The following is a 50,101-nucleotide window of genomic DNA, read 5'->3' as shown; positions in this document are numbered from 1 at the left end:
ATAGCCCCGACCCTGCTTACCGTAGGCAGGTTTTCAAGTCGGGGAAAGAATATTCTCCAAGAATTTAGGGCTTTAGCCCAACATTAGGATTGTACTTGCCTACTGCAAGTAGGTTGGACTAAAGTCCAGGATTTTTTGAGGATTCCGATACTCCGGCATAAATGCCGGAGCTATTCAAGTACAAAATTTCCTTAGGTTGACGCCTATGCGTGAAAACCTGCTTGCAGCAGGCAAGCGGGAATCCAAAAACTTTTATAAATACAATAGATTCCCACTCCCGCCTACCGCTGGCAGGCTTGCCTACTGCAGGCAGGCTTGCCTACTGCAGGCAGGCTTGCCTACTGCAGGCAGGTTCGTGGGAATGACAACTGGGCAATATTAGCTTATTAGACTGGACTCATCTATTGTTAACATTTATAAAAGTAAAAACGACTGAAATTTTCAAATAATCTTCATATTTCGCTTAAAAACGCAATGTCCGTTCCTAAAAACTCACGATTTGTTATAATAAACCAGTAATTTGTTTTAATTAGGCGGCAGTTTCTTTTAATTAATTAACAGTTCGTTAAAACAAACCTGTAATTTGTTTTAATGTATGGCTAATCAATTTTAATAGACCATAAATTAATTACAATAAATCATTAATGCGTTTTAACTAAATATCAATTTGTTAAAACTAATCGGCAATTTATTTCAATTAATATTCGTTTCGTTTTAATTAATACTCAATTTGTTAAAACAGCATACGGATAAATTCTTTTCCGCTGATAATTGTTTTCTGCTTTTTTTACTTGCTTTATAATTTTAATCTTATATTTTATCAGTGGAAGTTTATACAACTTTCTTACTTGTTCTTAAATAACTATTTTCTAAATAAAATGAGGAGTTAAGAAAATGGCAACCGAGGATTTAAAACTCTACAACGAGATGCTCGGAAGATTGGAGAACCTTGCCAATGGCGTGGCAAAGCACAGTAATGATCAAACGTTTCCCCCCAGCATTACAGAAACTAAAATTCGCCTGGACAAAACTAATCTTATGCAAAAGCGTAAAGATTATGACGATGCGGACAGAATTGCCAAATCAAAATTTGCTGAGTATAATTCACTTTTCAATGAGATTGACAATAACTTCTCCGGCATATCGGGAATGCTTTATAATTTTCATGGCAAACAAAATCCTTTAGTAGAAGATTATGGATTGATGCCTTACAAAAAACCGGGTGGTCCAAAGAAAAAGAAAGAAGCAAACCCTGAGTAATAATTATTACTCAACTTCAAGATGACATCTTTCAAAAAAAGATGTCATCTTTTACTCAGGAATCATTTCGCTGCTAACTCTAAAGTCAGGTTTAATTTTTCTTCACCACGCATAACAACAATTTCAACTTTCTCACCGGGGGAAAATTCATTCATAGCGTACATATAATCGTAAATGTTACTCACTTTCTTTTTACCAAATTCAATTATAATATCACCTGCTAATAATCCGCTTTTTTGTGCGGGGCTTCCATCTGTAACTCCGCTAATTTTGTAACCATCAACCTGCGCTCCAAAATCTGGAGTAGTACCGATATAAACCTTAAATTTGGTTGGTCCGCCAGTATCTTTTCTTGGAACGTTAACATAATCCGGGCGGGTTATGCTTGTATCTAATCCTTCGGCAATCTGGTAAACATAATCCAAAATCTTTGCTTCCATAGTTGAATTTATTTTATCTGCATCATCTGATGGACGATGATAATCGCTGTGGGTTCCGGTAAAGAAAAACAGAACAGGGATTTCTTTAGCATAAAACGAAGTTTGATCGCTTGGACCAAATCCTTCATCATTAAAAGTTAGTTTAAAATTGTATTCTTTATTTGATTTGTTCAAAACATCTTTCCATATATGCGATGTGCCGGTGCCATAAACTATCAAACTTTTTTCGTCATTCATTCTGCCAATCATATCAAGGTTAATCATAGCTGTTATGTTTTTATATGGGATTGATAATTTCTGAACAAAATAATTTGATCCGAGCATACCCAGCTCTTCACCGGAAAATGTTACAAAGATTATACTTCTTTTATTCTTATCCTTTTCAGCGGCAAATTTTTCTGCTAATTCCAATACACCAGTTGTTCCGGAGGCATTATCATCAGCGCCGTTATGTATTTGTTTATCTTTACCGCGGTAAAGTGAACCAGTTTCCCCATAACCTAAATGATCGTAATGTGCACCAATTATAATGTATTCATCTTTCAACTTTGGATCATTGCCTGGTAAATACCCGGCAATGTTTATTCCTTTTCCTTCAACTTGTTTTACTTCTGTTACTAACTCAATTTTAGAGTTTTTAAAAACGAATGATGCTGGTTTTTTAGTTGTGTCAATATTTTGTTGGTAAAGTTTAAAATTCAGCTTTTCCGCTTCAAACATTTTATCAACAAGACTTCTTTTAATATGAATTGCTCCGAGCTCTTTCATTGCTGGCGCTCCATCATAGCTAAGCTTAATTAAATTATCGTCTTCATCCTTTGGAACATAACCGTTTACAAAAATAATTCCTGCAGCGCCTTTTTCCTGTGCAGTTTTTGCTTTTAATCTTAACTCAGCATATTTATCAAACTTTGAGCGGGGATTTTTTTCTTCCGGATTATAACGCATAGCCAAAACAATTTTTCCTTTTACATCTATGCTGGAATAATCATCATAATTCAATTCCGGGGCAGTTATTGAATATCCAGCAAATACTACTTCACCGGAATATTTTACATTATCAGAAAAATTAGCAGCAATAAATTCATCATTAAATTTTAATTGATATTCTTTACCATCAATTAATAATTTTACTTTGTTTGCAATGCCGGCTTCTAATCCAGAAACAAATGGATAGCTTTCTGAATAGTCTTTATCAAAGAAGGGGAGTAATCCATCTTCTTTAAAATCCTGCTTAATATAAGCGGCAGCTTTATTAGCTCCTTCACTACCTGTAAATCTTCCTTCAAGTTCGTCTGAGGCAAGATAGTTTACATGATCCTGAACTTCTTTAACTGTTATTTTTGGGTTTCGTTCATTTTTTGGTTGACTAAAGGAACAACCATAATTGAACATTACGAATCCGACGAGCAGCAGAAATATATTCTTCATTTAATTCCTCAAAGGAAAGTGGTTATTATTGTTTAATTAAATATCGATCATTCAACCCAGTCGGCAATTAAAATATTTGTATCGCCGGGCTTTTTATTAAATCTGTTAGATGCAAAGATAAGATGTTTTCCGTCTTTTGTAAACATTGGAAAACCATCAAACGTTTCGTTGAAAGTAATTTGCTGCAAATTAGTCCCGTCTATATTTACCATATAAAGGTCAAAATTCATAGCACCTTTAGCGCTGTTTATGTTGGAAGAAAAAATAATTCTCTTTCCATCAGGATGAAAGAATGGTGCAAAGCTTGCTTTATTAAAATTTGTAACTTGTTTAATATTTTTCCCATCAGCATCCATTACATAAATTTCTAACGCGGTTGGACGAACCATTCCATCTTTAACTAACTCTTCATAATCAATCAGTTCAGTTTTTGTTTTAGGGCGGCTTGCTCTAAAAACAATTTTCGATCCATCAAGTGAAAAGAAAGCGCCGCCATCATAACCTTTTTGGTAAGTTAATCTTGTTTGATTTTTTCCATCAATATCCATCACGTAAATTTCCGGGTCGCCATCTCGTGTGGAAGTAAAAACAATTTTATCACCTTTTGGTGAAACTGTTGCTTCAGCATCGTATCCATTTGAGTCTGTAATTCTTTTCAGATTGGTTCCATCAGCCTTTGCAAAGAAAATATCAAAACTATTGTACAGCTTCCAAACATATCCTCTCGATCTATCTGGCGGTTGCGGGCAGTTCTCATCAGCAAGATGTGTAGAAGCATAAAGGATTGTAGAATCACCGGGTAAAAAATAAGAGCAAGTGGTTTTACCTTTTCCAGTAGAAATCATTTTTTTGTTGCTCCCATCAATATTCATGGAAAAAATCTGATCGCACATCAAACCGCCGTGTGTTGATTGAAAGATCAGCTTCTTTTCATCAAATGAAAGATATGCTTCTGCATTTTCTCCATCTTGTGTAAGGAATCTGATATTTTTTAGATTTTTTTCTCCAGGAAATAGGAGCGAATCTTTTCCATCTTTTGATCGGGGAAAAAGATTATAAGTGATAAAAAGTAAAGTTGCTGCAATAAGATATTTATTCATTCATTACTCTTGGAATTAAATTTATAAAAACAATAATTAAAAGCTAACTGCTTTATTTATTATACAAAAAATTGTGTTAGAATTCCTACTATATAAAAAACTAAAAACAAGATGCCGGACTAAATAATAATTCCCATACTTATAAACCACGTTTTGGCTTTTCACCACAGCAGTGGGAAGAGGATTTCCCATTCTTTTTGAAATTTATCTAATATTCACTTTGGGTTTGATCTTTTACACTTTTTAACATCTTTGTACTTTACAAATAAATTTAATGAATAATCCGCAAACTGAAATCCATTTTCGTCAGCAACTTCTGATATTACTTTATTTAGTTTTGGATTATTGCGAATAAAATTTTTAAACTTTTGTTCGGCTTCTTTAAGCATTGATCATTTAATACTCTTGTTTAGATTTGTTCTATATAAAAGTAGGATAAGAATAGTTACCAGACAATAATTTTGATAAAAATGGAATTTATTTATATTAAGTATAGTTTTTAAATTGAATTAAATAATATTAAATTTTGTGTAGGTTAAATTCAATTTTCAATTAAATCCAGTTAGGAGAAAAAATGGCAAAGACTTTTGAAATACTTGAACGAGTCGGGATATCAACGGATAGCGTTTCTGACGCAATTAAAACAGCTGTTTATGAAGCTAATCATGAAAAACCAGTAGCCTGGTTTAATGTTTTGGATGAAAGAGGCAGAGTTACATCGGAAGGAAAAATAGAATTTCAAGTAACGGTTAAAATTGGTAGAAAGCTAAGTTAAGTATTTGAAGAATTCGTTTATTATTAATATTTTGTCTTAAGAAAAATTAACCCAAACTTATTTAACAATCTAAATCACTAAACTTAATTTATATTTATTAAAAGGAACTTATGACCTCACGCTTTCTGTTAATAGTTTATCAAGATTAAGGAAACCAATATGCTACAAGAAGGGGATACAGCTCCCACATTTGCATCTAAAGACAGTGACGGGAATCCAGTTGCGTTAAAGGATTTTGCCGGCAGTAAAGTAGTTTTATATTTTTATCCAAAGGATAACACATCTGGCTGCACTAAAGAAGCATGCGAATTCAGAGATCAATTTCCGAATTTTAAAAAATTAAATGCTGTAATTCTTGGTATAAGCGCTGATTCTGAAAAATCACATAAAGGATTTAGCAATAAATATGAATTACCTTTTACTCTTCTAAGCGATCCTGAAAAAGATATTATTACAAAGTATGATGTTTGGAAAGAGAAAAGTTTGTATGGTAAAAAATATATGGGGATTGAAAGAACAACATTTATAATAGATGAAAAAGGAAAAATCATTAAGATTTTTTCAAAGGTAAAAGTTGATGGGCACGTTGAAGAAGTTTTACAAATAATCGGAAACTAAAAAGATGCTTTACGTAACCAGAAGAGAAACTTTCAGTGCATCACATCGATTAAATAATGATAAAATCTCTAATGAAGAGAATGTTAGAATTTATGGAAAGTGTAATAACCAGTACGGTCACGGGCATAATTACACCCTTGAAGTTGTTGTTGCTGGTGATCTAAATCCATTAACAGGTTATGTATTTGATCTTAAATTATTAAAAAAAATTATCAGGGAAAATATTTTAGATAAAGTTGATCATCACCATTTTAATTTTGATGTTGATTTTATGAAAGATATAATTCCCACCACAGAAAATTTAGCAATAGCTATCTGGAACGAGTTGGCGAATAAAATACCATCTGGAAAATTATATTCAATTAAATTATTTGAAACGGAAAACAACTATGTTGAATACAAAGGAGAATAGTAAAATTAACCTTGATGTAATTGAAGCACAGGTAAAAATGCTTCTTGAAGAAATTGGGGAAGACCCGCAACGAGAAGGATTATTAAGAACCCCACACAGAGTTGCAAAGGCTTACGAGTTTTTAACTGCTGGTTACCACCAGGATATAAAAAAAGTAATTAATGGAGCGATATTCGAAGAAAAGTATGATGAGATGGTTATAGTTAAAGATGTGGATTTTTTTAGTATGTGTGAACATCATCTGCTGCCGTTCTTTGGAAAAGTACATATCGCTTATATCCCAAATGGTAAAATTGTTGGCTTAAGTAAAATACCAAGAATTGTAGATGTATTTGCCAGGCGCTTACAAGTACAGGAAAGAATGACACAGGAAATTGCTGATACTATTGAAAAATATCTTCAGCCAAAAGGTGTAGGTGTTGTTTCCGAAGCAAGGCACATGTGTATGATGATGCGGGGTGTTGAAAAACAGAATTCAATTGCCACAGCAAGTGCAATGCACGGATTATTTAAGGATGATGCAAGAACAAGAAGTGAATTTCTAAATCTGATTTCCGTAAACAGGTATTGATGAAAGAATCCAAAGGTAACATCTGGGTAACAGGTGCCAGTTCTGGAATAGGAAAAGAAACAGCAAAGGAGTTTGCAAGAATTGGCTGCAATGTTGTCGTTTCTTCGCGCAGGCATTCAGTGCTTGAATTAATCAACAAGGAACTTGCGGCAGAAAATCTTTCTGTGAATGTTGTTCCTTGTAACATCGCATCTTCATCAAATGTGGAATTAGCAGTAAAAAAGATTTATGAATTAGGACCTATTGATTGTCTTATCAATAATGCGGGAATTACATCTTTCAAAAAAGTAGAAGAGAATTCAATCCGCGAAATAAAAGATATTGTTGAAGTAAATTTGCTGGGATCTATCTTTTGTATAAAGACGGTACTTCCGAAAATGATAGAAAAGAAAAAGGGAACAATTATCAATATTCTTTCAGTTGCTGCAGAAAAACTATTCACCCAAAGCAGTGCTTACTCTGCATCCAAAGCTGGATTGCTTGCCTATACAAATGTTCTACGCGAAGAAGTTAGGAACTACAACATAAAAATTGTAAATATTTTACCGGGCGCTACTAATACAGGTATGTGGGCAAATAGTGTGATAGAAGAATTTGGAGAGAGGATGATGTTGCCTGAAGAAATTGCACGCTTGATTGTTTCCATTTATTTACAGGATAGAAACCTTGTTACTGAGGAGATTGTTGTTAGACCATTGATTGGTGATTTATAAAATCCATTGATATAGTTAATAGAGCAAAAAAAGGCGGGTATAAAACCCGCCTTAAGTAATTACAATTTCAAATATTAATCTTCCATTGGATCACAACAATCAGGCATTCCCTTTTCCATCATATGTGCTTTTACTTTTTGTCTCATCATACCCATTCTTTCACCAAGCATAGGTCCTTGCTGTTTCCACATTTCTTTCTGTTTGTCATCTAATAATTTATACGATTGAAGCCACATCTTAATAGCGGATTCCTTTAGTTGCGCTTGCAGTTCGCTAACTTTTTTAGATAAAGATAAAATCTGCTCTTCGTTAATATTTTTTTCGCGTAATTGATCTTTCATTTCAACATGTAGTTTTTGAATTTCAGCTTTTAGATCAATTGCTTTTTTCTGATGTTCAGATCTTAGTTTGTCAAAATCATCCTTCTGTTGATCGGTTAGATTTAATTCTTTTAATAAATGTTTTGCACCAGGTAAATCCTTACCGCGTTTATGCTGCTGCGCTGTAATATTTGTAGATAGAAATGTTACAATCGTAACGGCTAAAATCAAAATTACCTTTTTCATTTTCACGCTCCTTTTATTGTTTATAATGTTTCTGTGAATTTGTTATTTGGACAATAGGAAAGTTTTTAAGGTTTAAAATCTTTCAGCATAATCTTTGTTATGATTTTTTAATCCTTTCTATTAAGTTTGTAAAAAAGTATTAAACCCTTTTATACAAATTATTGTCCAAGTATTTGAAGTAATTTAAAACGAATGATTGAAGATAAAGACTTTGAAAACGTACGAGCATTTGTTTCTGGTGATGAAAGAGCATTTAATACTATCGCTCAAAAATATCAACAGAAAATATACTGGCATGCTCGAAGAATGGTTGGAAATCATTTGGATGCCGACGAGGTTACACAAGAAGTATTGATTGTTCTCTATAATAAATTGAAGGATTTCAGGTTTAACTCTTCACTGTATACCTGGATATTCAGAATTACTTCCACAAGAAGTATAAACCAAATTAATAAACGAAGGATTAAAAAAATATTGTTTCTGGATGATTCTGATTACGAATCGCTTAGTAGTGATGAAAACATTCTTAATAATCTTGAATCAAAAGAAAAGTTGGCTGAACTTGATAAGATTTTACAAAAACTTCCAGTTAAACAAAGAGAAGTATTTATGCTAAGACATTTTGATGGTTTATCATACGAAGAGATTTCCAAAATTTCTGGTAAAAGCATTGGTGGACTTAAATCAAATTATTTTCATGCGCTAAATAAAGTATTGGAGATGATGAACTAAAATGAAAGTGAACGAAAGAATTCTTAAATACCTCTCCGATCAACTTTCTGAAGCGGAAAGAATAAAGTTTGAAGCTGAGATGAAAAATGATTCTTTACTTCAGAAGGATGTTAACCATTGTTTAAACAGGTTAAATGAACTAAAGAAGATAAATGAAATTGAATTTAATGCAACCTACTTTGTTAACCTCGTACCACGTATGCGTAAAACTATTGATACAAGGAAAAGTAGAAATATATTTCCAAAATTGGCTTATGCAGTTCCATTATTAGCCGTAATAATTTCCTTAGTATTTTATTTAAATCGTACTAATGAATATTCCAAGCTTGTCAACAATCTACCTGATAGTTCAAAAGATGAAATTGTTAATTTAATAGAAGATGAAAATGGTATTTTACAGGAAGAGTTCGTTAAGCAATCAAATAATAGTGAGATAATTGAAAAAGAAATTTCCAATTCTATTGAGTTTGATAAAATTAATCTGGATTCCAAATTGAATTACACTGATGAAGATGAAATAATTAAAAATCTTTCATCAGAAGAAGTAGAAACTATTTACAATACAATTGTAACAAAGAAGTTGCTTTAGGAGCTAAAATGAAAAATGTAATTATAATATTATTTTTTATTGGGATGGTCGGCGGATATTCCTTTGGACAAAGACATAAATTCCTTGATCCTCCAGAGGGTGCTCAAAGGAAAATTGAAGAACTTGAAAAAATTAAGCTGATGGAAATACTAAATCTGAAAGATGATATTATGCTAAAGTTTTTTTCAAGAAGAAAAGATTTTCTTGATAAGATCCGCCAATTAGAAATGCAGAAAAACGATAAGGTGGATCAACTTGAAAAAGCAATAAATGAAGAAAATGATCAGGCATTAAAGAAAAGAATTGATGAGATTGGTATGATGGAACAATCCCTAATGAAAGCAAAGAACGATTTTATAATCTCTCTTAACGATATTCTTAATCAACAGGAAATAGCCAAAGTTATAATTTTTGAACGAAACTTTAGGCGCGAATTAAGAGATCTGATCATTAAGCATCGTAAAAGGGATCCAAATTCCGATTAGCAAATATTAATTTGGTGCTTATTCTTAAATCCCGATTTTTTCTAATAATAATTACCCCAGTTAGAAATAAATATTGATTTTTTAGTATTCAGAACCTATTTTTCAATCGACGTTTTGCGGAAGTGGTGAAATTGGTATACACGCCATCTTGAGGGGGTGGTGCCACGACGGCATGCGGGTTCAAGTCCCGCCTTCCGCACAAAAAAACCCTCCGATATCGGAGGGTTTTTTGTTTTGATATTAAACCAAGCTCTAAAACTTGAAAGCAACGCCTCCAGAAATTAAACTTACGCCATAACCAACTTCGCCCCATACGGCAAATTGAGGAGACACATAATACCTTACTCCTCCATGTATTCCAGTTAAGGCATAACTGGCAGAAGCTGAACTTCCATTATAACCATAATTATTATTACCATGGACTTTAGAAGAAGCAGTTACAATATCATAACCAAGAGTTACACCAGCATAAAGGTCAAGTTTTTCAACATTTTCCAGGAAGTGATATTCGCCTCTTGCTCCAATAAAAATGTAAGTATAAGTATATTCCCAACCATAAGAATCATCACCCCATTTGTCTGAGGAAGAGGAATACCCAATAATACCACCAACGGAAATATTCTTTAAAATTCCATATTGAAATCCAGCAATTAGTGGAGGAAATCCCATATCACCATAAATTCCTGCGTGGCCAAAACCGATACCAAGCTGAGCAACTTTTTCTCCTTTATTAAATTGCTCGGCAAACAAACTTACAGTTAGAACAAGAACGAGAAAAACAGAAAGTAATGATTTCATAAATCAGTCTCCTTAATTTAGTATATAAAAGAAAATAAAAAATTTACAGTTTATAATATAAAACAAAACCCCCCAATCTGGAACAAATTTATTTTGTAGAATAATATTAACAAAAAAATTATTATTGGCAAATTTTAATTATTTAATTCTACTTTAATCACATTTTTAAGAATTATATTTGTTTTTTCCAAATTTGTTTTTGAAGCATAGCATTGCGTTTTCTTGACTTTAATTATTGCAAAGGCATATATTTGAATAAAAAATTAAGCTGAGTTTGTTAGAATACATATCACTTTTTTCATTTATTGGAATAATCTCCTCTTTTGCAATATTGTCTGAGAATCTCTCAAGAAAAAAAAATATAGAAAACACATTATCTGGAAAGCTTCTTCAAATACTCACTGGAATTTGTGCTGCCTTCATACCACTTCTTTTTAGAAATTATTTGCTGATTGTTTTAATTGCCTTTTCCATTACAATAATTACATTTGTTTTGGTTTATAAAAATTATTTATCCGCTTTAGATAATTCAGAAAAGAAAAGCTGGGGATTATTTTTCTTTTCACTTTCTTTTTTGATTCTGGCAATTTTATTTTTTCAGCACTCTCCTTGGATTATTACTTCCTCATTTTTGATTTTTAGTTTTTCTAATTTCTTTTCAACATTTGCTGGTAATAGATTGGCTAAATCTTTTTTTCAAATAACTTCGGATAAAAAATCAATTATCGGTTCTTTAACTTTCTTCATTACTTCTGTTTTAATCATAATTTCTTTTTCATCTTCAATATACTCCGAAATAACAGGAATGAAGCTTGAGTTAAATACTTATCTCCTTCTTTCAGCAGTTATTATTTCTGTAATTCTCACTGGTTTCAAAACCATTTCATCTTTCGGATTTGATAATTTTATCATTCCTTTAGCTGCTGCATTTCTAGTTTATATATTGCTCGGCAATCCAAATAATCAACTGCTTTTCAATTTTATTTTTGGAGCATTTCTATCTTTGATTGTAGCGGTTGTTTCTTATCGAGTAAAATTTTTAACGCTGAGCGGCTCTATGGCAACTTTTCTTCTTGCTGCGTTTATATTTGGATTTGGTGGATGGAAATGGAGCATTCCAATTATGGCTTTCTTTATCCTTTCTAGTGTTCTTTCCAAAGTAAGAAAGAAAGTGAATGAAAATGTTGAAACCTATTTTGAAAAATCAGGAGTTCGGGATCATATACAAGTTGCAGCTAATGGTGGTATAGGTGGATTATTAGTAATCCTGAATTTAATTTATCCAAATGAATTATTTTATTTCATTTATATTTCATCTTTGGCGGCAGTTTGTGCAGATACCTGGGCTACAGAAATTGGAACATTGTATAAAACAAAAACGTATAACATTTTAAATCTTGAACCAATTGAGCAGGGTGTTTCAGGTGGAATATCTTTTATTGGTACTTTTGGCGGCGTTGCGGGAGCATTGGTTATTGCTTGTTCAGCAATCGTGTGGATAAAGTTTAATTTTGTATATTATTTTTTATTTGTAGTCCTGGCTGGAATTTTTGGAAGTTTGTTCGACAGTTTTCTTGGTGCAACTATTCAAGCACAATTTGAATGCAAGGTATGCGGAAAGATTACTGAAAAAATTATTCATTGCGAAAAAAATACTTTTCATAAACGCGGATACAATTGGTTGAACAACGATTTGGTTAATCTTGCTGCTGGAATAGCTGGTGGAGTTTTCATAATTTTATTCAAAGATTATTTATTATAAAATGATTCAAAAAATTTATCTTTCAATATTATTCGTTTTCTTATCGCTGTGTACATTTGCTCAGGAAGTTCCTCAAAAGTACAACGAGGCAATGGATGCCTTCAACAGGAACGATTACGTTTTGGCTTCTAAACTTTTTGATGAGTTTGGAAAATTATATTCAATTAAAGATGAATTTTCTGCAACTGCATATTATTATTTGGCAGAATGTCTATTAAAATTAGAAAAGGTTGATGCTTCAATTTCATCTTTTGAATTTTTTATTAACAAGTTTACTTGGTCAAACTTTAGAAATAAAGCGCTCTACAAATTAGGTAATTTGTATTTCCAGCAAAATAATTATTCTTTATGCCGGCAGCGTCTTGAAACATTGATAAAAGAATACCCTGAAAGCGAATTTATCGGCTCCTCATATTATTTTATCGGTGAATCATATTCCGCAGAAAACAATAATCAAGGTGCAATCCAGTTTCTTGAAGATGCAATTTCTTCAAAAAAAGAAAATAAGTATGTTGATTATAGTATTTATTCATTGGCAAATGTCTATGAAAAAATTGCCGACTTCAAAAAAGCAGTTGCGTATTACGATACACTACTTGCCTATTATAAAACCAGCCGGCTTGCACCGGATGCCCAGGTTAGAATCGGTGTTTGCTATTTCAAATTAAAAGAGTATGATAATGCTGTTATCGAATTAACTGATCCATTGATATCTGAGCTACCTGCAAAACAATTAACTGAGGCAAAATTTATTCTGGCTCATTCTTTTTACAGATTGAAAGAATATCCTGATGCTGAAAAAACTTTTTTGGAAGTTATAAATAAAAACCCAGCTTCATCCATAATTCGTCAGGTAAGATATGGTTTAGCCTGGTCTTATTTTCAGCAACAGAAATATGAAGAAGCTTACAAAGTTTTTAATCTGCTTGGTAAAGGCGGCAAAGATACAATCGCTATAAATTCTTTTTTCTGGTCAGCTGAAAGTAAACGGTATGAAGGAAAAGAAGCTGAAGCTAATTTGATTTATGACGAATTCCTTGAAAAGTATCCCAATAGCCCGCTCGTTCCAAAGGTTCAGCTTCAGATGGGAATTACTAACTTCGATAAGAAAAAACAAATTTCTGAAGACAAATTGCTTGAAGCGTTGAATTCATCTGATAATTCTGTTCGAGCAAAAGCGTTAACTTTGCTTGGTGAATTGAAGTTGAATCAAAATCAATTTAACAAAGCAAAGGATAATTTTGAAGAAGCCTTAACTTTAGAAGAACTTCCTTCTGAACTCAGGAATCGTACTTTACTTGGTCTTGGTGTATCTCTATACTATCTTAATCAATACTCAGAAGCAATTACTCAATTAAATCTTTTAAAATCAAAATCTCCGCAATTTGAAACAGATAAAGTGAATTTTTATCTGGCTGAATCTTACTTCAGCAATAAAGATTTTTCAGCAACTATAAAATATTATAATCAAATTGATAATAATGCTAAAGAATTGGCACCTCAGGTAATATTTGGAAAAGGATATTCATATTTTAATCTGAAAGATTATAACAATGCGGCGTATAATTTTTCTGATTTTGTAAGAAGATATAAAGAAGATAAAAATTTTGCTGATGCCAGACTTCGTTTAGCTGATTCTTATTACGGACAGAAAAAGTTTTCGGAAGCTGGTAAGGTTTATAAAGAAATTTTTCGGACAGTTAATTCTAAATTAAATAATGACTATGCTTATTATCAGTATGCCCAATCATTATTTAAATCGGGTAACAGCAGTGAAGCAATCCAGGAGTTTACAAGGTTGCAGGAAAAATTTCCTGATTCAAAGTATGTGGCAGAATGCCAATATGTTGTTGGCTGGATTTATTTTCAGAAAGGAAAATTTTTTGATGCCATTAATAATTACAATGTTTTAATCGAACGATATCCTAAATCGCCTTTGATCCCGGTGGCATATAACTCAATCGCAAATTCATATTTCAATCTTGGTAAATATGATTCTGCAAAAACATTTTATGACAAAGTATTGTCAGATTTTCCCAACACCAATTTTAGTTTCGATGCACTGAATGGAATAAAAGATTCCTACATAGCAGATGGAAAACCAGATCAGGCAATTACTTTAATTGATTCTTACATTGCAGAAAATTCCAAAGTAAGTTTTGCTGATCAATTAGTTATTAAAAAAGGTGAGATTTACTACAGTCTTAGAAACTATGAAAAAGCCAAGTTAGCTTATAAAGATTTCATCAATTTCTATCCAAACAGTTCTTTAGTTCCTGATGCTTATTATTGGATTGGTAAAAGCGCTTCTAATCTAAAACAAAATGAAGAAGCACTATTAAATTTTAACAAAGTTATTTCTTCCAGCTTAAATTCAGAGATGGGAGTTTCTGCTGTTCTTGAGACGGGTAAAATCTATTTTGATCTTAAAAATTATGATACTGCAATTGAAATTTATGAAAGAGCCATCAATAAACTACCACCAGAATCACCAAAAATTGCTGAGATAGCTTACAACAAAGCGATGGCTCTTGTTGCTAAAGGTGATGTTAACAAGGCTTATGAGGAATTCAATTATTTAATTCAGTACCACGAAGGGACAATATTTGCAGCAAATGCAAAATATGAAATTGCTTTAATTGAATTAGCCCGAAAGAATTATGAAACTTCTGATTTGCTTTTAAGAGAATTATCGGAGAACAGGAATGACGATCTTGGTGCAAAGGCGCAGTTTTATTATGGTCAGTCGCTTTTTGAACAGAATAAAATTGATGAGGCAATAACAGCGTTAGTTCGGGTTCGGTTCGCATTTTCTGCTTATGATGAATGGCTTACAAAATCGTATCTGTTGCTTGGTGAGTGTTACGAAAAGAAAAATGATTTTCAGAAAGCAAAGGAATTATACCGAACAGTTCAATCTCGTCATCAAGGGGATGAATTTGGAAGACAAGCACAGAAAAAATTAGGAGTGCTTAAATGATGAAGAATGTATTTATTATTTTGATGTTTCCAATTATCCTTGTTGCTCAACAAAGTAAACAAAGCGATCCATCTATTGAATTACCAGAATTTGTTATTACTGGAATAGAGAATATTACTCTTCCAGTTTTGCCAAAACCTAAAGCAGAATTTGTTTCAATTATTTCTGAAGATTTTATTAAACCAACTTATTCTCCGGAAGATTTACCAATTTCCGAAATTTCAAATCCATTAAAACAGGAAGTTGCAATTAGCGAATCCTCTCTTGTATATAAAGGAAGATTTGAAATGGGGCTTGGTTTGCAAACAATTCCTACTTTAAAATTTACTTATGGAAACACTTTCCAAAGTGGTCTTTTCTTTTGTCAAATCTGGGGGAATAATGAAAGAGAATACATTGAAAATGCCGGGATATTTAATTCTGGAATTGACCTGAGTGCTACTTTTTTTATTGATAATAATTCCGGGTTTTTACCAGGAGCAAAATTTAAGGTTGGTGGAAGTTATGAACGGGAATCTTTTAACTTATATGCACCAGACACATTTTACTTTAATAGAAATTCTCATTTAGGTAACCTTAATTTAACCATTTCTAATTTGATGAATGAAAACGTAAAGTTTGATGTTAAGCTTAATGACAAAATATTTTATTTGAATGACAGAAATTTGAATGAAAACACTTTTTCAATTGATGGATTTTTTGAAACAGGATTAAAAGAATTTTCTATCGCTTCTATTTTTAAATTTGAACATCAGGAATTAAAATATGATTCACTCAGCCAGGCAATCAATAATTTCTTGTTTTTAAATCCTTTTGCAGTTATAAATATATCGGATGTAATTAAAATCCAAGGTGGAATTACATATGCGCATGCCGGAAGTAATAACTTCTTTTCACCATATGGATATGGGGCTCTTAAATTTAATGATAATCTTACTTTTTATGGAGAACTTAATCCAAAAGCAGAATTCTTTTCACTTGCCGATTTACTCTTAATTAACCGGTATTTTAATCCACAAAAGGATGAAAGTGTTTTTCAAAAAGAAAACCTTAATTTGAAAGTTGCACTTAAATATGAATTTGAAACTTACTTTGAGATTGATGCCGGAATGAGTTTTACAGACTATAGGGACTATCTTTATTTTACAGATGAAGTTCAGCAAGGTAAATTTAATTTGTATACCAGAGGAGCAAAAAAATTAAGCAGTTCTGTTAATTTTCTCTTTCACACTGGACCAAACGGAGTATTCTACGGTAACTTGATCCTGGAAAATATAAAAGATGCGGCAGGAAATTTTATTCCTCATTCACCATCACTTAAATCAAAGTTATCTTATGGTTATCAATTATCACCCAAACTTAAAATTGATTCAAAACTATATTTAGCTTCAGGTAGTTATGGAAACGAATCTAATTTAAAAAAGGTTAATGGCTTTTTTGATTTAGGATGCCGATTGGAATATGAATTCGATTATAATATTCGTGGATATGCAGAAGTAGCAAATTTAATTAATCAGAAAAATTATCGCTGGGCTGATTATAGAGAAAAACCATTTGATATTATTCTTGGAATTGATTACACATGGTAGTGAACAGTTAAACGTGAGACAACAGAGTTTGAATAATTGTACCAAAATTCTTTTTGAATTGTGACAATTGATATTTGATGATTAACTTATGAAATATTTAAAAAATTGTTCTCTGCGCACTTTGCGTATTCTTTGCGCTCTCAGCGTTTAGATTTTTTAACTTGAATCTTGGTTGGTAAGCGGTAAACGTTTAGGGTACTCAAGAAAAAAAAATCTCATATTGTTATTGGATTTAGATAAAAGAAATTCATTAAAAATTATAATTAATTATAAAATGACAAAACAAGAATTGACAAATGTGCTTGCAGAAAAATTTAACGCTTCCGGAAGCGATAGCAAAATTGCATTTAATGTTTTCATCCAAAAAATTGCAGATTTACTAAAAGCTGAAGAAACGATTAGAATTCCGGAAATTGGAATTTTTCAATTGACTCAGACCGATCAAAATGATTTAACAAATAATGATTTAACAAGCACAAATCCAACCTATCAACTTCTCTGTGTTCCGCTAACGTATAAAAGAGGAACCCGCGATGTAATAACTTTTAATATTCAAAGAAAAAAAGAAAAAGACTTAAATTCAGTTGATGATGTTTTCAGCATCAGTATTGGCAAACCGCTTATCCCTATTGCCGGAGCACGGAGGAAAGAACATTTCATTCAATCATCTTATATAATGCTTCATAAAACTTTCGAAGAAAAAACGGATGAATTGTTAGAAAAAGCTATCTATCTAAAAGATTTTAAAATCGATTACTCTTCATTAAAAATTCAGAAAGATTTACTTGATACTTCGGTGCAATTGGACGAAGATGAGCTTGAGGATGATTTTAAATTTGAATTACCAATTGTGCCCTGGGACTTTGGAGTAGATTCCGGAAATGAATCTGTTATGGAACAATCAGATACTTTTGAAAACGAAAATGTAGTTGATAATTCAAAAGTTATAACTCCTTCATTGGAAAGCACTCCAATTTTTGAATTCAAAAAAAGTGAGGATGATTTTCCAAGTGAATTATATGCAGATAATGAAAATGTTGAACCTGGCTTTAAACAAACATTAAATTACATTGAGGAAAAGGAAGAAATATTTGACGATGAAGATGTAAAATTAAAAAAAGAATTCACTATCGATTACTTTAAGAAGAGTACACTTAATACAACAACATTCGATGACAATATTGAAACGATTAAGGAAGAACGGGTAAATGATTTACCTAAGTTTGATGTTGGCAAACCTGAATATTCTGAATCTCTTGAAGAAGAGGAAAAAAGATCATCTAAATGGTTTTGGGTGATAATTTCTTTAGTGATAATTATAACTACGGCAAGTTTGTATTATATGTTTTTTATTTATCCAAATAGAAATGATGAAAAAGAAAGCGCAATTATTCCAAAAATGAAAAATGATGCTCCAGTTATTATTAAGGATTCAATCTCATCAAAAGATCCATCAAGTCAAGTGAAAGACACAACAAAACTTGTTTCAAAAGTTGATTCAGCGATGGCAATGATTCGGAACGATGGAAAAGAAAAACACGTTAAAGAATTTATTTATTCTGATGGAAATAGGTTTACAATTCAAGCATCATCCTGGAAGACTCGTTCTGTTGCAGAAAAGGAAGTAGTGAAATTAAGAAAAGCTGGATATGAAGCGTATCTTTCCATTAAAAATCCTGGTTCATCTCCGTGGTATTGTGTAAGAGTTGGTGACTTTGCTTCTCTTGTAGAAACGGAACAGTTCTATAAAAAAATTAAATAGAGTCTAACAATATTTTAAGGTAATGATATGAATTTAATTGACATGTTCTTAAAAGGTGGTTTGATAATGTGGCCAATACTTCTTAGTTCAATTATTGGTTTGGCAATAATTATTGATCGATATATAGTTATAAGAAGAGCAAAGATGAACATACCAGCATTCATGGTTAAAATAAGAGGAATGCTAAAAAAGAAAGATGTTGATGGTGCTGTTCAACTATGTTTGGAAGAAAAAACTCCCGTTGCTAATATGATCCGCAAGGGTTTACGCAAATACAAATTTGGGCATGAGCGCGTTAGAGAAGCGATTGAAAATGCTGGAAGACAGGAAATTCCAAAACTGGAAAAAGGTTTAACAATTCTTGCAACTGTTGCTGGTGTAGCACCAATGTTAGGATTTTTAGGTACAGTTACTGGAATGGTTTCTGCCTTTATGACTTTGCAGGAACTTCAGGGAGCAGCTACACCTGCTGATCTTGCCGGTGGCATTTGGGAAGCATTAATAACTACTGTCTATGGATTAATTGTAGGAATTATTGCGTTAATCTTTTACAATAACTATCTAAGCAATATTAATAAATTAGTAGCACAGATGGAATTTGTATCTGCGGATGTTGTGGATGTTATTGAAGAATCAACAATGCAAATAAACAGAAATGATGAAGAAATTGAACTTGACCTTGAGGGTTAATTATGAAATTTGAAGTAACAAATAAACCGTTAGCAGCATTTAGTCATTCATCATTGACTGACATTGTAATGCTACTGCTAATTTATTTTCTTTTAACATCGCAGTTTGTTATGCACTCCGGAGTAAAAGTAAAATTGCCGGGCTCAAAAACAATTGAACAATCTGCACCATCTAAAATGATTGCAACGGTTACTTCTGATGGCAGAATATTTTTGGGTGCAGAGGAAGTAACCTTGGAAGCACTTTCTTCACGATTAAGTTTATTAAAAGCTCAAACTAAAGAGAATAATCTTATTCTTCGTGCAGATAAAACTGTTCAGATCGAGTTAATCATAAAAATTATGGATGCGGCAAAAGGTGTAGGGATAGAAAAATTCACTATTGAAACAGAAAAAGAAGTTCAGAAATGACGTACTTTAGTGTTAGAAATAATTCATACGCAGCTTCAGTTGGATTCCATATTCTTTTGGTAATACTTTTCTATTTTATAAAATTATCAATTGAATATTCGCCAAGAGAATATTTGGAATTAGGTTTTGGAGGTTTCGGATCTGGTAATCCATCCGGGGGAAAGGGGACAGAACTGGGTCCAATTCAAGAATCAACAACGGCGGAAAAAACCAAGAATATTAATCAGGAAGTGAAAGAAGTTGTTCTGGCAAAATCAAAAAACACTGAAGATGAAAATGTTATTACGCAACCAGATAAAAATAAAGAGAAGGATAAATCAGAAAATATATCTGAAAAAAATAGTGAAACAAATAAACCATCGAAGACTTCAAGTAAGGCAATTGGGGCGGGGGGTGAAGGTCCAGCAGGTTTTGGATATGATATTGATTTTGGAGGAAAGGGAATTAGAAAGATCTATAGTTTCATGTTACCAAAATATCCAGAAGGTGTTTCCAAAGAAATTGATGTTAAGTTAAAGTTTACAATTTTACCGGATGGAACGGTAGGAAATATAATACCATTAATTAAATCAGACAGCAGACTTGAAAACACAGCAATCAATTCTTTGAGACAGTGGAGATTTGAACCTTTACCCGCTAGTAAGAAACAATTCGACCAAACTGCGGTTATTGTATTTCCGTATCGCTTAAAGTAGAAACATCTTTTCCATAATACATTCTGAAAAAAAATAATTCACCGATAGCAAGTAGAGTAAGGGAGAATGTATCCCGATCGAAGTAAAGCCCGAATCCCTGTTTTTCCATTAAAGCCTTTGCAATCATTCCCGTTATAGACCAACCTACCGTAAATAAGATGATTATTAATGCTGCATTAACAAATGCAGCTGATAAGGATTCTGTCTGCCATTTTTTTGTGAATATGTATGTAATAAAAATCAAATGGGCAAAAAATATAAACGCAGAAATCATTTATTACTCAAAATTAGATTATCAGGATTTTGTTTTAATTCTCTTATTAAGAATCTGCATTCCAATTAAACCGCCAACCATTCCAAATATAGAATTTACAATAAGACTACTGGTAAAAATGGAAATAGTATATAGGATGGAAAAACCGCTTTGTTTAATTTCATCAGAAATTTTATATAACAAGTTCATAACTTCGTTCCAGATGGGACTAGCTGGTAAATCTTTAATCATCTTTTCCACTTCAGGTAAAGTTGAAGAAATATCGCTTGTTTTGGTTACGAATACAATTATAATTTCAAATGTAGAGCCGAATAAGGCAGCAAAAACTCCTGTTAATAAACCGAAAACAACACATTTGCCAGCTTTCAAAACATCAAAATTTTTTGTTGATCTCTGATAAAGAATTAATGAAAAAACCGCTGCAGCAGGAATTATTAAACAACAAGTAAAATTTTTTACAAATGGAACAATGTTCAATACACCTGCGGCAAATCCACAAACTATGGCTGGAAGAAATTTATTCAATGTTGTCTCTTGTGTTTAATTCTGTTAATAATTTTTCAATGCCGCTCCAAATATAAATAATTCCTGCAGAACCGAAAACAAATCCAGTAATAAAAGCAATTGTTAAAGAATAATTATAAATGCCAACTGAATAAGAAAAAACATCAAGAATAATTGGTACCGAAGCCAAAAAGAAAAATTTTGTCTGCAATTTAAAATTTGAAACAAATAAAAGCAGAAATAATGAAATCATTGAACCCAAATAAATGCCGGTGCAACGTGAACAAACCAGCAAATGAGTTTTTCCAACGAAAATAGTTTTTGCTGAATTCTGATGACAAACATTTCTATAAATTAAATTAAGCGCAGGGTAAAGCTGAGGATAATAAATTGGAAGTATAAATCCGATGCACCAAATTGAAATTAAAAAGAAAAAAAATAATTTGATTGATATATTTGATCTGAATTTGTGTTTAAATGTCATGTTTCAATTTCTTGTATAGAACTAAAATAAGTTGTATATTTGAATAAAAAAAATGGAGAATCAATGTCTCGTGTTTGTGAAATTTGTGGTAAAGGACCAATAACAGGGCATAACATAAGTCACGCGCATAATAAAACCAAGACAAGGTGGTTGCCGAACTTACAAAAAGTTAATGCTGTTGTTGATGGAAGAAAACAAAAATTGAAAGTTTGTACAAGTTGCCTTAAAGGCAATAAAGTAATAAAAGCAGTTTCATAAAAGGCTGGTTTCAGCCTTTTTCTTTTTTAAATACAATTATTTGATTTTTTGTTAACAAAAACAAATTTTTGCCTACCAATAAGCAATCGACTATTTCATCATTTAAATCATATCCTATAAGCACTGGATTTTTTAGCTCAAATCCTTTTTCATCTATGGAAGAGAAAAGAATTTTTGTTTTGTTATTTAATACCATTTGATCGAAATTAATGTTTATCCGGGTATAATTTTCACTAAGCTTTATTTTTGCTAATCCATTTCCAAACTGATCGAATATTATCAAATTGTCACTATCCAACACGAATATTTTGTTATCTGAACTAATAGCCATGTTTTCTGGATCTGACAACGAGTATTTTCCAGCATCATATCCACCAAATTGAAGAAGAGAATTTCCAAGACCATCAAATTTTAAAATTCGTTTGTTTTCAGAGTCAAGAACAAAGAAATCTCCCATAGTGGAAAGGACACAGCATAGTGGATAACCGAAAATTTCCGTATCTGGAATGTTTTCTTTAGAATCAACATTTTTTTTCTTTAATTGGGAAATGAAGTTCAAGTCGCGATCAAAAATCTGTATCCGATGATTGTTTTTATCTGTTACATATACATTTAGAGTTGTAGAAAAAATATAGACCGGTTCGTCAAAAGCAGATTCTTTCCAACCGTAACCACCGATATATTTTATTGTATTTCCTAATGTATCAATTTTAAAAATTTCGTTAGTGTTCTTATCAGCGATATAAAAGAACCCGGATTGGCTGTAGGAAAATGAAGAAGCATCAGTAAATTTACCAATCTCACCTTTATAAATAAATCCCTGGGCAAATATAAAACTTGTGGTAAGTAGGAATGAAATGATTTTTGCCATAATATTCAATAATTACTTCAAATAAAACTTTTTTTTGAACAACTGTTTTAATATAGTTAAAAATATAAAAAGATTTTCTATAACCTTTTTACGGAATTAATGAGGTTATGCAACTCCGAGTTTTTGAAAAGATTTTATTGTAAAACAAGTGTAATTACAGCAAAATTTTATCTCTAATATTTTAGTTGATACATAGTTCTTTTATCCTTATTTTTCCCTCCGCTGAAAAAATAAAACTGCGAGATAAACATATTTTAATGAAATCAAAAATATCGCTCATTCTAACCTGTATCTTACTTGTTGCATTTCGTTTTCCTGATGATGGAGATAAAAAATTAAATAAGGTTCTCGATGACGATAATTCAAAATACACTAATATCGGTAACATTGGATTAACCGTTACAAACTTTGGTACATACGGACATGGCTTTAGTCTTTGGCCCGATCAGCCATCTTGCGAATATCCTCTTGGAAGTGGTATAGAACATATTTTTGATGGTGGACTTTGGATTGGTGGTTTTATCAGCAGAGATGCAGATGGAAATGGAAGAAGTGGTCCTTATGTTACAACCGGGGCAGTTGATGCTGCATCTGTTTCTGCGCGTGGCGGTGGATTTGAATTTACAAACAATCCTGGCAGCGTGGTAATTGAACGATCTTCTTTACTTGATTCAAAGTTTTTCAATCCTAATGCAATTTCTCACCAGGATTTTGTAATGGATTATGTTGATACAAATATGGCTCTTTCAAATGGTGAATTGATTGTTGATCATTCGCCGCTTGGTCTATCCATTCATCAGGAGTGCTATGCCTGGAATTTTTCCTTTGCCAATTTTTTTGTAATAATGAATTACTGGATTAAAAATGTTAGTAAGAAATACATAGATAGTGTTTATGTTGGTTTATGGACAGATGCAGTTGTTCGAAATACAAATATAACTTCACCGCGATCCGGAGGAACATTTTTTAGTAAAGGCGGCGATGGTTATGCAGATTCATTAAAGATTGCATATGAGTTTGATGCGGCTGGAGATATTGGATTTACGGATAGTTATGTGGGAATTCAGTACCTCGGTTCAAATGTTAGCGGAGATAGCGCAAGCTTTGTAAGCTGGCAATTTAGAAATACAACTGATCTGAACTTCTTTGCTCCTCAGAATGATAACGATAGATTTAGAAAATTAATGGGATATTTTGGAGGTAATAACCGGTTTGGAAAAGGTATAAAACCTGCTGACCTTAAAGTACCAAGTAACCGGTCTCTTATGATTTCCGCCGGACCTGTTCATCAAATTGCTCCTGGTGATTCTGTAAACATTGTATTTGCAATTGTCTGTGCAAAAAAGTTTGGACCTGATTCACCTGCGCTCGATTCCCCGGAACAAAAGAAAAATCTTAATTCCAATGCCGGGTGGGCATTGCGTGCGTATAACGGTGAAGATAAAAATGGAAACGGAATTCTTGATGACGGGGAGGACTTAGATGGAGATGGCAAAATTACCAGATACATTTTACCAGCACCGCCAATTCCACCGGTAGTTAGAGTGATACCAGAAAATCAAAAAGTTTTAATCTATTGGAATAAACGTTCAGAATCATCTGTAGATCCAATCTCCGGGAAAAAAGATTTTGAAGGTTTTAGAGTTTACAGAACAAATGCCGGTTACGATTTAACTTCTGCCCAGAATCTTCAAAACTCGTTTATTGAAGTTGCAGAATTTGATAGTATTGGAAACTCAATCGGTTATAATACCGGATTTGAGTATGCTAAATTAACTGCACCTGTTATTTTACCAAATGAAAAAGGTACCGTTGATACATTCTACTACAAGTTTGAAATTGATAATCTCCTGAATGGTTGGCAATATACATATTCTGTAACTGCATTTGATGAAGGTGATCCAACGAATAATCTTGGCAGTCTTGAATCGAGTGTTCTGGCAAATGCGAAAAGAGTTTTACCAGGAACGCCAGCAACTTCTGATAAAAATATTGAGATTGGAGTTTACCCTAATCCCTATTATGGCAATGCGTACTGGGATGGTACTTCTGAAAGACTAAGAAAGATTTATTTTTACAATTTGCCTGCTGCCTGTGAAGTTACTATCTATACTCTTTCCGGTGATGTAATTAAAAGAATAGAACATGACCAAAAAAGTAATGGAAGTGATTTACGCTGGTTTGAAACATATGCCAAAGATGGAAACCAGGTAATGGCTGGTGGAGAACATGCATGGGATTTAATCAGCGATAACGACCAGGCAATTGCAACTGGTCTATATTTGTTCACTGTAAAAGATAATGCAACCGGTGATATTAAAACCGGAAAGTTTTTGATAATTAAATAATAAAATCATTTTTTTACAGCACTTTAAAAAAGATTGTAACAAAATGGCGAAAAATAAAAAAATATTTTTAGGAGAATAAATGAAACTACGATTACTATTTTTATTTATCATACTATTGGCTCTCAGTACTTTTGCCCAAACTGAGTATCCTTTAGTTACAATTCACGATATTCAATTCGTTCCCGATTCACTTCTCAATGTCCCTCCGCATTTTTACAATTCACCATTACAAGGTGATACAGTAAGAGTTAGAGGCGTTGTGATAGTTAGACCGGTTGTAGATCCTACCCTTGACCGGAGAAGAGTTATTGCGGCTGGTGCCCGATGGTCGATTTATATTCAGGATGCTTCAGGCGAACCCTGGGGTGGTTTGAATGTTTTGCAAATGGATACTTCCACAGCATTACAGGGTACATTTTTCGATCTTGTTGATACAGCACAGGTTGTTGAGTTTACCGGAAAAGTAAATCAGTACAATCAAAGCACGCAGTTTGAACTTGTTACTGCACCAGTAATACCGGTTAATATTATTGATCAGTTACCAAAACGACCTGAACCAATTTTATTAAATATTTCGGATTGTGTTGAAAATGGCTTAATGAAATATGATGCTACAAAATATGAAGAAATGTATGTTCAATTTAAAAATGTTACTACATCAGATAGAAGTACCGGAAGTATTACTTTTGTATTAAATGATGGCAATGGGAATAGAGTTTTTGTTTATGATCAGTCAGGCTTTTTCACTTCCAGAGTGCACAAATTAAGAGATTTTAATCCCCCAACTGATGGTACTGTTTTAGAATACATCAGAGGAATTATGACGATTAGAGCGGATGGTTTCTATTTGGTGCCAGTTTATCCTGATGATATGAAAATATCAGTTTACCCACCGTCTATTGCAACGTTGAAACGAAATATTGATGTTATTGCACCTGATCAACCAGTTGATATTTCAGCAGTAGTAAAAGATCCTGATGGTTGGGTTAAAGAAGCATATGTATTTTACAAAGTAAATGGCGGTGCGTATGATAGTGTGGCAATGTCTAAAATGACAGATTCTACATTATTAAAAGGAACAATTCCTGGTGTGAAAGATTCCTCACTTGTAAGTTTCTTTGTTAAAGCATATGACAATACAGGTAATTGGTCTATGAATCCAACTGACACTGTTAAAGGAAATTATTTTTACTTGGTGTTGAACAGATCATTGAATATTCAGGACGTTCAATATAGTCCGTTTGGAAGTGGATATGGTGGATTCAATAATTATCATGTTACAGTAAGCGGAGTTGTTACAGCTGATACTTCTGACATAAATGGTGATGGTGGTTCAGCAGGTGCAAGAGTTTATATTCAAAATGGAAATGGACCGTGGAGTGGAATTTGGCTTTTTGATGCAGATAAAACACCTAATTTAAGAAGAGGTGATAACATAACGGTATCTGGTTTGGTTACTGAAAATAACAGTAACACCAGGATCGATTCAATCAGCCAAATAGTTGTAAATTCAACAAACGATAAAATTCCTGAACCTGTTGAAGTTTCAACTGCGGACATTGCTGCCAAAGCAAATGGGGTACTTAGCGCAGAAAAATGGGAAGGTGTTTTAATCAAGTATAAAAATATTGAAGTAACAGATGATAATGCTGATGGTAATTCTGGACCAAACGTTACTGGTAATTATAACTATGGCGAAGTATTAGTTGCAGATAGTTCCAAAATTAATACGCGGGTTGAATTACAGGATGGTAATCATTATTACCATAATTTATGGGATGCTGCATTAGCTCAAACAGAAAGCGTTCAACTTCTTTTAACCGATAAATTTGCAAGTATGACTGGTGTTCTATGGCAATCATTCAGTAATTACAAACTTGTTCCAAGAAAGAATGATGACTTTACCGGCTACGTTCCAAGTGCTGTCGATAATAATTCAAATAAAGAAATGAGCTATTTGCTGGCGCAGAATTATCCAAATCCTTTCAATCCATCAACTACTATTTCTTATTCAATTCCACAAGCTGGATTTGTAAGGATTACAATATTTAACATGCTTGGTCAGGAAGTTAAATCTTTGGTTAACTCATACCAGAATGCCGGCAGTTATAAAGTAATGTTTAGCGCTAATGATTTAACAACCGGAATGTATTTATACAAAATTCAGGCTGGATCGTTTAACTTGGTTAAAAAAATGATGTTGATTAAATAAGTAAAATGCCTTCACTATCTTCCACTCCCCATATCGGAGGGGAAGATGTGTGATTTAAAAAATATTTTATGAATAAATTTTTACTGTTTACGTTTTTATTCGTTTCTACAGTTTTCTTTTTTTCCTGCAAAGAAAAAGTAACTGATTCAGTTTTTGGTAATAAAGCACCAGATACTTTTATTTCGCTTTTCCCGGATCAGGATATTTCCAAGCAGCAGAGTAAACTTAGAGTAAGATGGTGGGGCGATGACCCGGACGGTTTGATTGTAGGTTACTATTTTACCTGGGATAACGTTCATTGGTCATTTACAAAAAGCAACGACAGCACATTTGCACTTCAGATTGGTGCTTCCGATACAAACTATACATTCAAAGTTGCTTCTGTGGATAACAGCGGCAATGGTGTATACGATCAGGAAGTAAATCAAAACGGAATTAATTTTGGACCAGAACCATTCATCGATAAAAACGGAAATGGTACTTATGATGCCGGTGAAACTTTTTTTGATGTTGGTACAATTGATCCGGTACCAGCTCAATTAAAATTTCCTATTAAAAACTCAGCCCCGCAAATTACCTGGAGTAGTTTAACGGTTCTTCCGGATACTTCCTTTCCGGTTATGACGTTTGGTTGGGATGCAGAAGATATTGATGGAAATGAAACTATTACCAGGATTAATGTTGCAGTAAATGATACAAATAAATCTTTATCCTTACCGGGTTCAACCAGATTGATTCTGATCCGGGTAAAAGATTTTAGCAACAATGATGCTCAAGCTGAGGTTTTGATCAATGGTTCAGAAAGTCATGTTGTTGCCGAAAAGTTAACTGGAATTAAACTTAACGGCAATAATACAATTTATATTCAGGCAGAAGATATTTCTGGAGCAAAGAGTAAATTCATTTCTTTGCCACAGGAACCTAAAAATTGGTATGTAAAAAAGCCATCTGGCAAAATGTTAGTTATTGATGATTATCAGACAGTTGATAATTCGCCTTCATTTTACCGGGTGATGTTCGATTCATTAAATAATGGAAGTTTAAAAAGTAAGTATGATGTCTGGGATATATTTAAGAATAAAGTTCCTTATGAAAGCGTTACATTCCTGGAAACAGTTAAAATGTTTAAATATATTTTCTGGTATACGGATAACAATCCAAGCCTTTCACTAACATCTGTATCAGTTAGAAAATTTATGGATGCAGGCGGTAAGATTGCATTCTCAATGATCTTTCCTCAGACAATAGAGCAGCAAGATCTTCAGAATTTTCTTCCGATTGATTCCGCGGGAACTTCAAATGGCAAGAGTTTTACAAATTCACTTTTTCCTAATACCAATGTTTTAGTTAGTGAGGCAATTTTAAATTATCCACCTCTTAAAACAAACACAACAATTTTTAGAGTAAGAACATTTTACCCAATTCCTTCTAGTGCTATTCCAGTTTATAATGTAGAAAGCACTCAAATTACTTTGAATAAAACTATTGGATTCAGAAGTCTGGATAAAAAGTTGTTCTTTATTGGTTTACCGCTCTCCAAGACTAATGCAATACAAACAAATGTAAAAACACTTTTAGAAAAAGTATTTTTTGAAGATTTTGGTTTAACACCATGATGAAATATTTAATTTCCATATTGCTTGTAATTGTTTCTTTCATTTCTTTTGCGCAGCAAAAAGGAAAACTTGAAGGAAAAATAATTGATGAACGAACCAATGAAGTATTGCCTGGTGTTAACGTTGTTTTGAAAGGAACTTATTACGGTGCTGTAAGCGATGTAAATGGAAAATTCCAAATCAATAATGTTTCGGAAGGTACTTTTAACGTAGAGGTTTCTTTTATTGGCTACAAAACAACACAGTTTACTGGAATTAAAATAGAAGCTAATAAAACTAAAATGCTGGATGTTAAGTTATCTGAAACTGCTCTAACGATGGATAAAGATGTAATTATCATTGGGGAAAAACCGTTAGTTGATGTTGAAGAAACTCAAAGTAAAAAAGTAATTTCCAGGGATGATATTGAGATGGCGCCGGTTGAAAATGTGAACGATATTATTTCCATGCAATCAGGTGTTGTAAAATCGGATAATGCAATACATATCCGCGGTGGCAGGAGTTATGAAAATGCTTTCCTGCTTGATGGTGTTTCCGTTCAGGATCCGCTTTCGGGAACAGGATTCGGTTTGCAGTTAAGTGCAAACTCAATTGAAGAGATTGAAGTTATTACTGGTGGATTTAATGCTGAGTTTGGTCAGGCAACTTCTGGAATTGTAAATGTAAAAACCAGAGAAGGTGGTGATAATTTCCGCGGTTATGTTTCTTATAAACGCGATAATTTTGGGAATAAATCATCTGATCATGTTTTTAATTATGAAGTACTTGAAGCTAACTTGAGCGGACCTGAGCCAATTACTCGTTTTGTTTTACCTGCACTCGGATTACAAATTCCTGGTGAACTTTCTTTTTTCACAAGTTTTTATGTTGGACTTAGCGATGGGATTACCCAAGGTTACTATAAAACAACAGCTGATAGAATAGTTTCATCAATTTTTAATGGATCGAGATTTTCACCGCGGCAAGAAAATAGCTGGTTTGGTCTTGGCAAACTTACTTACAAAATTTCGCCTACAATGAAATTAATTTATTCTTTCAATCAGTCAGTGGATATAAATCAAAATTCCCAATCACTTCAATCAAATCTTGAATACATAGAACCAAGTCCTGGTTATCAATATGAATTTCAGAATATCCTGGATAACGCAAACGTTTACACTCATAATAATATTTATCATACAATCACTTGGACGCACACACTTAACCAGAAAACCTTCTATGAATTGAAGCTCGGAAAATATTTTACGCATTTACGCTCTGATGCAAATGGAAAGAATTTTAATGAGTATGCTGAACCTAAAGATATTACCAATTTCCCGATAGAGTATTATAATCAGAATCGGGATACAATTGGAGTTATACCTGGTGATGGTTTTTGGGATGTTGGAAATCCTTATACCTGGCACGACCATCATTATGATGAAGTATCATTTAGAGGTGATCTGACAAGCTTTTTCGATGAAAAAAATAAATTTAAAGCTGGATTCAGTTTATCTATTACAGAAATGCAGTTGCTTGATATTTATAAACCCTGGATCGGAACGCTTGGATTGAATAATGATTATTACAAAGTTTATCCTGCTACTGGTTCTTTTTATGCACAGGATAATATCAACTTTAGTGGTATGATTTTGAATTTCGGTTTGCGAATGGATTATTGGTTCCCCGGTAAGTATGTTGATGATGCAGTTGATAACCCGGATGTAATTACAATACCGGATCAGATACGCAAAGAGTATAAAGATAATTCTTATGGGTGGTTTGGAAATAGAAGATTTAAAGCAAGGTTGAGTCCACGACTTGGAATTTCACATCCCATTTCTGATAACCAAGTTTTATTCTTTTCATATGGACACTTTAGCAAGTGGCCTAAGCCGCAGTTCGTTTATGCAAAGTTGAATCCAACTTCCGCTAAATCATCTTTTCAAAAATTTGGCAATCCTAATTTGAATCCTGAAACAACAGTCGCTTACGAATTAGGATTAAAGACACAATTTTCTGAGAATGATGTTCTTACAATAACTGCATACTATAAAGATATTTTTGATTATATCTCAACTCGATCTGCAAAAATAACTTCTGCCCGTTTTGCAACACAAAGTTTTGTAACTTATACAAACCAGGATTATGCACGTTCGCGCGGCTTGGAATTGGAATACAGGAAAAGAGTTGGCAAATGGTTCAATGGTGTTGCTTCATTTTCATATGCAATTATCACAGGAAAAAGTTCATCTGCAGATGAAAGCGCGTTAGTTATCAGGGGCGATCTTGATGAATCAATAAAAGAAGAATACACTCCCTGGGATAAACCCTTTACTGGATCATTATCAACTTCATTTTATGTAGAAAAGGGTGAACCAGTTTTTGGAATCGGCAGTGGAATCCTTGACGATTATAATATTTATCTTAGATTTTTCTATCAATCGGGTAAACGATATACTGCTTCATATTTTACTGGTACCTATGGCAGTGACGGACGACCTGAATATGATACCGACAGGAAGAATAGATATGCTTTAATTGGTGATGACTGGTATTGGCTTGATGTGAATTTTGAAAAATACTTTTCACTTGCGGGTGTAAAGTTTTCGGTTTTTCTGGAAGTTAACAACTTGCTGGATACTAAAAACTCAGCTATAATAAATCCTGTTACCGGTAAAGCGTATGAGTTCGGCGATCCAGTTCCTAATTCCTGGAATGATCCTATGTATCCTGATTTGCAAGCACCTATTTCTGCATATCCTTATAACCCGGCACGTTATCTAACAAAAAGGAATGTAAAGATAGGAATGAGTGTAAGATTTTAAAACCTTAGTTATCAATTTACTAAAGCGAATTTGCCTTTAGAAAATTGGTTGCGAAGAAAAAAATAGAGTATGAAAAAAATATTTTTAGTTTTATTTATCATTTTATTTGTAGCTGAATCAAAAGCTCAATTGTTCCCGACGCTTGGTGGTCAGCGTGCAGGAATTTCCACAGCACAATTTTTAAAGATTGGTGTAGGAGGACGAGCTTCAGCAATGGGTGATGCGTTTATTGCTGTCGCTAATGATGCATCTGCTTTATACTGGAATCCTGCCGGATTAGTACAATCTAATAAAGATGAAGTGATCTTTTCTCACAACGAATGGTTGATAGATGTTAAACATGAGTTTGTAGGTGCAGTTTATCATTTATCTTCTAATGATGCGGTTGGAGTTTCACTAACTTCGCTACATATGAAAGACATGAAAGTTACAACGGAATTTATGCCTTTTGGTACCGGTGAGTTTTTTAGTTTTGGAGATATTGCTTTAGCACTTACATATTCCAGAAAAATGACTGAACAATTTAGTTTTGGTGGAACGGTAAGATATATTGAGGAAACACTTGATAAATTAAAAATGCGCGGAGTTATGATTGATTTAGGTACCCTTTATTGGACTGGTTTAGGTACAACTCGATTTGCAGTTGCAGTTACAAACTTTGGAAACAATCTTGCTCCTGATGGAGAAGTAGTGCTTGTAGGAAAAAGAAAAAAATCGGATTGGCAGTCATTCTCTCCTCCAACTATGTTTAGAATTGGTTTTGCTTTTGAACCTTATAAGTCAGATGATCATGAGGTTACCACATCAATTCAGCTCAATCATCCTAATGATAATAGTGAAAACGTTTCTTTTGGAACAGAATATAAATTTAGGAATTCCTTTTTCCTCAGAGGCGGATATAAATTTAATGTGGAAGAACAAAATTATTCGTTTGGCGCTGGAGTAAAAATTCCTTTAAGTATTGCAGAGGTTAATTTCGATTACGCTTATGCTAATTTTACAAAACTTGGCTCTGCACACAGGTTTTCAATTATTCTGGGATTATAAAAAAGAATTTTATTTTAACATTGATCAGCATTCAACATAAAAACATGATTAAAAATTTTATAAATAAATCAATTAAATCTGCCAGGCGGAAAAAACTTTCTCTTCTTTTCTTATTTGCATTAATTTTAGTGGGCGGTTGTTCAAATGAAAAATTGGATTTAAACAAAATTACCAATTCGGTTCCTGCGGCTGGCGGTAAATTGAGTGATACTGTTTATATAAAACTAAATCCTGACTGGACTGGTTTTAACAAACCTGAAGATATCATTATTGGAAGAGAACCATTTATTTATGTTGCCGATACTTATAACGATCAAATTGTTATGTTGAATTTAGCTGGGCAGGTTTTGGGTAAATGTCCCGTTAAACATCCGGTAGCTTTAGCGCAGGATTACCAGCTTAATCTGATTGTTTGCGCTCAATTCGATACTCTTGTAAACGGAATTACAGAATCCGTTAGTGCTGTTTATAAAATAGATTTGGTACCAGTTGGGCACAATATTACCTTAGCACCAATAACAAGGATTCTTCCAACCAAAGATGATTTTCGTTTTTTATTTGAAGTTAAGAGAAGAGAGTATACAGGTGTTTGTGCATTCTTTGATAACTCATTTTATGTTAGTAGAAAAGGTCCCAAGAATGATAGTCCCATCGATCCTGATAATTCAATATTAGTTTTCCATAAAAAAGTATTATTGAACGGATCCAAAACAGACACACTTATTGGAAGAGTGCCTTTACTTACTCCGGAAGGAACAGGTATTTTATCTGCAAACAAAATAAGTTCACTTACATCCTTCGATAAAAGAAATGTTGATTTTATTATGACGATGGTTGGCAACAATAGCTTTAAAACGCAATGGTTGCAATATGTGGAGACTGCTGATTTTTCCGGTTATGTTAATAAACTTTCTCCATCCAATGCTGCAATGATGCAGGTAAATAGATTTGGAAGCCCTGAAGATGTAGCCATTGATGGTTCTGGAAATATTTTTATTGCAGACGCTCAGAAGGATAGTGTTTTTAAATTTAGCGTTTATGGGGAAGAACTTCAGTCATTCGGTGGTCCAACTGTATTCAAAAGTCCACACGCCGTTGCAATATTTGATAAAACACTTTATGTAGCCGATACTGAAAATAATCGTATTCTCCGCTTCATTCTTTCAACGGAGATAAATTGATTGAAGATTAAAATCTTAGCACTCTTTATTTCTCTTATTTCAATTCTTTATTCCCAGGACTTAGTTCCAATTGCAAATCTAAAAAACAATAATTCCAACGGTATTCCTATTGATTTAGATAAGGTGTTTAAAGTTACCGGTGTTGTAACTTCGTCAAATCAACTTGGAACTGCCGGACCAGCGACTATACAGGATAACTCCGGAGCTATGGCAGTTTATGGAAGTAGTTTTGCAAATGAAGTAAAGATAGGAGATTCAGTAACTGTTATTTCTACTTTAACACAATATAATGGTTTGGCGGAATTAAACTTCACTAAGGCTGGTTCATCTTATCTTAAACATAAATCAAATGTTCATTTCGATACTCTCATCGTTACATTATCCCAAATTAAAAACCAGCAATGGAATGGATATGAGGAATTTGAAAGCCAGATTGTGCGCGTTAATAATGCTACTATTTCAGGTACCGGTAATTTTGAAGGAAATAAAACTTATACAATAAGTGATGCTACCGGTTCATTAGTTATTTATTCCGATAAGGATGTTACTACGCTTGTTGGAACACCAATACCATCTGGTTCAGTTGACTTAATTGGAGTTGTTGGACAATATCTTGTAAATCAACCATACAATTCAGGATATCAAATAATTCCAAGATTCAGGCAAGATATTATTGATGATGGTAGACCAATAATAATGAATTCTGTTGTAGCTGCTAAAATTGATTCAACTTCATTTTCAGTATATTTTTCCACTGCCAGGAATGGAAACAGCAAAGTTAAATATGGATTAACAACTTTACTGGAATTGGATTCCGTGGTTGTAAATGAAGATACAACTCAACATTCGGTAGCAATAATCAATCTTAAACCATTAACAAAATATTATTTTAAGGTATACTCAACTAATGCTGCCGGAACAAGTGAAAGCAGTTTGCAAAGCGCCAGTACATCATCTTCTAATCCACAGACTGGGACTATAAACGTTTATTTTAATTTTGATGTAGATACAACAGTTGCAATAGTTGGAAACAAGGCAAATGGAAACATTAATTTTGCAGCCAAACTTTTAAATAGAATAAATTCTGCAACATCATCAATTGATATGGCAGTTTATAGCTTTTTTGGATTGAATGATATTGCGACTGCTATAATCAATGCAAAGAACCGAGGCGTTAAAGTTAGAATTGTTTACGATAACCGAACAACCCAATCTTCTATGCAATTGCTTTTAAATGCAGGAATAAAGATGAGTCAGCGCCCGGCGATTGACGGTTTAATGCATAACAAATTTTTTATTTTTGATGAGCGGGATGATAACCCAAATAATGATTGGGTGTGGACAGGTTCCTGGAATGTTACTTCAAACGAATTAGCATGGAAAAACAGTGCCTTGGAAATAAATGATCCAACTTTGGCTTCTGCGTACACAACTGAGTTTGAAGAAATGTGGGGAAGCAATGGAGATGTTCCAAATGCTGCAACTGCTAAATTTGGTCCTTTTAAAAGTGATAATACAATTCATTCTTTCAATATTGGTGGAAGAGAAGTTTATTTATATTTCAGTCCATCAGATCAAACAGAATCCAGGATTGTAAATGCTATGCAAACTGCGGATACTTCAATCTTCTTTGCACAAATGACGTTTACAAGCAACAGCATTTTTTACGCGATCAGAGATGCAAATCAAAGCAAAGCTAAAGATGTTAGAGGAATAATTGATAATATTAACGACAGTGGTTCAGAATACACCAATCTGAAAACATTCGCAGAAGTATTTGATTATAACCAATCAGCCACTCTTCATCATAAGTATGGAATAGTTGATGCTTCCCTAACTAAATCAGATCCAATTGTAATTACTGGTTCACATAATTGGTCCGCTTCAGCTAATGAAAAAAATGATGAGAACACTTTAATTATTCATGATGCATTAATTGCAAACCAGTATCTGCAGGAATTTAAGAAAAGATATAATGAGCTTGGCGGAACAACACGATTTGTTGTTCCAGTAATAACAGATGTTGATGCAGGAAAAGCTGGTAACATTCCGGATGATTTCATTCTCTTCCAGAATTTCCCAAATCCTTTTAATCCGGTTACTACAATTTCTTTTTATCTGCCATCAAGTGGAGAAATTGACTTATCTGTTTTTAATATGCTTGGTGAAAAGGTAGCAACTGTTTATTCCGGGTATTCTCAAAAAGGTAAGAATGTAATGGATTTTAATGCTTCAAATCCCTCTGATAGTAAAGCAAGTCTTTCAAGCGGTATATATTTCTTTAAACTTACGTATCAAAACAAATTTCAGGCGAAAAAATTTGTAGTTCTTAAATAATTTTCCTCAGCTTCTTTGGAAAAAAAATAGTCTTTCGTTAAATTATCACAAGTTTAATTCGAAATTTAAGGTGAAAAATGAGCAATATGGAAGGTCAAATAGTTCAGGTTATAGGTCCTGTAGTTGATATCGATTTTCAGGAAGGTTATTTACCAAGTATAAATAATGCAGTTAAAATTCCACGCAAAACTGTAGAAGGAAAAGATGAAATTTTAATTGTTGAGGTTCAACAGCATCTTGGCGAAAACCGCATTCGCGCAGTGGCAATGGATAGCACCGATGGTTTAGTTAGAGGAACAAAAGCATTTGATACAGGCGGACCAATTACAGTACCCGTGGGACCAGAAACTTTAGGCAGGTTGATAAATGTAATCGGTGATGGAATTGATGGCTTAGGAACTGAAATAAAGACTAAATTAAGATACCCAATACATCGTCCTTCTCCAAAGTTTAAAAATCTTTCTACCAACCAAGAAATGTTTGAAACCGGAATTAAGGTTATTGATCTTCTTGAACCTTATACGCGTGGTGGTAAAACAGGATTGTTTGGTGGTGCTGGAGTAGGAAAGACAGTAATTATTCAAGAGCTAATCCATAACATAGCACAGGAGCATGGTGGTTATTCTGTATTTTCCGGTGTTGGTGAAAGAACACGCGAAGGAAATGATCTTTGGCTTGAAATGAAAGAATCCGGAGTTTTAGCTAAAACAGTTTTGGTTTTTGGTCAGATGAATGAACCACCGGGAGCAAGATTACGTGTTGGCTTAACTGCTCTTACCATGGCAGAATATTTTCGCGATGAAGAGGGAAGAGACGTACTATTATTTATTGATAACATTTTCCGATTCACGCAGGCTGGTTCTGAAGTTAGTGCATTGCTTGGTCGTATGCCATCTGCAGTGGGTTATCAGCCTAATCTTGCCACTGAAATGGGCGCATTGCAGGAAAGGATCACTTCAACTGATAAAGGCTCTATTACATCAGTGCAGGCTATTTACGTACCTGCTGATGATTTAACTGATCCAGCACCTGCTGCAGCTTTTTCTCACCTTGATGCAACAACAGTTTTAAGCCGCCGTATTTCTGAATTAGGAATTTATCCAGCGGTTGATCCACTCGATTCCACTTCAAGAATTCTTGAACCAGGAATTGTTGGTGATGAACATTATCAGACTGCAAAAAAAGTAAAAGAAATTCTACAAGCTTATAAAGATTTGCAGGATATCATCAACATACTAGGAATGGATGAATTATCTGAAGACGATAAAATAACTGTTAGACGAGCAAGAAGGATTGAGAGATTTTTAAGTCAGCCATTCCATGTTGCTGAACAGTTTCTTGGCTATAAAGGAAAATATGTAAAACTTCAGGATACAATTAAAAGCTTCCAGGCTATCATCAATGGCGATTGTGATGAACTACCCGAACAGGCATTTATGTATGTTGGAACTATAGAAGAAGCTTTCGAAAAAGCAAAGACGCTTAAATAGAATATTTGGTAAAGGATAACTTGTAACGATGAAAGAATTTCAATTAGAAGTAATTACCCCGGAAAAAATTGTTTTTTCCGGAAAAGTAAAATCAGTATCTGTTCCCGGTACCAAGGGTAATTTCCAGGTTCTGTTTAATCATGCACCTTTAATGAGTACTTTGGAAATTGGAAAAATTAAAATTGAAATTGAAGAGGGAAAGGAATATTATTTTGCAACAAGCGGTGGTACAATTGAAGTGAATAAAAATAAAGTTCTTATCCTTGCAGAAACTTTTGAAAGTCCGGATAATATTAATTTGGAAAGAGCCAAAGAAGCCTTAGATCGTGCTCAAAAAAGATTGCTTACAAGGAAAGATATTGATATTCAACGTGCAGAAGGGGCATTAGGACGTGCCAAAAACCGGCTTGATATTGCTGCTAAATATAAAAGTGCGAATGCTTAATTAATTTTTTTTTTTAAGAATTGTTTAATTTAAAAACCCATCCCTCATTATAATTTCTTTAATTGTTTTACTCTCAGATATACGTTTTTCCAATTTTTCCAGATGCTCTTTTAGAACATTCAATCTTAAAGATTCATCCTGTATTAGTAATAATTCTTGCTGCTGTTCCAGTGTTAAGCCAGTCTTCTCTGCAATTTTAAATGATTTAATCGGTGCATGTGATAAACTTGTCCAGAATGATTGATCCAATTTCAATTCACTTTTATTTATAAGAGCAACAAATTTATTATAAATTTCTTCCACCAATTTTTTGCTTATTTCAAAATTAATATCATAATATGGATGAGTGTTGGCAATTAAATAACCATCATCGTGCAAGGAAACTGATACAATTACAAACCTTCTAATACCCTTTACAATAATATCCATTTTTCCATCAGCATATTTTTTTATCACTTGGGAAATCTCAACATAAGAACCAACTTTAGCATTTTCTTCTCCAACTTTTACAATAATTCCAAATCCCTTGTTAGTCTCAAGACATAAATTAATCATCCTTTTATACCGCTCTTCAAAAATGTGAAGGGGATAAAAAGACCCGGGAAAAATTACAAGCTGAAGTGGAAATAAAAATATCTTTTGCATTTAGTTTGGATCAATCCATTTTCTTCTGGAAAACAATATAATAATTTTTTCTTCATCTTACACTGCTGAACGAAACGAATTATATACTAAATCCTAATTCCGAAATCCTAAACAAACATAAATTATAAAGATCAAATTCAATTAAACTTTTTATAACATTTTGAAAATTAAATATTTGAAATTGTTGAGTATTTATTGTTTCGGATTTCGAATTTGAAAAATGATTATCAATCACAAACCATTATAAAATATTTTTCTTTGAGATTCTGTGATTTGATGTAGTAATAAACAAAATGCCCGAAGATATAAAATCATTCAGGCATTTTATTATTCAGGAGAAAGAGAAATTATTTACTTGCAGTTTGCAATCTTTTGGAAACTTCATCCCAATTTACAACATTCCAGAAGTTTGTAACATACTCCGGTCTTCTGTTTTGATATTTAAGATAATATGCATGCTCCCAAACATCGAGTGTTAAAATTGGAATACCTTTTACTTCAACTACATCCATTAAGGGATTATCCTGGTTTGGCGTAGAGGTTATTTCAAGTTTCCCATCACTTTTTAAAATTAACCATGCCCAGCCAGAACCAAATCTACCAATGGCTGCATCAGAAAACTTCTTTTTAAAATCATCAAAAGAACCAAAATCAGAGTTTATCTTATCGCCCAAAATACCAGAAGGTTTGCCTCCATTATTTTGTTTTAATAATTCCCAGAACATTGTGTGGTTAAAATGCCCGCCGCCATTATTCCTTACTGCCACAGGAAATTTTGAAACTGACTTTATAAGTTCTTCCAAAGAAAGTTTTTCCATTTCACTTCCTTCAACAGCTTTGTTCAGGTTTGCAACATAAGCAGCGTGGTGTTTATCGTGGTGGATTTCCATTGTTGTTTTATCTATATAAGGTTCTAATGCATTATATTCATAGGAGAGTTTCGGTAATTCGAACTTAGACATATTACTATTCCTTTCATTTATATTTTTTGAAATTTTGTTTGTAAGAATTGATAATTTATCCGCTGTAACTGCGAATGGGATTAATCCCGCAGAAAATAAAAAATTTCTTCTTTTCATTAATGCCCTCTAATTTATAACATCAAAAAGACCCGCTTAAAAAAGAAACGGGGAATGGGAGAATCGGTGAAACGGAGAACAAATATTTAACTGCTTACGCTAAACACCGAATGACTGTCCGCATCCACAGGTTTTAGCAGCATTTGGATTGTTGAATACAAATCCTTTTCCATTTAATCCATCAGAAAAGTCCAGTTCAGTGCCCGTTAAATAAAAAAGACTTTTACCATCTACTAATAATTTGAGCTCTTCAAACTGAATTATCTTATCACCATCTTTTACTGTTGTATCAAATCCCATCGAATAAGATAATCCACTACAACCGCCGCCTTTTACACCAATGCGCAATCCCTGGTCATCAGGAATGCTGTTCTCTTCTTTAATTCTTCTTATCTGGTCCAATGCTTTAGAAGTTACGTTAATTTCATTAGCTTGAATTGTTACTTCCGACATATTTTATTCCTTTTAGAATAATTTTAAATTATTGCTTCTGATTTAACAACAATATTTTCTTTGGATAAGTTTACTTTCCAGGTATTATTTGTTAATCTGCTCAAAATATTTTTTTCCTCAAAGGATAAGATTATTGAATCTGAAAACTTCTCTACCTGTGTAAAATTAAGTTTTATATCCCGCTTTTCGAAAAAGCTAACTACACCGTATTGAATATCGCGAAGAAAAATATTTGAGTTATTAAATACATGGTATTTTTCTTTTAGAAAATTGAAAAATAAATCTTCATTCTGCATTAAAAATTCTAGTTCTTTAGTTTTAAACATGCCTTTCCGTTTATTTTGTTAATGGATCATTTGTAACTTTATGTTATTAATCGCACCGGATATTTTACTTATACAAAAATCGATCTCTTCTTCAGTTGTTGATCTACCTAAACCAAAACGAAAAGTTGAATGAAGGAGTTCCTTTTTTACCCCAATTGCTTTCAGTACATAACTGGGTTCAGATTCCCCTGAAGCGCAGGCGGAACCTGTTGAATAAGCTATATCTTTCAACTGTAAAATTAAGGAATTGATATTAATTTTCCCAAAACTTAAACTAAGATTATTGGGTAATCTTTCAACCGGATGACCATTTAAATGCACATCATCAGTTTCGGAAGTAATACTTTTTAATAATTTGTCACGCAGTTTTTTAATTCGTTTGCTTTCTTCCGGCATAACTTGTTTTGATATTTCGATGCATTTCCCAAATCCAACAATACCGGGTACATTCAAAGTTCCTGGTCGATTGTTATTTTCCTGCCCGCCTCCGTACAAAAGCGGAGCTAATTTAATTTTAGGATTTTTATCTTTAATGAATAATGCCCCTACGCCTTTTGGTCCATAATTTTTATGTGCGCTGAAAGAAGTAAAGTCAACATTAAATTTATTTACATCAAAATCTATTTTACCAATTGCCTGCGCTGCATCAGTATGGAATAAGACATTATTTTCTTTACAGATTTCTCCAATTTCTTTAATCGGTTGAATTGTACCAATCTCATTATTTGCCGTCATAATGGAAACGAGCAATGTTTTTTCTGTAATGGCAGATCTCAACTCATCTAAATTTATTCTGCCATACTCATCAACTGAAAGCAAGGTAACGGAAAAACCTTTTCGCTGTAAAATTTTAAGCGGTTCCAGGACAGAAGGATGTTCAATTTGTGTAGCAATAAAATGATTCTTTAAATGTCCATAGTTTTCTGCAAGTCCAAATATTATCTGATTATTAGATTCCGTGGTTCCGGAAGTAAAAATTATTTCATTTGGTTTTGCATTAATAAAGTCAGCAATAATTTCCCGTGAGTTTTTTACTGCTTCCTCTGCAATCCAGCCAAAGGAATGATCTTTACTTGAACTTTTGTTTCTTTTATAGAAACTTCTGAAAATTTCAATCTGTCATTCCTGCGAAAGCACATAGGCGTCAACTTAAGGATTATGTTTTTCAATCAAAATTGGTACAATTGTTTTGATTTCAGAATAAATAAGGTTTTTATATATCATCCCTGCTTGCAGCAGGCAAGCCTAAAGGGATTTTATTTGCTTTTTTTATTCATTTTTCTATAAATATTTCATCCCTGCTTGCAGCAGACAAGCCTATCGGGATGTATATTTCTTCATCCCAGAGGGATGATATAATTGTAGAAACAGAAAGAATAAATAGAGCAAAATGCCGTAGGCATGATATAATAAAACAATAATTTAACCGAAAAATAAAATAATTAACAGTTTATTAATCAGTAATTGAAACCCTTGGGTTAACGCCTATGTGCGAAAGCAGGAATCCATTGATTTTATTTTAGATTCCCACTCCCGCCTACTGCTGGCAGGTTCGTGGGAATGACACTCAACTAATTATTAATTTTTCAGAAGTTTCTTATAATAAACGATTTTAAATAATAATTACAAGTGATAAAGAATACAAAGAAATAAATTGTTGCGTTGATAAATTATTAAATAATAAAACACCAACTGATATTTCAAACAACAATTTAACAATTGAGCAATTAAACAATTGTTTGCATATAGGCTATTTTAAATTTCATTAATCAGTGCTGATCATAAAAAATCCGCTTCATCCATGTTCCATTGAAAACTTCAAATATTATTTAAATTATACTTGACTTTAAAGTTTTAATTTTACAGTTTGCGTTTAGAAAAAAGACAATCCTGCCTTAATTGAAATAAAAATACGATTGAAGAAATTATTAGCAGCAGGATTTTTCTTTTCTAATTTGTTCTTACAGTAAAAATTTTAAGAATCTTCAAAAAGTTGGGGAGGGGCTTAACACACACTACTCAAAAACATCCTCAATGAAAAAAGAATTTGTACAGTGCTATTTACTTTTTAATACTGGTCATAATAAAATAGTATAAAGTAAGTGGCGATATAAGAAAAATATATTTTGTTTATAAATGTTTTTTTTCTGTTTTTATTCTTTGCACATAAAAATATTAATTGATAATTAGAAATTGGAAATGGGTAATTGGAAATTGGAAATGGGTTATTAGAAATTGGAAATGAGTAATTGGAAATTGGAAATAGATAATTAGAAATTGGAAATGAGTAATTGGAAATTAGAAATGGGTAGTTGGAAATTGGAAATAGGTAATTAGAAATTAGAAATGAGTAATTAGAAATTGGAAATGAGCAATTAGAAACTGGAAATGAGCAATTAGAAATTAGAAATGGGTAGTTGGAAATTGGAAATGAGTAATTGGAAATTGGAAATGACCAGTTTAAAAATGGAAATGATGAGTTTAAAACAAGAAATAAGGAGTTTTTATAATAAAAGTGTGGATTTTGCAACAAAATAGAGCTTTTTAAAGTAAATAAGCCAAATGGCATTCTATTTATCATAACTAAAAAAGGGAGTTGATATGAAAAATAGTGAAGAAAACTCGCTCCGTATGTTCGAAAATGTTTCTGGTTTATTAAAAGAAAACCAGGAAATCACTTCAAGTATCCAGCAGTTTGCTGAGAGTGAGGCTGAATTAAACCAGCTCATAGCTGATATTAAAACAACCAACCAAATGCTCATCAACGCAGCCAACGGAAAAACAGATGAAAAAACCGCTGCTGAAGAGGATCTTGAAGATTACGTTATCCTTTTCAGCCGTAAGTTTTTTGTTTATGCCCGCAGGAATGCAGTTGAGGACCTTAAAGCGCTAATAGGTTTTAAGGAATATGAAATTAAAAAACTGCGCGACAGGGAATTAATTGATAGGGCAGAATCGATCCGTAAGAAAGCCGTTGAACACCTTGCAAAACTTGAAAAGTACGGCATTAAGCAAGTGGAAATTGATTTGCTTGATGCTAAAATTAAACGGTTTGAATTAACTATCGGTGAGCAGGGAACCGGTTACAGCGAACGTGGTGGTGCAAGAAAATCCCTTAATGTACTGTTTGAACAGGCAAGCCTGCTGCTTAAGGAGGAAATTGATGGCTTGGTTGAATCTTACAAAGATGAAAATTCCGATTTTTATAACCAGTACATTACCGCACGAGGTATTAAAAACTTAGGTGTAAGACACAGGAAAAAAGAAGAACCTGCTATACCTGTTGGTGGTGATGGAAGTGGAACAGGTACATCTGGAACGTAGAAGTTTGTAATTAAAGAATGCGTGAACGCATTTAAGAATAAGATTGTGGAAAAAGGATGAGTTAGAATACTCTACCTCTGAAAGGGAGGTGGAGAAATTAAAAAATTTTAAAATTCATTGGAGATTAAATTATGTCTAAATCAACAAGAAACAGCGGTAAAGTATGGACACCAAATGAGGTTAGCCAATTAAAACAATTGGCAAAACAAAATACACCGACAAGAGTAATTGGATTAAAATTAGGTAGAACTGAAGGAGCAGTTCAGTCAAAGGCAAGCGAAGAAAAGATTTCTTTGAAACCTACTAATCAATCACCGTATAATAGGAAGAAATGAAATTATATCAACAAAAAAAATGGTGGAGAGGAAATCCATCCAGCTCCACCATGCAATATTTAGGTACCCAATATTATTATCGGTAGAAGTACTTAAATCTTTATAGGTTTTGGGAAGAAAAAGTATGAAGAAAAAACTACTAACACTTTATCTTAAACATGACAATACATTTAAATCTCTATCAAGTATTGCACTTTCACAATTAATTTTAAAATTAATATTTGTCTGTGGTGAAGGTGTAAAAAGAAATTTATTAAAAGAAGAACTAAATAATATAACACATACCAAAATTAGTAAGAAGGATTTTGATAAATCCATTGAAGAATTAATAAATGAAAACAAAATTTTTCACAAAGATGAAGGATTCTATTTTGATAATAATTATAGAGTAAAGATAGAGAGTGCGTTTAATGAAAATGAAATTTGCCATCAAAATGTTATAGAAAATTGGTTTGAAAATACAGAATGTGATAAAAGTATCGTTAGAAATTGGTTTGAAGATTTAACAATCACTTTTTTTGAGAAATTTAGTTATGAATGGATCCATGAAATCTGTAAAAATCCTACAGAATTTTCCAAGAATACTTTAAGAATTAGAGAATTAATAGAAAGTAGTTTTAACAATTATAATACTATTTCAGATAAAGATAAAAATTGGTTGGCGAAGCAATATTTGAAATTTCTTGATAGTGATAGAAGTGAAGATATTAATTTGTTATGGGCATATGGCACATCAAAATTTTCTACAACTTTACTTACGGCAAGATTATTTGGGGACAATCTTTCACTGGAATATCTAAAAAATGCAACCTTAATATTGGATACAAATATTTTAATGATATTAGGACTTGAGGGATACGAATTTTCCAAATCATTAGAAAATATGGAAAATATTTTTTTGAAATATGGTATTAAGACAAAACATCTCCCAATTAGCCGAAAAGAATATCAAAGAGTTATTGAAAATAAAAAAATAGAAGTATTAAATGTTTTTAAGAATTATTCAATAGAAGTTTTGATGAAGGTTGATGACTGTTATATAAGGACTTTAATTAAAAGAAACCAAACTGATGAAGAAGAAATTACACAATTTTTTAACTCATTATATAAAATACCGGATAGATTTTTTAATAGATTGAAAATAGAATTATTAGATGATGATGAGGTTAACATGATTGTATGTAAAGCTTCACAAGATAATTCTATAAAAAATAGAATAAATGAAATAAATATTAAAAGGTGGAATAGACCAAGAAGAGAAAATGCACTAATTCATGACGCTGGATTATTACAAGGTGCCCAATTTATAAGAAAAAAAGAAAACTGTTGGATTTTAACCAAAGATGGGACGATAAAGCAATATGCAATAGAAAATATAATTAGAGATGAATTTCCAATAGCCATAAGTATGGACGTATTAATAAATCTAATGGTTTATTACATTGATGATATTGATATTGATCCTACAAGCTTTGCCCCACTCTTTGTTGATGTTATAAAATTATCACTAATTCCCGAAAAAAATGCGTTTACTCTAGCTGACTTGTCGTATATACTTGACACTAAAATTCAGATAAATGAATTGCCGGATGAAAAAGTTACTGAAATTGCACAAAAATTAAATAAAATAAGGATTTCCGGAGCCAGTGAAGAAGAAGCAAGTTTATTTTTAAGAAGAGAATTTCAGAATGAAAAATTAAAAATAAAAACTGATCTTGAAAAATCGCAAATTGAAAATCAGTTTTTAAAAGATGAGAAAGAAGAAATGATTAAAGAACGTGATTTATTTATTGAAGAATTTAGAAATCGGAGAAAAGGAGAATTGCATGATGAATATGATGGTAAACTTAGAAAAAACAAATTGATGATTTTTTTAATATTGCCTTTAGTTTTATTAATTCTTACTTCAATTGTCATATTATTTATTCAATCAAACAGTAAATTTGAAATAATTGCTTCAGCAATTAGTATTGAAATAATAGGCTCAATATTATTTTCAAATTATTATTTAAAACCTAAAATTTTAAGTAAGTATAGTGAAAAAATTATAGGGATAGATATAAAAGTTAGTAATGAAATAAAGGAATTAATTTCAAAAAAAAAGAATAAAATTATTATGAAAATGTAATGATAGAAGGGCATTTGTTTAATAGACTTTAAGAATAGAAATACAAAAATAATAAATTATATTAATCCCTTAAGAGGAGATAAAAATGATTCAAGAATTGTTAACTACTGAAGATATTCTTACTTTAAGTGGTGCAGTAACGGCAACTTATTTTTCAGCTCAAACCTTGTTTTTTCTTTTTAAATTGAAACCTAAATATGTGGGTTTTTTTATATCATTATTAATTTCTTATACGGCTATTATAATAAAAAATGAGATTTCATTTATCTCTTGTATTTTAGCTTTGTTTAATAGCTTTATAATTTATTCAAGTGCATTTGGAATTTCCGAAATGACTAGTTTGAAGAATTTTAACGCCAATAGTAGTAAAATAGATGCAGAAGAAATTGTACCAAAGAAGAGATATTTTATGGCCTGGTCTAGGTAGAAGGAGAATTGATTTGGTTACCTTTAAAATAGCATCATTTAAACTCAGTAAAAAAGAATTTTCAATTATTAAAAAAATAGATCTCTGTGCTCAAATGCTGGAATTAAATGATATTGAACAGCTCATGAAGTTTATGGATGAAAAAATTAGTGGGAAAATACTAGTAATTAATCTTACAGAGGATATAAATGTTAATTTAATTTTCGAAAAAACAAAAGAAATAAAGAGTAATGATTCAATTCAGATAGTGTTTATTCATAGTAATTTGATAACAGTTGAGATCAATTTATTTAAAGGTTATAGCAATATACATTTTATTAATAAAAAAGCAGCAGATTATATAATTTATTTACTAACCAAAATTTATGCTTTATATGAAAATATCAAATTAAATATTCAATCAAATAAAATAAAAAATTTAATTTCTTATTATGAAGAAGCCCGTAAAGAAATAAATCAAGAAATTAAAATCAACAAATTCTTAAATAAATCTTTTAAAGAAATTGATTCTTTGTTTATTGCTGTTATTAGAAGCGAAAATATTCCCGGAATATATTCCATTAATACCAGTGCAGGTTTAATAAAAATGGATTTTGAATTAATAACAAAAAAATATATAAATGAATTAGATGAAGCATTAACAAAAAATGAAAGTTTATTTGTTAGTGAGGAATTATTACCGGGATTAACAAATAATATTAGAACTAGTTATAATGGAAAAATTTTGTACTATGTTACAAAATTTATTCTTAATGGTGTTTATAGCTATATAATTTATGTATTCCCAAAAGATGATATGGTCAAATGTTTTATAAGTTCTTATGAATTATGTTCTCGAGAAATATTCCATCTTATGAGACATATTACGGTGCAACAAGAATATGAAAATTTAAAAACCTTAACACAAATCGAAAATATTCATAGAGAAAAGGATGATGTTCTTTATGATGTAATTAAAATATTAAATAATTTTTTTAATGCTAACGGAATTTCAATTTTAGAAGTTGTAAAAGAAGAGAATAATAAACTTTATTTTAGGAAAATCTATAAACATTATGAAAGAGGGATTGAAACAGAATATTTCAGTTCGAATAATTGTCTAACATATCATTGTATAAAAAACAACAAAGCTTTTTTTATTACTAAGACATTTGATGACTTAACCTGTGAAGCTATTCAATTCAATCCAAACAATATTTCATTTGAAAATTGGGAAAAAGTAAAATTAAATTTCATTATTACTCCAAAGACTATTGAAGATGAAAAAAGTGTAATGTATTACCCATTAATTAAAAGTGGAATAAATATAGGGGCAATTAAAGTTGGTAATTTTAATGAAATTAATGCTTTCGGTATTGAACAGTTACTTGCATTAAGAATCTTTAGTGAACCAATAAGTAATTTATTAGCAAATATTAGATCTATTTCAGAAATATTTCAAAAATTAGAAATCAAACAAAAGATGGTAGAAAGAGCTGATAGTTTGTTTTTCTATAGAGAAGTATCATTAAGAATTTTCCATGAGTTAGGAAATCATGTTTATACAATAGGATCTGAGTTAATGCTTTTAGATGCTTTAGCAGGACAACCAAATAGTAAAAAAGAAGAACTAGAAGAACAAATAAAAAACTTTAAAATATTATTGAATTTATGTTCAGGTCTTGTTAAGCAAGCACAAGAAAGAGGAAAAACATTAAAACCAATTTCGCAAAAAATATTATTCGTCGAAAATGTCGTGCGACCTGCAATAAAGTATATAGAAGATAGACTTATTCGAACAAATATTAGTATTAAGCATTCGTTGACAAATGAAGATTATTTAGTAATTATTGATAAAAATTTAGCATACGAAAGTCTAATTAATTTATTTAATAATTCTATTAAAGCTATTAAAGAAAATAAATTATCTCCTAAGAAAGAAATATTTGTAGCAGTTAGGAAACTTGTTGAATCAAAAATGCTTCGAATTGAAATAAGTGATACGGGTGTAGGAATTGAGGCTCAAATATTACCTTCATTATTTAATGAATTCTTTACTACTTGGCCAGATGGAACTGGTTTAGGTTTGTTTTATGCGCGGAAATTGATACAATATTTTAATGGATCCATTAAATTTATTAAATCTGTACCAGGTAAAGAAGCAGTCTTAGAAATATTATTACCAATATGTGAGGAATAAATATGTCTGTGAAAAATCAAATCCCATTATTATGGATGGACGATGAACCACAATTCATAGAAAATTATAAACAATTATTAATCATTGAAGGAAAACAATTATTTGAAATTCAAGTTGCTACATCCATTAATGAAGCTAATAATTTTCTAGAATCAAAAACTAATTATTATAGTGGATTAATTGTTGATTGCAAAATGGATCCTTTTGATGCTTTAGAAAATGGAGCAAGATTTTTATCAGATATAAATAAAAAAATTAAACATTTACCCACTTATGTTTATAGTGCCTATACAACAGATCCACAATATAAAAGTTATATTGATAATTCTTTAGCTATAATTACAGAACAAAAGGAAATAAATTTTCAAAAACCTTTATTATCACAAAGGTTTTTTAAAACTATTCTTGAAAAATCTGGCAAGTATAATAAAGTCAAAAATATTTATCCGGAATTAATTACATTCCATGACTACATTACAAATACATCCTTTTATAGTAAAGCAGTTGAATCTCATTGGGAGAAACATGGACATTGGATAGATATTGAATTAACAAAAAAAAACTGGCTATGGTGTGTTGTAATAGGTGAAAATTTATATAAAGGTTCTTCTGATTTGTTAGAATTTCCAAATGAAAAAGAACTCGTGCAAATTGGTGATAGAACAAATCTTATTCCGTTTGCCTATAGTAAATTATTATTGCCTGAAGATACATTTTATGATCCAAATGTTTTAACACAATGGAATCGTACAAATTTGGATAATGATTTTTATCCCACTATTGTTGCAAAAATTAATGATAGAATTATCAAAGATGATTTTGATACAGGTGCTTATTGCTCATTTATTACCTCAAATTTGGTTGAACCAAGTATTTTTGATTTTATATGTTCAAATGAATACGGGATACATTTAGGTAGAGATTACAAATATTTTACAAAAAAAGTAACAATT

General features: G+C 32.2%; 47 protein-coding genes and 1 tRNA gene (1 of these 48 running past the window's edge). 34 read left to right on the top strand and 14 right to left on the bottom strand.

Annotated features, from left to right (window positions below):
* Positions 1 to 205 precede the first annotated feature (205 nt).
* On the top strand, positions 206 to 382 hold the full coding sequence (locus tag NTX22_00505; GenBank protein ID MCX6148984.1) for a hypothetical protein: 177 nt from the start codon (positions 206 to 208) through the stop codon (positions 380 to 382).
* A 512-nt stretch (positions 383 to 894) separates the two neighbouring features.
* Positions 895 to 1,260, top strand: coding sequence for a hypothetical protein (locus tag NTX22_00500; GenBank protein MCX6148983.1), 366 nt, complete (start codon positions 895 to 897; stop codon positions 1,258 to 1,260).
* A gap of 62 nt (positions 1,261 to 1,322) precedes the next feature.
* Here the strand turns inward: NTX22_00500 and NTX22_00495 are convergent, their stop codons facing one another.
* The 3 genes from NTX22_00495 to NTX22_00485 all read right to left on the bottom strand — a co-directional run bounded on the left by NTX22_00495 (position 1,323) and on the right by NTX22_00485 (position 4,620).
* On the bottom strand, positions 1,323 to 3,131 hold the full coding sequence (locus tag NTX22_00495; GenBank protein MCX6148982.1) for a M20/M25/M40 family metallo-hydrolase: 1,809 nt from the start codon (positions 3,129 to 3,131) through the stop codon (positions 1,323 to 1,325).
* Between the two features lie 47 nt (positions 3,132 to 3,178).
* Positions 3,179 to 4,231, bottom strand: a complete 1,053-nt coding sequence (locus NTX22_00490) for a hypothetical protein (GenBank protein MCX6148981.1) — start codon at positions 4,229 to 4,231, stop codon at positions 3,179 to 3,181.
* A 215-nt stretch (positions 4,232 to 4,446) separates the two neighbouring features.
* The gene (locus NTX22_00485; GenBank protein ID MCX6148980.1) at positions 4,447 to 4,620 is read right to left on the bottom strand and encodes a hypothetical protein; all 174 of its coding nucleotides are present in this window, start codon (positions 4,618 to 4,620) and stop codon (positions 4,447 to 4,449) included.
* 185 nt (positions 4,621 to 4,805) lie between these two features.
* On the opposite strand from NTX22_00485, the gene NTX22_00480 reads away from it, so the two are divergent.
* From NTX22_00480 to NTX22_00460, 5 genes are all read left to right on the top strand, one after another.
* Positions 4,806 to 5,006, top strand: coding sequence for a dodecin domain-containing protein (locus NTX22_00480; protein ID MCX6148979.1), 201 nt, complete (start codon positions 4,806 to 4,808; stop codon positions 5,004 to 5,006).
* Positions 5,007 to 5,165: 159 nt separating this feature from the next.
* On the top strand, positions 5,166 to 5,624 hold the full coding sequence (bcp, locus tag NTX22_00475) for a thioredoxin-dependent thiol peroxidase (GenBank protein MCX6148978.1): 459 nt from the start codon (positions 5,166 to 5,168) through the stop codon (positions 5,622 to 5,624).
* 4 nt (positions 5,625 to 5,628) lie between these two features.
* On the top strand, positions 5,629 to 6,036 hold the full coding sequence (locus tag NTX22_00470; GenBank protein MCX6148977.1) for a 6-carboxytetrahydropterin synthase: 408 nt from the start codon (positions 5,629 to 5,631) through the stop codon (positions 6,034 to 6,036).
* Positions 6,014 to 6,607 (top strand): GTP cyclohydrolase I FolE, encoded by a 594-nt coding sequence (folE, locus tag NTX22_00465; protein ID MCX6148976.1) that lies wholly within the window; start codon positions 6,014 to 6,016, stop codon positions 6,605 to 6,607. The genes NTX22_00470 and folE overlap by 23 nt, the downstream gene beginning before the upstream one ends.
* Positions 6,607 to 7,320, top strand: a complete 714-nt coding sequence (locus NTX22_00460; protein ID MCX6148975.1) for an SDR family NAD(P)-dependent oxidoreductase — start codon at positions 6,607 to 6,609, stop codon at positions 7,318 to 7,320. Before folE ends, NTX22_00460 begins: the two co-directional genes overlap by 1 nt.
* Positions 7,321 to 7,394: 74 nt before the next feature.
* Here the strand turns inward: NTX22_00460 and NTX22_00455 are convergent, their stop codons facing one another.
* The gene (locus tag NTX22_00455; protein MCX6148974.1) at positions 7,395 to 7,886 is read right to left on the bottom strand and encodes a periplasmic heavy metal sensor; all 492 of its coding nucleotides are present in this window, start codon (positions 7,884 to 7,886) and stop codon (positions 7,395 to 7,397) included.
* 192 nt (positions 7,887 to 8,078) lie between these two features.
* Between NTX22_00455 and NTX22_00450 the strand changes: the two genes are divergently transcribed.
* From NTX22_00450 to NTX22_00435, 4 genes are all read left to right on the top strand, one after another.
* Complete coding sequence (locus tag NTX22_00450; GenBank protein MCX6148973.1) at positions 8,079 to 8,618, top strand: RNA polymerase sigma factor; 540 nt, start codon at positions 8,079 to 8,081, stop codon at positions 8,616 to 8,618.
* Position 8,619: 1 nt separating this feature from the next.
* Positions 8,620 to 9,207 (top strand): hypothetical protein, encoded by a 588-nt coding sequence (locus NTX22_00445; GenBank protein MCX6148972.1) that lies wholly within the window; start codon positions 8,620 to 8,622, stop codon positions 9,205 to 9,207.
* Positions 9,208 to 9,215: 8 nt separating this feature from the next.
* Positions 9,216 to 9,692, top strand: a complete 477-nt coding sequence (locus NTX22_00440) for a hypothetical protein (GenBank protein MCX6148971.1) — start codon at positions 9,216 to 9,218, stop codon at positions 9,690 to 9,692.
* A gap of 116 nt (positions 9,693 to 9,808) precedes the next feature.
* A tRNA-Leu gene (locus NTX22_00435) sits at positions 9,809 to 9,891 on the top strand.
* A 53-nt stretch (positions 9,892 to 9,944) separates the two neighbouring features.
* Here the strand turns inward: NTX22_00435 and NTX22_00430 are convergent.
* Positions 9,945 to 10,490 carry a hypothetical protein gene (locus tag NTX22_00430; protein ID MCX6148970.1) on the bottom strand — a complete coding sequence of 182 codons (546 nt, stop codon included), beginning with the start codon at positions 10,488 to 10,490 and terminating at the stop codon, positions 9,945 to 9,947.
* 274 nt (positions 10,491 to 10,764) lie between these two features.
* Here NTX22_00430 and NTX22_00425 point away from each other — a divergent pair, with 274 nt between their 5' ends.
* From NTX22_00425 to NTX22_00395, 7 genes are all read left to right on the top strand, one after another.
* Positions 10,765 to 12,252, top strand: coding sequence for a DUF92 domain-containing protein (locus tag NTX22_00425; GenBank protein ID MCX6148969.1), 1,488 nt, complete (start codon positions 10,765 to 10,767; stop codon positions 12,250 to 12,252).
* A 1-nt stretch (position 12,253) separates the two neighbouring features.
* On the top strand, positions 12,254 to 15,232 hold the full coding sequence (locus tag NTX22_00420) for a tetratricopeptide repeat protein (protein MCX6148968.1): 2,979 nt from the start codon (positions 12,254 to 12,256) through the stop codon (positions 15,230 to 15,232).
* Positions 15,229 to 16,821 carry a hypothetical protein gene (locus NTX22_00415; GenBank protein MCX6148967.1) on the top strand — a complete coding sequence of 531 codons (1,593 nt, stop codon included), beginning with the start codon at positions 15,229 to 15,231 and terminating at the stop codon, positions 16,819 to 16,821. Before NTX22_00420 ends, NTX22_00415 begins: the two co-directional genes overlap by 4 nt.
* Positions 16,822 to 17,095: 274 nt before the next feature.
* Positions 17,096 to 18,583 carry an SPOR domain-containing protein gene (locus NTX22_00410; protein ID MCX6148966.1) on the top strand — a complete coding sequence of 496 codons (1,488 nt, stop codon included), beginning with the start codon at positions 17,096 to 17,098 and terminating at the stop codon, positions 18,581 to 18,583.
* Between the two features lie 27 nt (positions 18,584 to 18,610).
* Entirely contained in the window at positions 18,611 to 19,273 is a 663-nt protein-coding gene (locus NTX22_00405; GenBank protein MCX6148965.1) for a MotA/TolQ/ExbB proton channel family protein, read from the top strand.
* A 2-nt stretch (positions 19,274 to 19,275) separates the two neighbouring features.
* Entirely contained in the window at positions 19,276 to 19,683 is a 408-nt protein-coding gene (locus NTX22_00400) for a biopolymer transporter ExbD (GenBank protein MCX6148964.1), read from the top strand.
* Entirely contained in the window at positions 19,680 to 20,378 is a 699-nt protein-coding gene (locus NTX22_00395; GenBank protein MCX6148963.1) for a TonB family protein, read from the top strand. Before NTX22_00400 ends, NTX22_00395 begins: the two co-directional genes overlap by 4 nt.
* Here NTX22_00395 and NTX22_00390 read toward each other — a convergent pair.
* From NTX22_00390 to NTX22_00380, 3 genes are read right to left on the bottom strand one after another with little or no spacing between them, the layout of a single operon-like run.
* Entirely contained in the window at positions 20,350 to 20,652 is a 303-nt protein-coding gene (locus NTX22_00390) for a hypothetical protein (protein ID MCX6148962.1), read from the bottom strand. The two genes, NTX22_00395 and NTX22_00390, sit on opposite strands and share 29 nt — an antisense overlap.
* Before the next feature lie 21 nt (positions 20,653 to 20,673).
* Positions 20,674 to 21,177 carry a hypothetical protein gene (locus NTX22_00385; protein ID MCX6148961.1) on the bottom strand — a complete coding sequence of 168 codons (504 nt, stop codon included), beginning with the start codon at positions 21,175 to 21,177 and terminating at the stop codon, positions 20,674 to 20,676.
* Entirely contained in the window at positions 21,170 to 21,640 is a 471-nt protein-coding gene (locus tag NTX22_00380) for a DUF2085 domain-containing protein (GenBank protein MCX6148960.1), read from the bottom strand. Before NTX22_00380 ends, NTX22_00385 begins: the two co-directional genes overlap by 8 nt.
* A 63-nt stretch (positions 21,641 to 21,703) precedes the next feature.
* On the opposite strand from NTX22_00380, the gene rpmB reads away from it, so the two are divergent.
* On the top strand, positions 21,704 to 21,898 hold the full coding sequence (gene rpmB, locus NTX22_00375) for a 50S ribosomal protein L28 (GenBank protein MCX6148959.1): 195 nt from the start codon (positions 21,704 to 21,706) through the stop codon (positions 21,896 to 21,898).
* A gap of 10 nt (positions 21,899 to 21,908) precedes the next feature.
* Here rpmB and NTX22_00370 read toward each other — a convergent pair whose 3' ends face one another.
* Positions 21,909 to 22,769, bottom strand: coding sequence for an NHL repeat-containing protein (locus tag NTX22_00370; protein MCX6148958.1), 861 nt, complete (start codon positions 22,767 to 22,769; stop codon positions 21,909 to 21,911).
* A gap of 257 nt (positions 22,770 to 23,026) precedes the next feature.
* On the opposite strand from NTX22_00370, the gene NTX22_00365 reads away from it, so the two are divergent.
* From NTX22_00365 to NTX22_00325, 9 genes are all read left to right on the top strand, one after another.
* A complete protein-coding gene (locus NTX22_00365; GenBank protein ID MCX6148957.1) occupies positions 23,027 to 25,117 on the top strand; it encodes a hypothetical protein in 2,091 nt (696 codons plus the stop codon).
* A gap of 79 nt (positions 25,118 to 25,196) precedes the next feature.
* Complete coding sequence (locus NTX22_00360; protein MCX6148956.1) at positions 25,197 to 27,329, top strand: T9SS type A sorting domain-containing protein; 2,133 nt, start codon at positions 25,197 to 25,199, stop codon at positions 27,327 to 27,329.
* 68 nt (positions 27,330 to 27,397) lie between these two features.
* Entirely contained in the window at positions 27,398 to 28,945 is a 1,548-nt protein-coding gene (locus NTX22_00355; protein ID MCX6148955.1) for a hypothetical protein, read from the top strand.
* The gene (locus NTX22_00350; GenBank protein MCX6148954.1) at positions 28,942 to 31,752 is read left to right on the top strand and encodes a TonB-dependent receptor; all 2,811 of its coding nucleotides are present in this window, start codon (positions 28,942 to 28,944) and stop codon (positions 31,750 to 31,752) included. Before NTX22_00355 ends, NTX22_00350 begins: the two co-directional genes overlap by 4 nt.
* Positions 31,753 to 31,821: 69 nt before the next feature.
* The gene (locus tag NTX22_00345; protein ID MCX6148953.1) at positions 31,822 to 32,799 is read left to right on the top strand and encodes a PorV/PorQ family protein; all 978 of its coding nucleotides are present in this window, start codon (positions 31,822 to 31,824) and stop codon (positions 32,797 to 32,799) included.
* A 44-nt stretch (positions 32,800 to 32,843) separates the two neighbouring features.
* Positions 32,844 to 33,980 (top strand): hypothetical protein, encoded by a 1,137-nt coding sequence (locus NTX22_00340; protein MCX6148952.1) that lies wholly within the window; start codon positions 32,844 to 32,846, stop codon positions 33,978 to 33,980.
* Positions 33,981 to 36,317 (top strand): phospholipase D-like domain-containing protein, encoded by a 2,337-nt coding sequence (locus tag NTX22_00335; GenBank protein MCX6148951.1) that lies wholly within the window; start codon positions 33,981 to 33,983, stop codon positions 36,315 to 36,317.
* Between the two features lie 77 nt (positions 36,318 to 36,394).
* On the top strand, positions 36,395 to 37,807 hold the full coding sequence (atpD, locus tag NTX22_00330; GenBank protein MCX6148950.1) for a F0F1 ATP synthase subunit beta: 1,413 nt from the start codon (positions 36,395 to 36,397) through the stop codon (positions 37,805 to 37,807).
* A 28-nt stretch (positions 37,808 to 37,835) separates the two neighbouring features.
* A complete protein-coding gene (locus NTX22_00325) occupies positions 37,836 to 38,252 on the top strand; it encodes a F0F1 ATP synthase subunit epsilon (GenBank protein MCX6148949.1) in 417 nt (138 codons plus the stop codon).
* A gap of 24 nt (positions 38,253 to 38,276) precedes the next feature.
* On the opposite strand, the gene NTX22_00320 is transcribed toward NTX22_00325, so the two are convergent.
* From NTX22_00320 to NTX22_00300, 5 genes are all read right to left on the bottom strand, one after another.
* On the bottom strand, positions 38,277 to 38,897 hold the full coding sequence (locus NTX22_00320) for an LON peptidase substrate-binding domain-containing protein (GenBank protein ID MCX6148948.1): 621 nt from the start codon (positions 38,895 to 38,897) through the stop codon (positions 38,277 to 38,279).
* Positions 38,898 to 39,244: 347 nt separating this feature from the next.
* Entirely contained in the window at positions 39,245 to 39,859 is a 615-nt protein-coding gene (locus NTX22_00315; protein ID MCX6148947.1) for a superoxide dismutase, read from the bottom strand.
* A gap of 216 nt (positions 39,860 to 40,075) precedes the next feature.
* Positions 40,076 to 40,429 (bottom strand): iron-sulfur cluster assembly accessory protein, encoded by a 354-nt coding sequence (locus tag NTX22_00310; GenBank protein MCX6148946.1) that lies wholly within the window; start codon positions 40,427 to 40,429, stop codon positions 40,076 to 40,078.
* Positions 40,430 to 40,452: 23 nt separating this feature from the next.
* Positions 40,453 to 40,755: a hypothetical protein gene (locus tag NTX22_00305; protein ID MCX6148945.1), complete on the bottom strand. Its 303-nt coding sequence runs from the start codon at positions 40,753 to 40,755 to the stop codon at positions 40,453 to 40,455.
* A gap of 18 nt (positions 40,756 to 40,773) precedes the next feature.
* A complete protein-coding gene (locus tag NTX22_00300; GenBank protein MCX6148944.1) occupies positions 40,774 to 41,865 on the bottom strand; it encodes a cysteine desulfurase family protein in 1,092 nt (363 codons plus the stop codon).
* Between the two features lie 1,491 nt (positions 41,866 to 43,356).
* Between NTX22_00300 and NTX22_00295 the strand changes: the two genes are divergently transcribed.
* The 6 genes from NTX22_00295 to NTX22_00270 all read left to right on the top strand — a co-directional run.
* Entirely contained in the window at positions 43,357 to 44,079 is a 723-nt protein-coding gene (locus NTX22_00295) for a hypothetical protein (GenBank protein ID MCX6148943.1), read from the top strand.
* Between the two features lie 131 nt (positions 44,080 to 44,210).
* Entirely contained in the window at positions 44,211 to 44,414 is a 204-nt protein-coding gene (locus NTX22_00290) for a hypothetical protein (GenBank protein MCX6148942.1), read from the top strand.
* Between the two features lie 124 nt (positions 44,415 to 44,538).
* On the top strand, positions 44,539 to 46,542 hold the full coding sequence (locus NTX22_00285) for a hypothetical protein (protein ID MCX6148941.1): 2,004 nt from the start codon (positions 44,539 to 44,541) through the stop codon (positions 46,540 to 46,542).
* Positions 46,543 to 46,627: 85 nt separating this feature from the next.
* Positions 46,628 to 46,969, top strand: a complete 342-nt coding sequence (locus NTX22_00280; protein ID MCX6148940.1) for a hypothetical protein — start codon at positions 46,628 to 46,630, stop codon at positions 46,967 to 46,969.
* A complete protein-coding gene (locus NTX22_00275; GenBank protein MCX6148939.1) occupies positions 46,929 to 49,148 on the top strand; it encodes a HAMP domain-containing sensor histidine kinase in 2,220 nt (739 codons plus the stop codon). The genes NTX22_00280 and NTX22_00275 overlap by 41 nt, the downstream gene beginning before the upstream one ends.
* A gap of 2 nt (positions 49,149 to 49,150) precedes the next feature.
* Positions 49,151 to 50,101: the 5' portion of a hypothetical protein gene (locus NTX22_00270; protein ID MCX6148938.1), read on the top strand. 195 nt of this gene lie beyond the right edge of the window; only the first 951 of its 1,146 coding nucleotides appear in the window; its start codon is at positions 49,151 to 49,153; its stop codon lies beyond the right edge, outside the window.

The organism is Ignavibacteriales bacterium, from assembly GCA_026390815.1.
GTDB lineage: Bacteria > Bacteroidota > Ignavibacteria > Ignavibacteriales > SURF-24 > JAPLFH01.
This window is presented reverse-complemented; position numbering and strand designations above follow the sequence as displayed.

What these genes read in the sequence shown, in the direction of transcription:
- NTX22_00505 (MCX6148984.1), top strand. Translation starts at nt 206, where the DNA reads ATGCGTGAAAACCTGCTTGCAGCAGGCAAGCGGGAATCCAAAAACTTT.
- NTX22_00500 (MCX6148983.1), top strand. Translation starts at nt 895, where the DNA reads ATGGCAACCGAGGATTTAAAACTCTACAACGAGATGCTCGGAAGATTG.
- NTX22_00495 (MCX6148982.1), bottom strand. Translation starts at nt 3,131, where the DNA reads ATGAAGAATATATTTCTGCTGCTCGTCGGATTCGTAATGTTCAATTAT.
- NTX22_00490 (MCX6148981.1), bottom strand. Translation starts at nt 4,231, where the DNA reads ATGAATAAATATCTTATTGCAGCAACTTTACTTTTTATCACTTATAAT.
- NTX22_00485 (MCX6148980.1), bottom strand. Translation starts at nt 4,620, where the DNA reads ATGCTTAAAGAAGCCGAACAAAAGTTTAAAAATTTTATTCGCAATAAT.
- NTX22_00480 (MCX6148979.1), top strand. Translation starts at nt 4,806, where the DNA reads ATGGCAAAGACTTTTGAAATACTTGAACGAGTCGGGATATCAACGGAT.
- bcp (MCX6148978.1), top strand. Translation starts at nt 5,166, where the DNA reads ATGCTACAAGAAGGGGATACAGCTCCCACATTTGCATCTAAAGACAGT.
- NTX22_00470 (MCX6148977.1), top strand. Translation starts at nt 5,629, where the DNA reads ATGCTTTACGTAACCAGAAGAGAAACTTTCAGTGCATCACATCGATTA.
- folE (MCX6148976.1), top strand. Translation starts at nt 6,014, where the DNA reads ATGTTGAATACAAAGGAGAATAGTAAAATTAACCTTGATGTAATTGAA.
- NTX22_00460 (MCX6148975.1), top strand. Translation starts at nt 6,607, where the DNA reads ATGAAAGAATCCAAAGGTAACATCTGGGTAACAGGTGCCAGTTCTGGA.
- NTX22_00455 (MCX6148974.1), bottom strand. Translation starts at nt 7,886, where the DNA reads ATGAAAAAGGTAATTTTGATTTTAGCCGTTACGATTGTAACATTTCTA.
- NTX22_00450 (MCX6148973.1), top strand. Translation starts at nt 8,079, where the DNA reads ATGATTGAAGATAAAGACTTTGAAAACGTACGAGCATTTGTTTCTGGT.
- NTX22_00445 (MCX6148972.1), top strand. Translation starts at nt 8,620, where the DNA reads ATGAAAGTGAACGAAAGAATTCTTAAATACCTCTCCGATCAACTTTCT.
- NTX22_00440 (MCX6148971.1), top strand. Translation starts at nt 9,216, where the DNA reads ATGAAAAATGTAATTATAATATTATTTTTTATTGGGATGGTCGGCGGA.
- NTX22_00430 (MCX6148970.1), bottom strand. Translation starts at nt 10,490, where the DNA reads ATGAAATCATTACTTTCTGTTTTTCTCGTTCTTGTTCTAACTGTAAGT.
- NTX22_00420 (MCX6148968.1), top strand. Translation starts at nt 12,254, where the DNA reads ATGATTCAAAAAATTTATCTTTCAATATTATTCGTTTTCTTATCGCTG.
- NTX22_00415 (MCX6148967.1), top strand. Translation starts at nt 15,229, where the DNA reads ATGATGAAGAATGTATTTATTATTTTGATGTTTCCAATTATCCTTGTT.
- NTX22_00410 (MCX6148966.1), top strand. Translation starts at nt 17,096, where the DNA reads ATGACAAAACAAGAATTGACAAATGTGCTTGCAGAAAAATTTAACGCT.
- NTX22_00405 (MCX6148965.1), top strand. Translation starts at nt 18,611, where the DNA reads ATGAATTTAATTGACATGTTCTTAAAAGGTGGTTTGATAATGTGGCCA.
- NTX22_00400 (MCX6148964.1), top strand. Translation starts at nt 19,276, where the DNA reads ATGAAATTTGAAGTAACAAATAAACCGTTAGCAGCATTTAGTCATTCA.
- NTX22_00395 (MCX6148963.1), top strand. Translation starts at nt 19,680, where the DNA reads ATGACGTACTTTAGTGTTAGAAATAATTCATACGCAGCTTCAGTTGGA.
- NTX22_00390 (MCX6148962.1), bottom strand. Translation starts at nt 20,652, where the DNA reads ATGATTTCTGCGTTTATATTTTTTGCCCATTTGATTTTTATTACATAC.
- NTX22_00380 (MCX6148960.1), bottom strand. Translation starts at nt 21,640, where the DNA reads ATGACATTTAAACACAAATTCAGATCAAATATATCAATCAAATTATTT.
- rpmB (MCX6148959.1), top strand. Translation starts at nt 21,704, where the DNA reads ATGTCTCGTGTTTGTGAAATTTGTGGTAAAGGACCAATAACAGGGCAT.
- NTX22_00370 (MCX6148958.1), bottom strand. Translation starts at nt 22,769, where the DNA reads ATGGCAAAAATCATTTCATTCCTACTTACCACAAGTTTTATATTTGCC.
- NTX22_00365 (MCX6148957.1), top strand. Translation starts at nt 23,027, where the DNA reads ATGAAATCAAAAATATCGCTCATTCTAACCTGTATCTTACTTGTTGCA.
- NTX22_00360 (MCX6148956.1), top strand. Translation starts at nt 25,197, where the DNA reads ATGAAACTACGATTACTATTTTTATTTATCATACTATTGGCTCTCAGT.
- NTX22_00355 (MCX6148955.1), top strand. Translation starts at nt 27,398, where the DNA reads ATGAATAAATTTTTACTGTTTACGTTTTTATTCGTTTCTACAGTTTTC.
- NTX22_00350 (MCX6148954.1), top strand. Translation starts at nt 28,942, where the DNA reads ATGATGAAATATTTAATTTCCATATTGCTTGTAATTGTTTCTTTCATT.
- NTX22_00345 (MCX6148953.1), top strand. Translation starts at nt 31,822, where the DNA reads ATGAAAAAAATATTTTTAGTTTTATTTATCATTTTATTTGTAGCTGAA.
- NTX22_00340 (MCX6148952.1), top strand. Translation starts at nt 32,844, where the DNA reads ATGATTAAAAATTTTATAAATAAATCAATTAAATCTGCCAGGCGGAAA.
- atpD (MCX6148950.1), top strand. Translation starts at nt 36,395, where the DNA reads ATGAGCAATATGGAAGGTCAAATAGTTCAGGTTATAGGTCCTGTAGTT.
- NTX22_00325 (MCX6148949.1), top strand. Translation starts at nt 37,836, where the DNA reads ATGAAAGAATTTCAATTAGAAGTAATTACCCCGGAAAAAATTGTTTTT.
- NTX22_00320 (MCX6148948.1), bottom strand. Translation starts at nt 38,897, where the DNA reads ATGCAAAAGATATTTTTATTTCCACTTCAGCTTGTAATTTTTCCCGGG.
- NTX22_00315 (MCX6148947.1), bottom strand. Translation starts at nt 39,859, where the DNA reads ATGTCTAAGTTCGAATTACCGAAACTCTCCTATGAATATAATGCATTA.
- NTX22_00310 (MCX6148946.1), bottom strand. Translation starts at nt 40,429, where the DNA reads ATGTCGGAAGTAACAATTCAAGCTAATGAAATTAACGTAACTTCTAAA.
- NTX22_00305 (MCX6148945.1), bottom strand. Translation starts at nt 40,755, where the DNA reads ATGTTTAAAACTAAAGAACTAGAATTTTTAATGCAGAATGAAGATTTA.
- NTX22_00295 (MCX6148943.1), top strand. Translation starts at nt 43,357, where the DNA reads ATGAAAAATAGTGAAGAAAACTCGCTCCGTATGTTCGAAAATGTTTCT.
- NTX22_00290 (MCX6148942.1), top strand. Translation starts at nt 44,211, where the DNA reads ATGTCTAAATCAACAAGAAACAGCGGTAAAGTATGGACACCAAATGAG.
- NTX22_00285 (MCX6148941.1), top strand. Translation starts at nt 44,539, where the DNA reads ATGAAGAAAAAACTACTAACACTTTATCTTAAACATGACAATACATTT.
- NTX22_00280 (MCX6148940.1), top strand. Translation starts at nt 46,628, where the DNA reads ATGATTCAAGAATTGTTAACTACTGAAGATATTCTTACTTTAAGTGGT.